Origin of the sequence: Clostridioides sp. ES-S-0048-02 (assembly GCF_020658495.1) — a bacterium.
In the GTDB taxonomy this organism is placed as follows: Bacteria; Bacillota; Clostridia; order Peptostreptococcales; family Peptostreptococcaceae; genus Clostridioides.
The window spans coordinates 1-57,671 of record NZ_JACVWH010000016.1 but is presented as its reverse complement, the minus strand read 5'-3'; the positions used below and the strand labels follow the sequence as shown (position 1 = coordinate 57,671).

Sequence of the window (57,671 nt, the reverse complement as noted above, 5' to 3'; positions counted from 1 at the left end):
TTTATTATCCATTTTCATACGATAAATATTATGATTAATTTTTCTTCCTGTAATTGGACTAATACCTTTATAATCATATCCTGTGCTTTCACTCATATCTAGCTTGCTAGCATAAGCATAAGTTCCTGACATAAATACAGTAGTTATTATCGTTATAAAAGCCATAATAAAACTTACAATCTTTTTAGGTACTTTTGTTTTTTTCTTCATTCAATTTCATCCTTTCTTTAATATATTTTCATATAAAAAATAGACATCGAATATATAAATTCAATGTCTATTTCTATACTTAAAAATTATATTTTAATTTTATTTTTTGTATCTCCACACTCTATATCTACAACTACAGATACATTGAAGTACTGTTTGACCTTTTTATTCTTAAAATTTTCTATATTTCTTTCAAACACCATATGTCTGTTAAAGTGTTTAAAATACAGGATTTCAAGCCTTACTTTCGACATAGCAACACTACAGTCTCTACATGAGGTGTATTTGGGAACATATCCATACACTTGACCAATTTAATCTCATAACCATAACTCTTAAAATCAACCAAATCAACAACCAAAGACTTAGGATTACAAGAAATATAAACAATCTCCTCCGCACCAAATCCACAAATATCTCTAATAGCATCCTTATGAATCCCTGGTCTAGGAGGGTCAACAATAATTAAATCAGGCTTATCCTTTAAATCTTTAACAACCTTAGCAACATCTCCAGCAATAAACTCACAATTAGTAAGTCCATTTAACTTGGCATTCTCATTAGCCGCAGCAACAGCTTCCTCAACTATTTCAATACCATACACCTTCTTAGCTGCACCAGCCATAACCTGTCCAATAGAGCCAGTCCCACTATATAAATCAAATACAACCTTATCATTGTAATTTCCAATAAAATCTCTGGCAATACTATAAAGAACCTCTGCTCCTTTAGTATTGGTTTGGAAAAATGAAAATGGAGAAATCTTAAATTTAAGCCCTAAAATTTTCTCTTGTATATAATCTCTTCCATATAAAACTCTTAACTCATCACATTGAACAGCATCTGCTAGACCATCATTAATAGTGTGAAGTACACCTACCAACTCAGCTTTTAAATTAAGTTCTAAAAGCATGTCCTTAAATTCATTCATATTAAAATCTTCCTGAGAAGAAGTAACTATATTAACCATAATCTCATTAGTATAAATCCCTTTTCTAACTACAAGATGTCTTAAATATCCCTTGTGATTCATTGTTCTATAATAAGGAAGATTTTTTTCATTGAAAAATTCTACACTAGATACTAATACTTTTGAGAAGTCTTCATCAACTAACATACATTCTTCAACAGTTTGTATATCTATATGCTTTCCTTTTTTATGAAGTCCTAATGTTAAAGGTCCATTTTTTACTTCATCTCCAAAAGTATATTCCATTTTATTTCTATAGTACTTGTTTTCAGGACTTCCTTCTATTCCCAAAAACTGAAACCCAAATAAGTCTTGCTTTAAAAATAAATCCATAACTTGTTTTTCTTTTATTTCTAATTGCTTTTCATATGGCACTGATAGTAATGTACATCCTCCACATTCTCTAAAGTGCTTACAAGGTGTTTCGGTTTCAAGAGGTGAATATTCAAGTAACTCCATCATCTTAACTTCTGCTTTTTTGCTTCTAACTTTTTTAACAGCAGCTTTTACCTTTTGACCACTTATTCCACCCTTCATATGGATAACTCTATCTCCAACTTGGCTTAAGGATGTGCCTCCAAACTCCATTTTATCTACTTCAAATTCTATAATATCCTTTTTCTTCACAAATTCTCCTCCAATTTACTATAGTATCTTTATTATCTTTCTTCAATCAATTTTACTTCTTCATCTGTTAACTCTCTATATTCGCCTAACTCTAAACTTTCATCCAACTTTAAATTACCCATAGACAATCTTTTTAAGTATACTACTTTTTTATCTACGCTTTCAAACATTCTTTTAACTTGGTGAAATTTACCTTCATGTATTGTAAGTTCTATCTCTGATTCCTCATCACTCTTTAATATTTTTAACTGAGATGCCATAGTTTTGTACCCATCATCAAGTACTACTCCTTCTGCAAAAGCTTCTACATCTTTTTCAGTCACTATCCCATCAATTTTTGCATAATAAGTCTTAGGCACATGCTTCTTAGGCGATAAAACTCTGTGAGAAAGCTTCCCATCATTAGTTAAAACTAACAATCCCTCTGTGTCTTTGTCTAATCTTCCAACAGGAAATGGCTCAAATGCTAAGTATGATACATCAATCAAATCTAAAACTGTTGGGTCGTATTTATCTGTAGTTGCTGATATATATCCATCTGGTTTATTCATCATTAAATATATATATTCTCTATAGAAAACTTCTTCTCCATTGAATAATATTTCATCGTTTTCAGTATCCACTTGAGTCCCTGGGTTTGAAACTTCACTTCCATTTACTACTACAGAACCTTGCTTACAATATTTCTTTATCTCACTTCTACTTCCATAACCTAAGTTTGAAAGAATTTTATCTATACGTTGCTTCTTAGCCATTAAAAATGTTCTCCATTCTCATAATATTTTTCTTTTTCAAATAATGTAAATGCTAAATCCATACTTTCAACATCTAAATTATTTCTTATACTATCAGTTATTATTCTTGCTACTGTATCTTGTACTTCTTGTCCTCTATCAAACCATGCTATCTCAACAAAAGGATACACTTCTGCTATTTTACCATCTCTTATTGCAACTGATTTTATACATTCTATCTCAAAGTAATCTCTTGGACATTTTACAGCTTCAACTAAAGCATCTATCATTTTTTCACTTATTTTACATATATCATTTTCATGAATTCCTCTTATCTTTATCTGTGGCATATTGACTCCTTTATTTAACCCTTCTTTATTTTAATTCTTCCTAAATTGTTTCTATTCTTTATTATTCTGCCTAATCCTATTATCTTCTATTTAACATTATACTTGTAATTTATAGTTATTACAATTTACTATGTACTTTTTTTGATTTAACGTTATAATATAAGTGATGGGTAAATTTTAAAAGTTAATAGGAGGAGTTTAAAATGGCATTAATTAATACAAAAGAAATGTTTAAAAAAGCTTACGAAGGTGGATTTGCTATAGGTGCATTTAACATAAGTGACTTAGAACAATTACAAGGTGTTTTAAAAGCTGCTAAAGCTAAAAATTCTTATGTTATGATACAAGCTTCTATGTCAGCTGTTAAATATGCTGGACCTCATACTTTAGTTGAGATGGTTAAAGCTGCTTCTGATGAAATAGGTGTAGATGTAGCTCTTCACTTAGATCATGGTCCAAATATGGATGCTATTAAAACTTGTATTGATGCTGGTTTCTCTTCAGTTATGATAGATGGATCTCATTTTGACTTTGAAGAAAATGTTAAAATAACTAAAGAAGCTGTTGAATATGCACACTCTAAAGGTGTTGTTGTTGAAGCAGAACTTGGTGTTTTAGCTGGAACAGAAGATGATGTTACTTCTGATGTTCATAAATATACTCAACCTGCTGAAGCAGTTGAATTTGTTGAAAGAACAGGAGTTGATTCATTAGCAATAGCTATAGGAACTTCTCATGGTGCTTTCAAATTCAAAGGAGAAGCTAAATTAAGATTCGATATACTAGAAGAAATCCAAAGCAAATTACCAGGTTTCCCAATAGTTCTTCATGGTGCATCTGCTGTTGACCAAAACGCTGTTGCTACATGTAATGAATTTGGTGGAAATATAGCTGGAGCTAAAGGCGTACCTGTAGACATGTTAAGAAAAGCATCTTCTATGGCTGTTTGTAAAATAAACATGGATACTGACTTAAGACTAGCTATGACTGCTGCTGTTAGAAAATTCTTAGCTGAAAATCCAAAAGAATTTGACCCAAGAAAATACATTGGTGCTGGTAGAGATGCTATACAAGCTGTAGTTGAAAGTAAAATAGATGATGTTTTAGGTTCTGCTAACTCTATAAACTAATATAACTTTTAAATATTTATAAAAGAAAAGAGATGACTTAGAGTAATTAAATTTATTTCTAAGCCATCTCTTTTAAGTTGAATATATCTTTTATATAAACAAAGATATATTATTTTTCTACTGTATCATTAATTATAGTACCATCTTTAAGCCCTTTATCTATTTCGTCTGTACTTAATTTAGTAGTAGCACTATCAGATATTTTTTCATTCTCTGCAGTAATTTCATACTTGTCAGTACCCTCTTTTTTATTATCTTCTTTCACAGTATCATTAATTATGGTACCATCTTTAAGTCCTTTAGTTATTTCTTTTATACTCATTTTTCCGTTATTAGGAGTATCTGCAAATGATTTATTTGTAAGTAATCCAAAGCCACCTAAACCAATCAGTCCTGTTAATCCTAAAGCTATAAATTGTTTTTTCATAACTATTATCTCCTTTTTGTTATTTTCTAAATAATACCATAAGAATGTTTACTGAGTGTTTATGTTCTAATAGAAAATAATTTTAAAAACACTTTTAGCAATAGAACTCTCTGCTATGATTTATATGATTATAAATGTGTTATACAGTCTGGTAGATGCTTACTTTTTTAGAGGACTGGAACAAGTCAGATGAGTGCAACATCTATAGCATTTTTACAAAAAAATATTACTGGAATCAAAACTTCCAGCAATATTTAATAATAAAAAATATATTTACACAAATCTATGTACATTTTCCTAATAAATTCCTAATAAAGTATCTTTCATCAATTCTAATTACTTACTACACTAATAACTACACACGAATATATCCGCTTTTTATCTTTCTATGTATTGTAGAAGGATATATGCCTATCACTTCGGCTGCCTTTGTTATTGAACCATATTTATTTATAGCCTTACTTATCATTATTTGGTCTACCATTTTATATGCATCATTCAGATTCATAATTCCATTTACCACTATTGGTGATAAATCATCTGATTCGTTATCAATCATATCCAGATTTATAAGCATATTAAATTCATCTTCTCCAATTACGTTTTTGGCTGATAATACTACAAATCTTTCAATAATATTTTTTAACTCTCTTATATTTCCTGGCCAAGAGTATTCTTCCAATAATTCAATAACCTTAGGTGAAACTTCTACTTCTCTATTGTACTTATCATTATAAAGTTTTAGGAAGTAGTCCACTAATGGAACTATATCTTCTTTTCTCTCTCTAAGTGGTGGTATCTTTACTGGAATAACACTCAATCTATAGTATAAATCTTGTCTAAATTTAAGGTTGTTTCTAAGGTCCTCATGAGAAATATTAGTGGCACTTATATATCTAACATCTATCTTTATAGGTTTACTCCCACCAATTCTAGTAATTGTGTTTTCTTGTATAACTCTAAGTAATTTTTTTTGCATTTGCATTGGCAATTCACCTATTTCATCCAAGAATATAGTTCCACCATTTGCTTCTTCAAAAAGTCCTTTTTTACCCTTTTTCTTAGCTCCAGTAAAAGAACCTTCTTCATATCCAAAAAACTCTGATTCCAATAATTCATTTGGTATAGCCCCACAGTTTATAGCTATAAAAGGCTTTTCCCTTCTTGAACTATACTTATATATTGTCCTAGCTATAATTTCTTTTCCTACGCCTGATTCTCCATTTATAAATATAGAAGAATCTGATGCTGCAGCTCTTTTGACAACTTTTTTTATATTGTCCATAGTCTTACTTTGGCTTATATACTCTGTATCTTCTGATACATCACTATATCTTATCTGAGATTCAAGTTTAATAACCCTTGATATATCTCTTCCTGTAAGTACTCCTCCTGTAAGTTTTCCTTTTGAGTCCCATATTGGAACGGCTGTATAAGCTATAAGCTTTCCATCAGGATAAACAATATTTCTATAAATCTTTTTCTTTACCTTAAGCATATTTAATATTATTGGTTCTTCAACTAACCCCTGTCTGACAAGATCTGTTATATTTCTACCAAGTACTTCAGTTCTTTTAAAAGGTAAAATCTCATCACTGACAGTATTCATCTTTTCAATTACCCCATCTTTGTTAAATACAACGACAACTTCATCTATATGTTCTATTATATCCTCAACTATTTTGTCAGATATTACAGACTTCTCAAATAAATAAACTATGTTATTTTCATTATCATTATCTTTCATATTATAAATATGTGCAGTCATTCTTAATTCTCTAAAAGCTATTTTCTTTTTATTATTCACCAGTATATCTTTTTTGTCAAAATTTGAATCTAATTCATTTATATTTTTAGGTCTTTTTATATCGAGAAAGCTAAAAATATTATCTATTAGATGATTACAGTATATTATTTCGCCTGACTCTTTGCATAAAATAACTGGATTTTCTACATGTTCTATAAGCCCTATCAAATTATTATCCATCAATATTCGCACCTTTCATTAAGTAATTTATTGAACTACATACAAAATTTATTGTTTGCTTACAATAAATACTATTAGCACATACAACCAACTCCTTATTTGTCTTTTTTTAATATCTTGCTTCATTAAAATACAACTTACAGATAATTTTAATGGTCATAGTTTGTTAAAAATTTCATTTTGCTTTTAATTGTATTTTATCACATATTCGGTAATTATTTGTCTGTTTAACACAATTTAATTAAAATTAGTGCTTATTTTTGAAAATAAAGATAATCCTTATAGAATATGACTCACATTTTGTAAGTAATATACATATAAGGATTATCTAGATATCTTGTATTATAAAATTTTATTCAAACAGACTTTTTAATAACTGACAAATACAATTTAGTAATAACCATATTATGTAATAATATTTATGTTACTAACTAATAAGGCTTATTTCATCAGTAATATTTAGGTACTTGTTACCTATTAAGCTTTTATAGCTTCTAATAAATCATCAACGCTATCTAATTTATCTATAAGCATTGGAACTATTTCATGTAAGTCACCAACTACTCCATAATCAGCAATTTCTAATATTGGAGCTGCTGGGTTTTTGTTTATAGCAATTATGAAATCTGATGATTGCATACCTGCTAAATGTTGTATTGCTCCTGATATACCACAAGCTATGTATAGGTTTGGTTTAACAGTAGTTCCTGTTTGACCTACTTGGTGAGAATGGTCTATCCATCCAGCATCTACAGCTGCACGAGAAGAACCAACTACTCCACCTAATTTGTCAGCTAATTGTTTAAGCATTTCAAATCCTTCAGGTCCACCTAATCCTAGACCACCTGATACTATAACATTTGCATCTGTAAGAGATACTAAATCTTTTTTACTCTTAACTGTTTCTAAAACAGTAGTTCTTATATCATCTTGAGTTATTTTGTAATCTAATGCTATAACTTCACCAGTTCTTGTTTCGTCTTTTTCAGCTTTATCCATAACTCCAGGTCTAACTGTAGACATTTGAGGTCTATGGTTTGGACAAATGATTGTAGCCATTATGTTTCCACCAAATGCTGGACGAGTTTGTTTTATTTTCTTATCTTCTGGGTCTATTTCTAGTTTAGTACAGTCTGCTGTTAATCCAGTTCCTACTCTTGAAGCTATTCTAGGTGCTAAGTCTCTACCTATATGAGTTGCTCCAAAAAGCATTATTTCTGGTTTTATTTCATCTATTGCATCTTTTATTACTTTTGTATATGCATCAGTTGTATATTTTTCTAAAAGAGCATCGTCTGCAACATAAACTTTATCAGCTCCATAAGAAATTAATTCTTTAGCTAATCCATCAACATCTTTTCCTAATAATACTGCACAAAGTTCTGCATCTACTTCTTTAGCTAATTTTCTTCCTTCTCCTAATAATTCGATAACTACTGGAGTTATTTTTCCATCTCTTTGCTCTGCAAATATCCATACGTTTTTATAAGAACTTAAATCTTTTATATCATTCATAGTTTGTACTCCTCCAACTTATATAATGTGCTTTTGTTTTAGACCTATTATTATTTTGTTAGCTATTTCGTCAGCTTTACCTTCTAAGATTTCTCCTTTTCCTCTTGGCTCAGGAGTAAATGATCTAAATACTTTAGTTGGTGATGCTTTTAAGCCAACTTCTTCTTTATTTACGTCTAAATCATCAATTGTCCAAACTTTTACATCATGTTTATATGCTTTAACTATTTTATCAACAGACATATATCTAGGTGCATTTAATTCTTTTACTGCTGTTAAAAGTACAGGTGTACTTACTTTAATTAATTCATATCCATCTTCTAATTGTCTTTGAACTATTATGTCTTTTCCTTCTATTTTGAAGTCTTGTACATATGTAACTTGAGGAATGTTTAATTTTTCTGCAATTTGTGGTCCAACTTGTGCAGTATCTCCATCTATTGCTTGTCTTCCTGCAAATATTATATCATAGTCACCTATTTTAGATATTCCTGCTGCGATAGTATTTGATGTAGCCCAAGTATCAGCTCCTCCAAATGCTCTATCACTTAATAATATTGCATCATCAGCCCCCATAGCTAAACACTCTCTTAGCATAAAATCTGCTTGAGGAGGTCCCATTGTTATAACTGTTATAGTTACATCATCATGCTCATCTTTAATTTTTAATGCTTCTTCTAATGCATTTGCATCATCTGGGTTTAATATACTTGGAACTCCATCTCTTATAAGAGTACCTGTTTCTTTATTTATTCTTACTTCGTTAGTATCTGGAACTTGTTTTACGCAAACTAATATTTTCAAAGTCTATACCTCCAATTTCATTAGATTATTTATTATTTTAATACGTTTGATGAAATTACCATTTTTTGAACTTCTGATGTTCCTTCGTATATTGATACGATTCTAGCATCTCTGTACATTCTTTCGATTTCATAATCTTTTATGAATCCATATCCACCGTGAAGTTGTAATGCTTTATAAGCAACTTCATTTGCAACTTCTGCTGCATAGTATTTAGCCATTGCAGATTCTTGAGCAACTCTCATTCCTGCATCTCTCTTTTGTGCTGCATCATAAACTAATCCTCTAGCTGCACAAACTTTTGTTTCCATATCAGCTATAGTAAATTGAGTATTTTGGAATTTAGCTATAGGCTTACCAAATTGAACTCTTTGTTTTGTATATTTGACAGCTTCATCTAAAGCACCTTGAGCAATTCCTAGAGCTAAGGCAGCAACACCTATTCTACCTACTTCTAAAGTACCCATTGCTATTTTAAATCCATTACCTTCTTTTCCTATAAGGTTTTCTTTTGGAACTTTAACATTTTCAAATATTAAGTCAGAAGTTTCAGTTCCTCTTATACCCATCTTATCTTCATGAGCTCCTGTTGAGAAACCATCCCATTTGCTTTCTACTATAAATGCTGATGTTCCTCTAAGACCTTTAGATCTATCTGTAACTGCTATTACTATAGCTATATCGCAGAATGGTCCATTAGTTATGAAAGTTTTTCTACCATTTAATATGTAGTGGTCTCCTACTAATTCTGCTGTAGTTTGTTGTCCACCAGCATCAGAACCAGCTCCTGGCTCAGTTAAACCAAATGCTCCTATTAACTCACCTGTTGCTAAACCTCTTAAGTATTTTTGTTTTTGCTCTTCAGTACCATTGTAAAGTATTGGTAATGTAGCAAGAGAAGAACCAGCTGTAACGAAAGTAGCTGTTGAAGCACATCTTCTAGCTATTTCTTCCATTATGATAGCGTAAGAAACATATCCTGCTCCCCCACCACCATATTCTTCTGGGATATTACTGCTTATAAATTTTGTTTCAGCTAATTTTTTGATTAATTCCTTAGGCATTACACCTGTTTTATCCATTTCTGCTGGTAAAGTATCTAATTCTTTACTAACAAAATCTCTTACTGCTTTTCTTAAAAGTTCTTGCTCTTTGTTATATAACATAGCTTCCTCCAATTTTCATATTTTATAGTAAATTTATTTTAATGAACTTAAGCTAAACTCATCATCTCAGCAAATGTTTGAATACGAGTTCTTGCCTGTTCATTATTCTGAGTTTGTTGGTCGATTTCAACATATAAAGTAGGTATTCCACTATCTTCTATATCTTTCTTAACTAAAGGATAATCGTATTCTTCTGGGTCACAGAATTTCATCATACAGAAGATAACACCATCTACATCTTTCTTTTTAACTTCATCTACTATAAGTGACCCACGTTTTTTCTTAGGGTCATAAGCTAATGAACAACCTTCTATGTTTGACCATTGTCTTGCTAATCTTTCTAATGCATCATCACCTGCAGGCACATCTGTTCTGAATTGTCTTGTTTCTTGAGCTAAATCATCAGCTACTACTGCTATATTATTGTCTTCTAAAATATCTAATATGTCTTTAGAATCTGCTAATATACCTGTCAATAAAACTTTCTTTCCAGAACAGACTTCTTCTGGCATTGTGTTTAATTTTGCTATTAAATCTTTTACTAATTTAGTGTGTTCTTCTTTTCTCATAAAGAATCCACTTTTAATTACTAAGCTTCTTATTGATGGTTTTATAGTATTAGAATGTTTATAAGCTACTTCAACAAAGTCTCTCATAGTTTTTCTATGTTCATTGTAAATTTCTATACTTTCATGAATTTTTGCTTCTTCTATTTCATAACCACATATTTCTTCAAGTTCTCTTTTTACACCTTTGTATTCACTGATTAGGTATTTTACACCAGCTTCAAGTTTTCTGTTTTGTGGGTGTACTAATGATATATATTTTATGTGAGGTACTGCTGATTTCCAGTTTTGTCCTAAACAAATTAATGTGTCACACATACCTGGTATGATAACTCCAGATAATTCATCATATGCACCTTTTAATCCATACTCTAGACATGATTGCATTATTGAACATGCAAATGCAGGGAAATATTGTTTAGCTAAATCTAATTCTGTTTGTCCTCCCCATATACCAACTGGAAGCATTCCAGCTGCATGTATAATTTCTTCTGGGCAATAAACTGGGAAACAACCTATAGCTTTTTTACCAGTTGCATTTTTATATTCTTTTACAGCCTTATTTGGATTTTCAACTACTTCTTTCATTTTAGATAAAATAGCTTCCATTATATCTCACCTCTATTAAGTTTTTTTCTTTCTTCCATTACTTCAACTAAACCTTGAATTCTTGTTTCAAATTGAGCATTAGTAAAGGCTCTAGGGTCAGCTTGGTCACCATCAAATCCAGCATATGGTAATCCAGTTTCTTCAGCTGCTCTTCTTTGCATTTCATATTGTATTAAACTCATAAGTTTACAGCTTCTGTTCATATGATAGAATGCTCCATCACATTTACCCTCTACTAAAGAATCAACTCTATATTTTGTCATACGGTCTAAGTTTACATTGTTAAACATAGTACTGTATGCTACTGCCATTCCATCTAAATCATTAACTTCATATTGTAATGCCCAAGCATGTGGATAAACACTACCTGTCATATTAACTCCAAATTTAGCTAATGTTTTCATTTTATATCCAATATATGGCCAGCAAGGTATACCTTCCATCATTATTCTGTACTTTTCTTCTCCTCTGAAAGAAGATTTTCCAGTTTTCATATTATCTTCTAACTCTTCTATAAGTAATTTAAATGCTTCTGTAGTTTCTTTTTTACCTCTAGCACAAACTATTACAGCCATATAAGTAAATAAATCAAATCCATTCATTGGTGAAGGAGAAGAATCTGCTGGTAAACTCATAGAATATTTCCATAGTCTTCCGTTCTCAGCTGATACTTTCATTACTTCTTCAAATTTCTTAGGGTCAAATTTCTTTCCTGATATAATTTCTAACTGTTTTATAGCCTCTTCAAATTGAGCTTTTATATAGTCTATTCTAGATTGAGTTACTTCATCTTCATTATTGAAAGTTGTATCAATCATTATTAAAGGTATATCTAATTCTCTTGAAATATTTTCATACCATTTTATAACTTGATTACATATATTATTACAGCAAAGTAGGAAATCTGGAGCTGGCATATCTAAAGCTTCACATCCACCATTTTCTAAAAGACCAAAGTTTGTTCTTGCATATGCACATAGGTCGATAGAATATCCTTTAGATTCAGCCATTTCACATAATTCTAAAGAACCTTTTTTAGCCGCTACCCCAGCTGCTTGATTTTCTGGATATAATACATTTAAGTCAAATACTTCTGCTAACTCTTGAGGAAATACTGATGTTGACCAACCTACAGGTCTTCCTTCTTCTTTAGCTTTAAATGCATTTGCATATTGTTCAGCTAATAAATCGTTTATTACTACTCTAGCTTCTTTTTTTTCAGACATTGTCATCCCTCTTTTTATATATTTTTCACTTCTTTTTGTGATTCTTTTGCTTCATCAAAAGCATATAATGCTGCTCCTAAAGCACCAGTTAATTGAGGTATATCAGGTACAATAATTTCTGTATTGATTTCTCTTGCCATAGCTCTTACAATTCCACTATTTCTGGCAACTCCACCAACCATTACTACGTTTCTTTGTACTCCTATTCTTTTTGCTAGGCTAGAAACTCTCTTTGCTACTGAAGTGTGAATACCTGCTACTATATCTTCAATTTTTGCATTTTCTGATAAGTGTGATATAACTTCAGATTCTGCAAACACTGTGCATGTACTACTTATTGATACTTCATTTTGAGAATTCATAGATATACTTCCGAGTTCAGATACATCAACCTCTATTATTTTTGCCATTACATCTAAAAATCTTCCTGTACCTGCAGCACATTTGTCATTCATAAGAAAGTTTAGTAATCTTCCATTCTTATCTAGCTTTAGTACTTTAGCATCTTGACCACCTATATCAATAATGGTTCTTGTTTCTGGAATTATGAAGTTTACTCCTCTAGCATGACAACTTAACTCACTTATCTGTTTGTCAGCATCAGAATATTTCATTCTCCCATATCCTGTAACTACTATTTTTTCAATGTCTTCTCTTCCAAGACCTGACTCACTGTATAATTTTTCCAAAACTCTTGATGGTCCAGTAGTCCCAGTACCAGAAGATATCGTAGCTGAAGCCACAATATCCTCTCCATCTTTTAAAATTACTCCCTTTGATGCAGTTGAACCTATATCTAATCCCATTGTATACATCTTTAGTATTCTCCTTTCCCAAAATCTAGAAATACTAATTAGTATCTTACAACTTTATCTTCTTTTAAGTTATTTATTTTTGATTCGTCATATCCTAAAGTTTTTAATACTTCTATAGTATGTTCCCCTACTTTTGGTGCTGGTGTATAATCTTTTATTCCTTCATTTCTAAACATAACTGGAGTATTAACTAAAACACCTGTATTTCCACTATCATATGTCTTCTTAAATAAGAAGTCATTTGCCCAAGCTTGTTCATCATCTAGTAAATCTTCACAGCTTTGGATTTTTTCAAATGGTAAGTCTGCTTCTTCTAATAAAACTGACCACTCATCTAATGTTTTTTCTAACATAGCTTCTCCAACTATCTTAACTAAATCTTCAATGTGATTAACCATTGAATCTATGTTGTTGTATCTATCATCTTCTAATATATATTCTCTATTTATAACCTTACAGAATTTGCCTAACCATTTATTGTATTGTATTAAAGCTAATTGAATCCATCTTCCATCTTTACATTTATATGTAGTCATTAATGGGCTGTTTGGATTTTCTCTTGATAAAGGCATTTCATTTCCATATTGTGCTGTTGTTATCATTGTTCCCATTCCATATATAGCTGTATGGAAAAGACTTACTGTTACTCTTTCACCTACACCAGTTTTTCCTTTTTTATGTAATGCTGCTAAACTTCCTGCTGCTAATGCTAAACCTGCATAGTGGTCACCAAATCCTGCTGCTGTATTTGCTGGAGATGTCCCTTTTTCCATTACAGATTGGCTAACTCCTCCTCTTGCAAAGTATGCAGTATAGTCAAATCCTGGTTTATCTTTTAAAGGTCCTTTTTCACCATATCCTAATATTTGAGCAAATATTAGTCCTGGATACTTATCTTTTATTTGGTCATAAGCTATACCCATTTTTTCTAATGCTTGAACTCTAACATTAGTTACAAATATGTCTGCTTCTGATATTAATTTATGTAATATTTCTATTCCTTCTTTTGATTTTATATTAATACTTACACCCTTCTTATTTCCATTTTCTAATTCAAACATAGGGTTTTCATCATCTGATGCTGGAGATTTAAATGTTCCACCCATAACTCTTATTCCATCACCTTCTATAGGCTCAACTTTAATAACATCTGCACCCCAGTCACCTAACATTTTTGCACAACATGGTGCTGCGATGAAACTTGAAAGTTCTACTACCTTAACTCCTTCTAAAAGCATAACGTTTTCCTCCTTAATAGTATCAATTATAAAAATTCAATTAAATCACATATAAAGTACTTTTTTCTGATATTAACTATTTGATGTCAAAGTTCCTAATCTTATTGAGATAACTTATAAAATTATTAAAAGTTATAAATGATTATTTTTTATATTTTTTATTGTCTTACACCTATATTGTTAAGCATTTATCGTGCCAACTTTATATTTAAGCAAAATATCGCTTGATTTGAATGTTTTTTAACAATATACAAATGCATTATTAATTTCATATCGTGGCATCATGCAACTCTCCATAGCATTTTGCCATTTTTTTTATGCCTTTAAAAGTTTTTTTTATATATTTTTTTATGAAAAAGCTTGACTTTTCAAAAAAAATTTTCATTGCTAAACTCAAAAACACATGCTATCATTGTAATTAATCAATTGATTAGTTAACTAATTTAAAACTTAGATAATTTTTTAATAATATTTAATCTAAAAAATAACAATTTCTTTGATAAATGTTTAGAGCAATTATTATCTTAAATAAAAAATAACTAAATATCAAAATAACACAGGGAAAACAATTTCAAAACTAAATTTTTAACCTTAAAAATTTTGTATAAAAATATAACCTTATATTGCTACATATTATTTCTAAATGAAAAATTACCATATAATTTAATAATTACAGGAGGGTATTGATATGAAAATACTAGTATTTGGAGCACGCGATTATGAAGAACCAGTAATAAAACAATGGTCTGAAGAACATAAGGATGTTCAAGTGGATATTTATCCTGAAAACATGACTGAAGAAAATGTAGTAAAAGCTAAAGGATATGATGGTATATCTATACAACAAACTAACTATATAGATAACCCTTATATTTATGAAACTTTAAAAGATGCTGGGGTTAAGGTTATAGCTTCAAGAACTGCAGGGATGGACATGATACATTTTGGTTTAGTTAATGAAAATGGACTTATTGTTACAAATGTTCCTTCTTATTCACCTAATGCAATAGCTGAATTAGCTGTTACTCAAGCTATGAACCTTTTAAGAAAGACTCCTTTAGTAAAGAAAAAAGTCTGTGAAGGTGACTATCGTTGGATAGCTGAACTTCTTGGAACAGAAGTTAGATCTATCACAGTTGGTGTTATAGGTACAGGAAAAATAGGTGCTACTTCTGCCAAATTATTCAAAGGCTTAGGAGCTAATGTAATTGCATTTGACCAATATCCAAATAAAGATTTAAATGATATATTAACTTATAAAGATTCTTTAGAAGACCTTCTTAAAGAAGCTGACCTTATAACATTACATACTCCTTTACTTGAAGGAACAAAACATATGATAAATAAAGATACTTTAGCTATAATGAAGGATGGCGCTTACATAGTAAATACTGGTCGTGGTGGTTTAATTAAGACAGGGGACTTAATAGAAGCACTAGAAGCTGGAAAAATAAGAGCTGCTGCCCTTGATACATTTGAAACTGAAGGATTATTCTTAAATAAAAAAATGAACCCAGGTGAATTAACTGACCCAGAAATCAACAAACTTCTTTCTATGGAGCAAGTTATATTTACTCATCACCTTGGATTCTTCACTAGTACAGCGATAGAAAATATAGTTTATTCTAGTTTAAGTAGTGCTGTAGATGTTATAAGCACAGGAACTGCTGCTAATAGAGTAAATTAGTATTTTATAAATATATTTTTTCATTAATTAGCTATTATCTAACAAAATAGCCTTTAATTTCCCAAATATAAGAGAGTCTATTCAATATACATTGAGTATGACTCTCTTATATTATTTTTCTTATTTTATATTATTTGTATACACCTACTATTTGTTATATTTTATATCAAATTTACAACAACCTTTCTAATTATCCTATTAAATTATCCTAATTACAATCTACTTTTCCATCAAAAGACTTTGAATGGGTACAATTCACTTTTTACCAGAAAAATACCAAACAAACTATGAAAATTGTATGATTAATATTAATATATTTATAAGAAAACATTACAAGAATACTAGTTTGGGATTTTTGAGGAGGGATTATATTGGAAAAAATGAATAAAGCTACTTCTAAAAAGACGACCTGTATCGTCACTTCAGCGCTATTTGCGTCTATAATATGTTTGACAATAGCTTATATATTACATATTCCAGTTGGTGGAAACAATGGATATGTTCATATAGGAGATGCCTTTATTTATCTAGCTGCAACTATTTTACCAACAAACTATGCTATAGCAGCCTCTGCAATAGGCGCTGGTCTAGCTGATTTATCTACAGGAGCTGCAATATGGGTAATACCAACTATAATTATAAAGCCAATACTCGTATTATTTTTCACTTCTAAAAGTGACAAGATAATAAATAAACGAAATATAATTGCTTCATTTGTAGCAGGCATAGTAGGTCTAGTTTTATATATGTTTGCTGAGGGAATAATTATTGGAAGCTTTACAAGTGCTTTTGTAATGAGTTTACTTGGTTTGTTACAGCCAATAGGAAGCTTTATTGTGTTTGTACTTCTAGGGATAGCACTTGATAAACTTGATTTTAAAAGACGTTATTTTAACTAAAAACTTAAATTTATGGAGGGAAAATTATGAATATCTTATATACAATTGAAAACAGTATCTATGTAAATATAACTAATACATGTCCATGTAGCTGTGTGTTTTGCATAAGAAATGAAAAAGATGAAGTAGCAAATAGTGGTAGCTTATGGTTAGAACACGAACCAAGTATTAATGAAGTAAAAGAAGCCTTTGGCAAATATAATTTAGATGAATATGATGAAATTGTATTTTGTGGATATGGTGAACCACTAATGAGAATAAATGAATTAATAGAAGTTGCTAAATTTGTAAAAGGGAAAAGTAATATCAAAACAAGAATAAATACAAATGGTCTAAGTGATTTAATACACAATAAAAAAACTGCTATTATGTTAAAAGATGTGATAGATGCAGTATCAATAAGTCTTAATGCTCCAAATAAAGAAGCTTATAATAGAGTTACTCAACCAAAGTTTGGAGAAAAATCATTTGACTACATGTTAGATTTTGCAAAAGATTGCAAAGAATATATAAAAGAAGTTGCCTTTTCAGTAGTAGATGAAATATCTCCAGAGGAAATAGAAGAATCTAAACAGTTAGCAAAAGAACTTGATATACCACTTAGAGTTAGACATAAAAACTAACAATTATAAATTAGTATTTAAAACCTTAATACAAAGTTGACATATGAAAATAGTTAACTATAGGTGGGTCTTTAAAATAACATAATAAAATATTATCTATTTAGTTAATGTTTTATTACTTTTAATACCTTTCTTGATAACAGAATCATTCTTTGCTATAACCCACATGTAAGTCAGAAGAAATATGACTATGTCTAACAAGGCCAGAAAACTTTTTAAGAAAATACATAAAAAATAGAAAAAATATAAAGTAGTGAATTAGAGAAAAAACTTGATAATATTTCCTTTCCCTATGATGGTATGGAAATTATAGTCTGAAGCATTGAATAATAAGCACAATGAAAAGTCAGAAAATATTAATATATAGTTTGTCTAAAGTCTGAGCTGGTGCAAATTCTCTGCACCAGCTACAACATGTTTTACCCCATCACATTTCTGTTTATCTAGCCCTTTATAGACTTCCATCATCTCTCTGATTTATCAATTAAAGCAATAACAACCATCCACCAATTAATATAAGAATTGAACCTGGTATTTTCTCCTTGATATTTTCTTTAAATATAAAGTGAGCAAGTATTAAGGTTATTATCATAGAAACTTGAGAAAATGGTTCTGCTATACTGAGTTCTAAATTATTTAAAGCAATTAATAATGCTAGATAAGAATATCCATTAATAGCACCACTTAAAATTGAAAGTCCCTTCTTATTACTAAATATTTCATAGATTACTCTTTGTTTCTTTTTAAATGCTAAAAAGACAAATAGATTTAATCCAACAAAAAAGTAAAGTATCGTTGAATATAGTATAGGAGATACTTGAACATAAAATGCCTTATCTAATACCCTTCCTACTGATTGAAAAAATATGTACAAAAACATCAATCTACATGGTAGATTATTTAGAATGGCAGATGCATTTTTTAATAAAGAACTTACATTTTTTAATATAAATACTCCACCTATCATAATTATAATTCCTGCAACTTTTGCTAAACTAAAACTTTCGCCTAAAAATACAACTGATAAAAGCAATAGAAATAGTGAGTTTAAACTGTTTATTGGAGTTACAAGTGAAACTTCACCAGTTGCTAGAGATGTTACATATGCTACTGACCCAATCGAATAAACTAAGCTACTTATATAGCATGGTATTAAAAAGGACCAATCTCCAACCTTACTCATTATACTAAATGGTAGTAAACATACTCCACCTATAAAGAAAAATAAAAATGATGAAGCTATATTTTTATAAATATCGCCTTCTTCATCACCTAATAATCTTACAACTACTCTTTCAAAGGCTAACAGCACTACTCTAATTAATAGTGCAAAATAAGATATTATCATTTTTGACCTCACTTAAAAATTAATCTGAATTACTGAATATACTTACTAAATCTCATTATTATAAATCAAATCTACCATATAGGCAAATCTTTTGGGTTTTTCAATATCTTATGTTTAAACACAGGTACCTTAAGCTTTTCCCCTAACTTACGACATTGTTCTTTATAAGTCCCCTTTAATTTATCATGAAAAACTATACCATCAATTCCACCATCAATACTGTCTACACACTTTTCTAATTTTTCAAATCCATCTTCATTATCATACATTCCACTTACAATCCATTGATTTGGTAATACATGCCCAATTGATATATTGTATTCTCCATTTTTTATAATGTCTGAAAAAGAATTTTCAAAGTGAACTCCTCCTACACACAGTAAAGTTTTGATAGGCTCATCACTATCAAATACTCTAATTAGAGACTTCGATAATACTTGTATTGCTGTCTTATTATTAAAACTATTACTATTACTTCCTATCTCAATATCTAACATAGGTACAGAATATTCTGTAATTAATTTAGCTACTTCACCATATGTAGTTCCAGACCAGTGAGTTGCTTCTGTTAATGTAGTGAATTCATCAAGGGAGTTTTCATTTTTTATATCTTCAATTGCACTAATTAAGTTTCTAAAATATTTTGGATTTGAATTTCCAAACTCGCCTGTTGGTACATCTCCAATAGTATGAGCTGTTAGAATATTTTCTGGAGCATTCTCTCCTTCATGCCAATTCACAACTCCTGCAAAATCAAAATCTTTGAAATACTTATTTAAAATTGGCAGATAATATTTATAATCATGACTTATTACATTTTCCGTTTTTACAAACTGGAATAAGTTATTGTTTTCATCTATAAATTCTAATACAAAGTTATCATCAACAATAATATCAGTCTGCTTTAAATCCATTACTTCCTCACAACAGTTAATTACATTTTTAGCCACTGGGTCTTTATCTAAATTATTACAAAAGAAGAAAACTGCTTTTTTGTTATTCATCTATAAATCACACTCCTATTATTTAAATATTATATACTCTCATACTTAAAATCATCTAAATATTACTATATACTCCATTCAATTATTATACATAATATACTACCATACTTATTTTAGCTACACCTCTACCTGAGTTTCTATATACATGTGATACATCAGCTTTAAATCTTATAGAATTACCACTAGATACAATATAATCCTCTCCATTTATTTTAATAGTTATTTCACCACTAAAAACTGTAATAAACTCTTGAGTTCCTGGAAGTTCCGCATTTGAATCCAACGTTCCACCCTCTTCTATCTCAATCATAAATATTTCAAATCTTCTCTTGGAATCAAATGGAAATATCGGATAACTTACATATTTTCCATCATCTTCAATAAAATGGTCTACATCCTTTTTATCAACCAATTCTATCTCACTTTCTTGTCTTTCCATCAATGATGTAAATGATATTTTTAATCCATTCGTTATTTTCTTGATAGTAGATATAGTTGGATTCACTTCACATTTTTCAATTTGAGACAACATACTCTTACTTACTCCACTAAGTTGAGAAATTTTATCTAAGCTAAGATGTTTTTCTTTCCTTATCTTTTTTAAGTTTTCAGCAATTATTTCATTTAAATTCTGCATAAATTCACCTCGACTATACTTATACAATCATAAGCATATTTAATTATTTTATCTAAAGACAGTAACTTATTTTAAAACATTCTAGACAATATACTGTACATTATGTTTAATATACAATACTTTTTTAAGAATGTAAATACTATTCTAAAGTTTTCTTTAAAAATAAGCAAATAAAAAAGCTAGAAGTCTATGTTTTTACAAGACTACTAGCTTTTGCTATCATAAAATTGTATTTTAACTATAAAACTTAGATGCTCCTATCAGTTGTCTTTTGGAAACAATCTTAGCTAGATTAGCTAATGAAGATATTTTTATATCCTTAAAAGAAACTAAAAATACAAACTTAAAATCAGTGAATTCTTGATTTATATTATATATATCAAAATAGCATCTCAAATTATCAAATAGGTAATTTTCTTGCAAATCTGCTTCTATTTCATCAGTAGCATCTTTTAAATATGCTCTTACATCTTCAAATAAGACATTGAAATAAGACTCATCTATTTCCTCACCCAATTCTTCTAATATTTCTTCTATATCTAAATCATCCATATCAAAAGAATTTCCTGTCAATTGACAATCAAACACCAATATATTCTCCTGATTTATAGTATTTGATATATCTTGTACATATTCAAAGTCTGGACGTAATTCTAAAATGTCTTTTATCTCACTACTCTTTACATGAATTTTTCCTTTTCTGTTTTCTAGTTTTAAATCTATCATATGCTCCCCCTTTCAAATTATAAGTCTTTTAATTACTTTCTTCTATAATCTTTTTAATATCTATCCAGTTATTAACTCTAATTATGTTTTGATGTTCAATATCTTTATTATAGTTAGTATCTAAAAGTATTACTTTAACACCTGCATCAGCCAATTGGACTGAGTTTAAAGGGTTATCTTCTATAAATATATCACAACTCAGTTCTCTTGCCTTTTCAACTTTATAATCACTTCCTAATAAGTAAACATCTATATCTAAAATGCCTTGTCTAATTAACCAGTTTTTAGTTACATCAGTTAAACACTCATGTCTAGCTGTTACAAAAGATAAATTATGCCCCTTAGATAATTCCTCTATTACTTCAATAGCTCCTTCTACAATTTCTGCTTCATCATATGAATGTACATACTTATCATTAAATTCTGCATATACATCCCTTATTCCTGAACCATATAATTCTTCCCAATTGTGAGTTATACACTCTGACTCTGTAATGTTTTTATTGAATATATCATTTAGGTATGGAAGAAAATGATAAGGGCTAGTTATTGTTCCATCTATATCAATACATATATTTAATTTGTTCATTTTTACCTCCATGTAACATTTATTGATTTTATTAATCAAATATTATAGCACAGCTTTAATTATAAATCAAAATCATATATATGACTATACCTATATAATACCAAAAAGCTTGCATATTTAAGCAAGCTTTTTGTAAATTTTACATTTTCAACTAATATATAAGTTTTTCTAAAGTTGGTTCTACTCCAAATTGTGTTTTTAGTTCTCTATATTCATTTAATGCTTTTTCATTATTTGTTTTAGTTTTTATTGCTCTTATCATTAAATTTTTTGGTGTATCTAATGGGGATATGTATTCTACCACAGAAGTATCGTATCCATTTCCTTCTAGCAATAACGTTCTTAAACCATCAGTTATTAAGTCTGCAAATCTAGCTTTAAATACTCCATGTTTTAATATTGGTTCCATAGCTTCATATTTATATTGTCCTAATAACTCCTTATGACAGCATGGTACTACTACTATAGCTTCTGATTTTGCTCTAATTCCTAATCCTATAGCCATATCTGTTGCTGTATCACAAGCATGTAAGCTTATTACAAGGTCAACATCTCTATTAGGTGTATAATTAGTTAAATCCTCTTTTATAAATGACATATTTTTATAGCCTAAGTTTTTAGCCATCTTCTTTGACGCTTCTATAACTACATCTGAATAATCTATTCCTATAAAATAACAGTTTTTCTTTAATACTTCTTTTATATAGAAATTTAGTACAAAACTTAGATATGATTTACCACAAGCACAATCTAATATTGTTATACAGTCTTTGTCTTTTATTTCTTTTAAAATATTGTCTATAAGCTCCACAAAGTGGTCTATTTGATTATACTTTCTTATTTTATCATTTTTTATTTTACCATCTTTTGTAAGTACTCCAATTTCTTTTAAAAGTGCATTTGCTTGTCCTACTTTTACATAGTACTCTCTGTTTTTTATTTGAGATGCTGTAAATTCATCTATTTTCGGTACTTCTTCTTTATTATCTAGATACTTTACATTTACTTTTTTATTGTCTCCTTCTATTACGACAATAGTACCTCTTTCAATATATCTAAATACTAGCCCATCATAATTTTCCGCTTCTTTAGATATATTTTTTAACAATTCACTAAATGTATGTAACTCTGACTTGCCTTTAAAATTAAATTTGTACTTACCTTCTTCTTCTATTGCAATTCCTTTAAATTCTTTTCTTCCTGATTTAAAAACTACTTCTAATTCAATAAAAAAATCTTCATTTTCAAGGTTTCTCTGAGTAATCCCCATAAAAAACATATTTAGTTTTCCTATACTCTGCTTATTCATACTAATCTCCCTTTTAACTTATCTCTTTAACTCTTAATCAATAGTATTTGACCCATCTATTTCTTCATTTAAATCATTCAATCTATTTTTAAAACTTTCTATCTGCTTATCTGATAAATCAAGATACTCAGTTATCTTGCCTATATATTTAGGACTTTTAGTATTTATTAATTTTAAGGCACTATCCATGGACTTTTGTCTAAGTTCATACGCCTTTTTTACATCATCTCTAGCACTACTTAATACCTTTGTATATTCATCCTTAGAAAGTTCTGGGATTTGCATATTCTCATATTCTTCTATAACTTCTTTACACTTATTTCTAGCATTTGTAACATCTTTTTTTATACTAGATAATTTAGTTATATTTTTTGCAATATCCTTAGTATAAGGTATACATTCTCTCATTGGTACTAAAGCTACTCTTTCTATATTATAAATTTCTTTCTTGAAAATTCCTATACTTTCTAGGTCTATTTTTTTTATATCTTCACTATCATTTTCTTTACTTGTATAAGTATCTTTGTTTTCTCCAGTATTTACTTGTTTTTCTGATTCACTATTTGTTGAAGTATTTCTTTCTAAATCATTATTCTTTGTTACATCTTTTTGATTTTCTTCTTTATTATTTTCTGTACTTTGTGTATTTTTCTCTTGCTTATTATCTACTTTTTTGTTGTTTGATTCTTTGCTATTTTTTTTATCTTGTTTTAAATCTTCTTCTTCTTTTTCATTAAAATTTGATACATATTTCTCATCATATGTCTCATCAGAAATATAATTATGATAATACATAGATTCTTTTATCTTATTAAGTCCACTCATATAGATGTTACTTATCATTATTGTTGTAGCTAATACTACATAAATACTACTGTAGATACAAGACCTCTTAAAATTCTTGTAATTTCTGAATATCACTATCAAAGGAATAAGATATAAAAATATAAAAACTAATATCCACCTCATAAATCGTGTCTCCTTTCTCAAAACCGAAATCCCTCAAATATTTATTTTTAATCATGTATCTTATAGTATTTACCAATTTATGTTTTTTAATCGTGAACTTTTATTAAATTAAATTCTGTATAATCACAAGATGCTAATATATATTCAACTCCATTTCTAATTCCTTTTAGACCCATTTTAAAAGACTCTTTACCATGCAAGTGACCATAAATCACCTTTTCAACATTATATTCTTCAAATAATTTTGTAAATAAAGACTCCTCTAATCTATCATTTGTAGGAGGATAATGAGTGATTACTATTATTTTGGAATAACCTTTTTTACGGGCAGACTCTAATGACAGCCTTAATCTATTTTCTTCTCTTCTATAAACTTTTTCATCAGTCTCATCAAATTTAACATCATTGGGACATATCCAACCTCTACCTCCACAAATTGCATACTCTCTATATTCATAGAAATTTGTTTGAATAAAACGCATATTTTCATATAGCTTATTCAAACTTGTAACTGTTGTCCACCAATAGTCATGATTTCCCTTTATAAGTATTTTTTTACCTGGAAGTTCATTTATTATATCTAAGTCTTTTTTAGCTTCTGATAAATTAATTCCCCAAGATGTATCTCCTAATACTAATACTACATCTTCTTCTGTAACAACCTCTTTCCAATTATCTATAATCTTTTTTTCATGACCATCCCAATTACTGCCAAAGATATTCATTGGCTTATTTACTGATGTTGAAAAATGTAAATCACCTATTGCATATAAACTCATAACATCATTCCTTCCTTGATTAAACTAAATAGGCTGTCTCTTCTTAGAAATTATTTTCCATTAAGAGGCAGCCCCATTAATATTTAGTAAATTTTCTCTATAAGTAGCTTTATTGAACCACTCTATCATCTACCTTGTTATCCTTATATTGCTCTAATAACATATCTATTTCTTGTTTTAATTCTAAAATTTCGGTTATGTTTTTGTCTGTTTCAGTTCTATCCAACTTTCTTTGATACTGCATAGCTTTATGTGTATCACCTAAGTCATATAACTCTTGTATTCTATTTAGAGTGTCTCTAATTGCTATAGACTTCATTTGATACATAGCCTGAGCTTTCATTATATCCTCTCTTATTTCACTCATTTCTTGGTCTAAGAGAAACGCAGCATCAGATGCTCTTCTAAGTCTTTCTGCTAGAGTCTCAGGTATGTAATGGTCATATTTATATTTTAATGAATGTTCTATTGTAGCCCAGAAATTCATTGCAAGAGTTCTTATTTGTATTTCACATATAATTTCTTTTGAGCCCGCAATTGAGTTTATAGGATATTTTATTATAACATGATAGCTTCTATAACCACTATCTTTGTAGTTTGTAATATAATCTTTTTCTCCTATTATAGTCATATCATTTCTTACTTTTATCAAATCAACTATATAATATATATCTTCAACAAACTGGCACATTATTCTTATACCAGCAATATCATCAATTTCAGTTTCTATATCTTTCGCATTTAGCCTTTTTAACTTAGATATTATGGAAGATATTTTTTTTGTCCTTCCTGTGACAAATTCTATGGGAGAATACTCGCCTTTTGCTAAATATTCTTTTCTTATATTTTTAAATTTTATTTTCAATTCTTCTACTGCATGTTCATAAGGTGCTAGTATTTCATTCCATTTTTCGTATTCCATATTGCTCACCCTTTATTTGTTTTTTATGACCTTCTTTATTTTATCATAATTTATTTTGTTTTTGTATAGTAAAGCAATTCTCCATCTTCTAAGATATACCCTATTTCGTCTAAATCAATTAGGTAACTTATAACAGATATCAATGAAGATTTAAAAAAATGATACTCTTTATAATTATTGCTTAAATTATTGTTATTTATAATATTTTTTAGTAAAATTTCTAAAGATTTTGGTTTTTCAAGTAATTGTCTTATTTGGTATAAATATTTCTCTAAAGCATTCAAATGCTTTTCTATTAATTTATAAGCATCTTCTTTTGATATCACTTGTTTTCCATGTCCCAAAACCAAATACTCAAAATCTATACCTTTTAACTTTTCTAACGAGTTCATTTGCTCTTGTATATCATATAAAAATAAGAAATCGAATTTTGATAGAATTTCATCTCCTATCAAAAGGTCTCCCACAAAAATCACCTTATCTTTAGTTAAAACAGCTATACTTCCAGGTGTATGTCCCTGAAATTCAATTATATCAAACATTTCATTATTTAGTTCCAGCCTACCTGCATCTATAGTTTTATCTATTTCTATATCATCTAACATTTTACTTTTTAAAATACTATCCATAAATATATTGCTTTTCCCCCCAACAATATACTTTGAAAATAATTCTGGGTTTTCTATATATAACTTATCGTATTTTGATGACATTACGCACACATCTTTATAGTATTCTTTAAATTGATTACATGCCCCATAGTGGTCATCATGACCATGAGTGTTTATAATATATCTAACTTGTATTTTATTTTCATCTAATACTTTGGTTACTCTTCTTGGCCTCGAACCACATAATCCTGGGTCTATCATAAGTGCTGTATTATCCTCAAACACATATATTCCTGTATTTGTACCACCTTTTATAAAAAAAGTATTTCCTTTTACTTTTGTTAGATTCACCATCTTCACCTCATTTTGACAATATTTATACTACAAGTTATTATTTATTTAATATAAGACTCTAGTAGAATAAGTCTTTTTATTCTATTAATAGTTCTTTTTTTTATTTTAGGTTCTTTAGATATCCTTATTTTTACATTATATGCTAAATCTCTGTAAAATAGCGATTCTATAAGATATTCAACTATGCCTCTATCCTTAAAATCTATATCTATAATGTTATTAGAATATAGTTTTGAATCTAGTATCATAAGTTCATCAAAAAAGCTTAATCTCTCAGATTTACTCAAATAATCTTTACTTGGAATAAAGCTTTCACAATAATCTATTCTATAATTTACCACTTCATCATTTATTTCAAATCCATGTTGTCTCTTCATCAAGTCTTTATAAGCATTATTTTTCTTAGTCACATTATCTAGATTTTTGTTATAGTCCTCTTTTTTCCAATGTCCAAATAATCTACAATTTAGTGGTCTGACTTCATATATTAAACACCTATTATTATCATCTTTGAATGGACATGAATTTTTTTTAGAATACTCTTCAAAATAATAGTCTACTATTTTAATTATACATCTTCTTCTTAAATCCGCTCTATCTTCAAGATAACAAAATATATTCAAAAACTCAATTAAATTTATACCTACCGATTCCATACAACAATTACCACAACCAGAACAATTTCCAGTTGGTAAAGATTCATATACATCATTTAATTTATTAAAGAGCTTATTTTTAGTGGAATAATCTATACAATTTAAAATATCTTTATTTTTTATACTAGTCATTATTATTACTCCTTGTTATAATTATTAAGTTAATACAAACAATTATTATAACATATTTTTTAAATTTAATCGCATGAGGAGGCATTTTATGAATAGATATACAAAAATCATTAATATGATGGGAAGTTACTATACAAAAGACTTTGAAAAAGAAAAAAAGAATGTAATAAAAGTTAGAGAAGTTAAAGAGGATACTGTCAGAAAATTTTTCTTACAAGGTGACTGTGAAGTTCTAGTAGTATTTGAAGATACTGGCAAAGAAATCCTTATTGACGATTTTTCTCCTGAAGAAGATATCAAAAAATACTTAGGAGTAAAATTTATAAATAAAAAAAGATAGTTATTAAAACTAAACATCTAAATTAAATTTTAATAACTACAAGTTATTATTATATGCTTTCATAATTAAAAGTTATCTTTTATCTCTTTTTTAGACTTTAAGATAGCTTTTTTTCTATTTTTTGTAAAATAATTCCATAATACACACTAATATTTCACAAAATGATATAATATAACAAATAGATAAATTTTTTAAGTTTCTTAATACTTAATATTTTGCGAGGTGATTTTATGCAAATTTATTTTAGAGTTAAAGCTGTTGGCAAACGTAGACCTATGCTAGAACTTACCCCCTTTGATTTATCTGACAACATCAATTGCCTAAAAGAGGCTATCTCTGAAATTGTATCTAAAAATGTTCTTGAATATAATGAAAAGACCCCAGAAAAATCAATAATAAGCTTTTTAACTAGTGAAGATATTGAGTCTCAAGCTACTATTGGAAAAGTTGGATTCGGCTCTATCTACAATGAAAACAAACAATCTATAGAAAAAGCTATAGAAGTTGCACTACAAGCATTTGAAGATGGAATCTATAAAGTTCTTATAAACGAAGATGTTATTGAAGAACTCAATTCTCCTATAAATTTAAAAGATAGTGATATATTCACTTTTATAAGACTCACTCTACTTGCTGGAAGGATGTTTTAAAATAAATAAATTGGAGGTACATAAATGTCAGAACGTACTAGATTAGAAAAAAATCCTAAAATAATTGAAGATTTTAAAAACAATCTTACTAAATCTTCTTCAAAACCATATTACGATTTAACTGAAGCTCTTTGGGATTGTGTAAAAGACGAATCATACTATTATGATGTAAAAGATGAAAATAAATTCTTAGATATGATAAAAAAATACTATAATTGTTATTACTATGAAATTGAAAGTGTAGACACATTACTTTCTGGCCCTTTAAAAAATGCTTTAGAATTAATGTTTACTTCTGAGCAAGTAGAAGAACTTTGTCAATTAATTAAAAGAAAAATGAATTATACATATTCAGGAGGATACTATCGTAAAGGGTATCGCTCAAATAAACTTAAAGATTATTTTAGAAGTATAATTAGGCTTATTTCACATTATGTGAGTTTGATATATTACGATTTTTCTGTATTAGATTATCTTACACTTCCAGATAAAGTTCTTCAATATGATTATATAATGAGTGATAAAATCGCATTAGAAATAGATAATGGAAATGATGATGTAATCAATGCTTTAGAAGAAGTAATTTTTGGAGAAAATCAAACTGCCCTACTTACTAGACAAATGATAATTGGTATTATGAAAAGTCATAGTGAAAAATGCTATGAAATGCTTTCTAAACTTCTTTTGGCTGCTAAGCAACAAGAAGGTCTTAGACAACAAATTGTAGAAAGCCTAGACGAAGGTACAATTCCTGCATCTGTCTATATGTTAAAAACTATCCTAGATAACAATTTAGAAAGATTTAGTTCTGTTATAAGAGCTTTAGATACATGGACAGGGCTTGGTTTTTCAGACCAAAAACCTGGAATAATTCGTAAGTGCTTAGAACTTTCATATAAATCATTGACTGATAAAGAGTTTTGTATAGAGTCAATTAACAGTAAGGATAACCTTGAAATTTATTTTAGTTTATGGGCAGCTGCAACTTACAATATCTATGATTCATACACTCTTATTGAAAAATTGCTTTCATATGATGAAAAGTACAAAAAACTTGTAGCTCTTTACTTCTTATCAAATACAGAAAGTACATATTTTAAACACTCTGTTGCATCTAAAAATATTAAAGGCGACGATTTAGAGATACTTGCATGGGTAGTTAGAAATTTCTATGTAGAAAGTTCTGTTGGTTACTACTATAATTGGCAAAACCAAAAAGTTGATTTTGACTTATCAAATTCTCCTATTAATAAAGACTTTGATGCTAGAAAGGAACAATTTGAAAATCTAAAACATACTTTAGAACTTTTAAATTCAAAAACTAAGGAATTTTCTGGCAGTGTATTTCCATGGTCTTGGGTCGAAATTTCTTCTTACAGTATCCTTAGATGCATGATGACATTAACAGCATATGATATGAATACTCAATTTATGGATGTTCTAATGGACAACTATCTTCTTATGAGTTCTGATTTAAGAGCTTCATTTATAGCTAATTTTATAAATGAGCCAAAAACAGATAAACAACGTAGTTTCTTATTAGAATGTTTGAGCGATAAGAGTGTTTCTAATAGAGAAATTGTATTAAGTCTACTTAAAGAACTTGACTTATCAGATGTAGAGTTAGACAGAATAAACAACTTACTTACTTTAAAAACAAGCTCTATCAGACAAACAGTAATAAAGATTTTACTTGAACAAGATGATTCAAAACTAGAAAATATTGCTTCTTCTCTAATAAAATCTTCAAATTCGCAAAAATGTCTTGGAGGACTTGAAATTGTAAACTTATTAAAAGACAATACTGATAGACAAGAACTATACAATAAACTTATTTCATTAGTGGAAAGTGTTGATAAGTCTAAAAAGAATACATCTCAAGTTCAGATATTAATTGATAATTTATTAGGTAAAGCAAAAAATGATTATTGTAAAGAAAATGGATTTGGGATATACAATCCTGAAAATAAGGTTCAAATTCCTGAACAATTTGATTTTAAATACGATTCCTCTACTCCATCAAAACTTAATAAGATTATTTCCAATTTAAGCTTATCTTCTAATGAGGATTCTGTTTCTATATCAACTAAAAAAGAAGCTAAGAAGATTCTAGATGTAGATATAAATAAAATATTAAAAGTATATGAAAAATTTGATGAACTTATTATTGAAAATGCAGATTATGAGTATGAGGTTGAGAGATGGTCAGGTAATATGGATAAAATACTTTTAGGTTACTCTACATATAATCTAACTCCTATTAAACATATAACTGGAAATAATAAGGATACTATTGATAATTATCCATTAGCTGAACTTTGGAGAGAAACTAGTAAGAAACTTAATTTAGATTATAAAATAATCCTTGATATTTTATTTTATAGCATACGCTCATGCTCTTATCATGAAATAGAAAAAAGTTGGTTTTCATCTATATACTCAAATGTCCTTGATGAAAAAAAACAAAAAAAATTATATACAAAATTAGATAAATTAAAATTTGATGTTCTTACAAGAAAAATACTTGCAGTATTACTAAATGAATTTGACCAGAAAGAAATGTTTGAATACTGTTTAGATACATACTACAAACTTAGAAACCTATTAACTACTGAACAATGTAAAAAGCAAAGAGTTGAGTTTACTAAAAACTACTATAGACAAAATGAATACTGCCCTGCTTTAGATGCACCAATTTTAAACTATTGGCTTGGAAAGGCACATTCATTTATTTATGATGATATTTCTTTTACTAAGTTCTTCTATACTACATTTGCAAATTATCAACTTTTAGAATATAAATTCCCATTTTATACTAATATAGATATATTTGCTCGTGCATATGAATTGGGATTAATGACTGAGGAACAAATCAATCGAGAAATTGTAACTGGATACAATGCAACAAATATAATACGAATTTTGACAAACCCTAGATGGGGTGGTGATACATTAGAAAAACATCCATGGCTTGAAAACAATATAAAAACAGTTACAAATAGAATTATAGAAATCGAATCACGTAGAGGTGATATGCCAACAGAAGTTTCTCATCTAGCTGATAATATACAACATTTTGAGGGTATGAATTATTTCGTAAACATCTTAGTTGCTCTTGGTAAAGAAACTTTCCAAAGAGGATATTCATATGGTAGTAATTATTCAAAAAAAGATGTTTTGAGTTCTCTACTTAAAAATTGTTATCCTACTAAAGAAGATAATTCTAAAGAATTAAAAAAATTACTTAAAACTACTGATATTACTGAATTAAGATTAATAGAAGCTGCTATGTATGCTCCTCAATGGGTAAATATAATTGAAAAATATTTAAACTGGAAAGGTTTAAAGAGTACAATTTGGTATTTCCATGCACATATAAATGAAGGCTTCTCTGCTCAAAAAGAATCAGAAGTTGCTCTATTCTCTCCTATATCACCACAGAGTTTCATGGATGGAGCATTTGATGTGGATTGGTTTTTAGATTCATATAAAACTATTGGAGAAGAAAGATTCAATCTCCTTTACAAATCAGCTAAATACATAACTAGTGGTGGAAACTCTCACAGACGTGCACAACTTTATGCTGATGCTACACTTGGAAAACTTGATAAAGATATGCTGATGAAAGAAATTGAAACAAATAGAAATCAAGATAAATTGAGAAGTTTCTCTTTACTTCCTATGAAAAAAGGAGACCTTAAAGAAGCAACTTTCCGTTATGAATTTATTCAAAAGTTTGCTAAAGAAAGTAAACAATTTGGTGCACAACGTCGTGAAAGTGAATCAAAGGCTTGTGCTATAGCAATGGAAAACTTAGCTAGAAGTGCTGGTTTTGAAGATATCAATCGTATGATGTGGGCTCTTGAAACGGAAAAACTAAATGAGGTTGCTCATATATTTAAACCAAAGAATATTGATGGAACTTCACTTTGGATAGATGTTGATGAAAAAGGAAAAACATCTATAAAAGTCCAAAAAGGTGATAAGACTTTAAAAAGTGTACCAAAAGCTCTTGCAAAACATCCATATGTACTTGAACTTAAATCAGTACAAAGAGATTTAAAAAGTCAGTATTCTCGTGCAAAACAAAGTTTAGAGCAAGCTATGAAAAATGAAACAGTATTTACAGTTAAGGAAATCTCCAATATTTATAAAAACCCAGTTATTTGTCCTTTAGTTAAAAATCTAGTTTGGCTATGTGATGATACTATCGGATATATATATAATGATAAGTCTAAGTTCTTTATTTGTGATACAACTGGTGAACCTTATAGATTAACTGCAAAAAATAAATTAAAACTTGCACATCCAGTTCATCTGTTTGAATCTGGTAAATGGAGTGAATTCCAACATGACTTATTTGATAAGCAAATTGTTCAACCATTTAAGCAAGTGTTCCGTGAATATTATAGAATAAATGCTGACGAATTATCTGAAAAAACTATATCTCGTAGATATGCTGGCCATCAAATCCAGCCAAAGAAAACTGTAGCACTTCTTAGAAATCAACTTTGGACTGTTGACTATGAGGAAGGTTTACAAAAAGTATTCTACAAAGAAAATATAGTAGCAAAGATGTTTGCACTTGCAGATTGGTTTTCACCAGCAGACATTGAACCTCCAACTATTGAAACAGTAGAATTCTTTAATAGAAAGACTTATAAAAGCTTAGAACTAGCTTCTATACCGCCAATTCTTTTCTCTGAAGTTATGCGTGATATAGACCTTGTTGTAAGTGTTGCTCATGCTGGTGGTGTTGACCCTGAGACAAGCCACTCTACTGTAGAGATGCGTATAGCTATTGCTAAAGAACTACTATTGCTATTAAAGATTAAGAATGTCAATTTTGAAGGCTCTCATGCTCTTATAGCAGGTAATTTAGGTGATTATTCTGTACATATGGGTTCTGGTATTGTACATAAAAAAGGAATGGGTGCTTTAAATATACTTCCTGTACATTCTCAAAGTAGAGGTAAGATATTCCTTCCATTTGCTGATGAAGACCCTAAGACTGCTGAGATTATGTCTAAGATATTATTACTTGCTGAAGATAATAAGATTAAAGACCCTAGTATCTTAAGCAATTTATAAATATAAAACTATCTCTAAAATATATTGGACTTTCTAATTTTTTAAAGAAAGTCCAATATATTTTACACTATAACTTATATAAATTAACTCATAATTATAAATCATTTTTATATAAACTTTTCTTATATATCATCTTTATAATACTTATTGTATAATGGAATTTGTTTCTCTCTTTTCACTAGAATCTTTTAATTCTATAAAATCTATATAGAAAGTCTTTTTCTAGAGATTTATTTAATATGGCATTTTCTTGAAAATTTATAAACCTTATCTCCAAGGAAGATTTATTTATAGGTATAACCTTATGTATAAGCCTTAAATTTACTATGTATTGTTTATGAGTCATAAAGAAATTAGGAGGTAGGCGTTTTTTTAAATCATCAAAGTTCTCATAAAATTTTATCGTATCTTCATCTCTAGTATATAAATTAATAGCTCTTGAATTTTTCTCAAACATGACTATATCATCAAAATTAATCATATGTATCTGTTTCCTTATTTTATATACAAAAAGAGTATCTTCTATAAAATTATTTTTTGCAATTTTATGAGAGTTAATGTGGTCTATTGCTATATTAATTGAATCAATTATTTTTTCTTTTTTAAACGGCTTAACTATAAAATCTATAGGATGTACTTTAAAGCTCTCAAGACTATAGTCAGCAAAACCTGTTACAAAAACTATATGTATATCTTTATCTATAGAAAGAATTTCTTTAGCAGAATCAATACCATTTTTATATGGCATATCAATGTCAATAATCAATAAGTCTATTTTCTCACTTTTTATAAATTCAATTGCTTCTATACCATCCTTGACTTTCTTAACATAATCTACATATCCAGACTCTTTAACTATATTTGCTATATCATCTCTTACAATTTTATCATCATCACAAATCAAAACTTTTATCACAGACTTCTCTCCTCCTAACTAATAATATTTTGGTATTAAAATTACAAATTCAGTTAAAAAATCGTCACTATTTACAAGTATACTATAATCATACTTATCTAATATATTTTTAACTAGATATAACCCAAAACCTCTATCTTGTCCTTCTTTAGTGCTAAACCCATCCAAAAATATACTTTCAACATTATGTATTTTAGGACCATTATTTTTTATGGCTACAATATACTGAAATTCATCTTCATATGCATGCAATCTTATATACTTCTTTTCCTTTTTTATAGCAGACAAAGACTCTATTGCATTGTCTATTATATTTAATAGTACTGAACTCATGTCGTTAGGTTCAATCTCTAAATTATCCATAAAATCTTGAATATAGACATCAAAAGATATATTCTTTTCAAGGCATTCCTCATATTTTAATGAAGCTATAGCATCTAAATAAGATACTTTCCCATACCTTGAGTTTTTTGATTTAAAGTTATTTGATATATTCATTATATATCCTTTAGCATCTTCATCTAACCCAGTATTTAATAGAGAATACACTACTTGCAAATGTTTCAAATAGTCATGTTTTTGACTTCTTAATTTGACGATTATATTATCCTTATGATTTATTTTACTATCTAGCTTTTGTAACTTGGATTCTTGTTCATTGTTATTATTTATCAATCTTATAAATTTAAAACCTATATAACAACTTAAAATAATTAAAATTAGAAAAAATATAATGTTTAATACCCCTTCAAGTAAAGAATTATATCCTAAACTTAATTGTATATATTGAATACTCTCCATGAATAAAATCCATACAAAACATGATAAAAAAAATGTTAGTAGTCCTCTTTTTAATATGTCTAATTCTTTGTAAAACCTATACTTATTCATTATAAGGTTACTAAATATAAATAAGGTTAGTATTACTATAGGAAATATAAAGTTATTCTCCATAATTTCCCTCCCATCTACAATTTATATGAAAATTATATCATTTTAAAAAAATTATGTAAAAAGTCAAAATTTACATATAGATTAACTAAACTTGTAAAAACACATATAAATTTGTACAATTAACTGATTAAAATTTGAAAATACTTACTTTGCTATATATTTTAGATAAATATATAATTGATTTAGTTAAGAAAGGAAGGTGGTAAACATGAAAGATAATTTGAAAATAGTACTAAGGTATATAAAAAGTTATAAAGCTAGGTCTTTAGCAATTGCTGTGAGTATAATTCTTGCCACATCACTCATTGTCGGTATTGGTACCCTCTCAAGAAGTTCTCAGCAAGCAGATGTAGATAGATTGAGAAGAGAACTTGGAACTGACCATGCATACTTTAAAGATATAAAGATAAATCAATTAGAATCCATAAAATCTAGTAAAGATATTAAAAATTTGGGTATAACATCTTACTATGCATCCACAGATGTTAATGAAAAATTACCTATAAACATAGAATATGCAAATAAAAATTACTTGACTAGCCATTCTAAACTTATAAAAGGTAGCTTTCCAAAAGCTAGCAATGAGGTGGTAGTAGAGAAATGGGCCTTAAATAGTATGGGTTTAAAACCAGAGATAAATCAAGACCTTACTTTTAAATTATATCAAAAAGAAAATCCAGAGACTTTTAAAGTCGTAGGAATACTTGAAGATAGATATATAGAAAAAAGCAAGGGAAAATGTGAAATTTTTTTGAATCTCAATCAATCAAAATTGGATAAGTTTACAGCTTATGTTGAATTTAATGAGGGCAGTGATATAAATACAAACATAGACAATATAGCAAAAAATGCTATGTTGGATGAGAATAGTATAGGAAAAAACTCAATGCTTATAGACTCTACTATGGAAAATGGTATTTTAGATGATTCAAGTAAATTCGTTGCAATTGCGATGAGTCTATTTGCTGGTATTGTAATATATAGTATCTATGTTATATCAATATACCAAAGAGTACAGGAATATGGTGTCTTAAGAGCAATTGGAGCCACTAATTTTAGGATTTTCAAACTTATGTTTTATGAACTTTTCATACTTGCTTTGATAGCAATGCCTATAGGTATATGTACAGGTATGGGGGGAGCACAAATATTTAATAGGTCTGCAGGAAATATTAAATTTGAAGGAAATATAAATGTTACACCTTTTGTTATTCCAGATAAAATAATCCTCTTATCAATTGCATGTACAATACTAACAATACTGATTATAAGTTTCTTTACATACTTAAAAATAAGAAGAATTTCCCCTATTGATGCTATCAGAAAAACTTTTGGAACTGATAAAAATGTAACCAAAGTTAATTCTTTAATATCCAAATTAACTTTAAATATATCAGTAACAAAATCTATATCTGCGAAAAACATCTTTAGAAATAAAAAGGGCTTCATTGTAATTATATTATCTATGAGCATAGGAGGTATAATCATCATAAAAGACAATTATAAATCTTCTTTTTTAGATGTCCAAAACAAAAGTAGTCAAGAGCAAACATATATGAATGCAGATTTTATTCTATCAAATGTTTTTCTAAATGAAACTGGCAACAGCACTTCTTTCAAGGATATAAAGGGTTTTAATGATAATCAGATAGACAAAATAAAAAATATAGATGGAATTGGCAAAATCAAAACTGCTAGCATATTGAACACGAGAATAGAGGTAGATACAATAAATAGATTAGATTACTACGAAGCTATAAATTCAGCTCCTTATTATAAGAAATTTCCTCTATTCACAAAAAATAAGACTACCGGAAAATATACACTAAAACAAAAGTTAAGAGGTTATGATGATGAGATGATAAAATCATTAGAAAAATACTTAGTAAGTGGAAGTATAAATTTGAAAAAAATGAAAAAAGAAAACTTGTCTATAGTATATGTACCAGAAATTTCTAAAACACAGAAATATTCAAAGACTTTTACTCCTGGCGCAGGCACACCAGCTGTAGATATAAAAGTAGGCGATACTATAAAGGTCAAATATCCAAAAGTTGGAATAGATACAGGACTTTATGAAAGTCAAAAAGATAATTATGAATATCTAGAATATGACTTTAAAGTTGGAGCTATTGTAAGTTATCCTTTTGCAGATAATGGTATGTACTCTGGAGATGAGGGTGTAGATGTAATAACGAGTAGCGAATATCTAAAAAAATTAACTGATGTAGATAAGTATAACTTAGTTTATATAGACCTTAATAAAAATGCAAACAAGAAAAAAATAAATAAACTTTTGGGTAAAATTGGAAGTGAAGTTCCTGGAACTACAACGGTAGATATGATGGTAGAAAAAGAAAACTCTGATAAGATGACATCTAGGTCCATGATTTATAATTATGGTATAGTAGCAGTGATGTTCATAATTAGTGTATTTAATATAATAAATAACATAAGTTATAACTTAACCTCAAGAACTAACGAATTTGGAATGTTAAGAGCTATTGGTATCTCTGAGAAAGGATTTAAAAATATGATACTCTATGAGGGAATATTATATGGAGCACTCTCAAGTATAATTACCATTGTGGCTGGTCTTATAATACAATTTAAAATGTATTACCTGCAGGGATTTGTATCATATGGATTGGGATTTTCAATAGATTACAAAATATATATCCTAGTTGTTTTAGCAAACATAATTGTAGGTATTCTAGCTACATATATTCCATCAAGGAAGATAAATAAAATTAGTATAGTCGAAGCTATAAACATTACAGAATAGGAGGAGTAATTATGCCTATATTAGAGATTCTTAACTTAGGTAAGATTTATGGAAAAAAAGAAACATCTGTACATGCACTAAAGGATGCAAATTTAAAAATAAATAAGGGTGAATTTGTTGCAATAATTGGCCCAAGTGGAAGTGGGAAAAGCACATTTCTACATTTAGTAGGTGGTCTTGAGAGACCAAGTAGTGGAACTATAAAAGTCGATGGTAAAGATATATGTTGCCTTTCAGATAAAGAACTAGCAAAATATAGAAGACAAAAAGTAGGATTTGTCTTTCAACAGTATAACCTAATTCCAGTATTAAATGTAAAAGAAAATATAGAATTACCACTAAAGTTAGACAATAAAAAAGTCGATGAAGAATACATCAAAGACCTTATAAATTTATTGGGGCTTAATGAGAGGAAAAATCATCTTCCAAATCAATTATCTGGTGGTCAACAACAAAGAGTTGCTATTGCACGTGCTTTATCTACAAAACCAAGTATAATCCTAGCAGATGAACCAACAGGAAATTTGGACAGCAAAACTACAGAAGAAGTCATGGATTTACTAAAAAGTTCAATAAAAAAATATAACCAAACGCTTATAATAATAACACATAATGAAAATATTGCTAGAAAAGCAGATAGAATTATATCTATAATAGATGGAGAGCTTAGTTAAACTAACACTCTAAAATCATTTATAGAAAAGAGGATTTAAATGTTATTAGTTTTAGGTAATTTAAATTTAGACTTGGATTTTGACTACAGAATAATAAGAGAAGAAAATGATGATGTAGATATATTTATAGATATTAGTTATCGTAGCTTAGATATAGATACTGATGGTTCTAACTTATTTAATTCTAGAATCCAATTTCCATTTGTAAGAGCATTAATTCTAAGATTAAATAAGAACAAGCAATGTATGACAATTCATTTGTTAAGAGATATAGATTTATTTTCTGCCTTTGCTAACTTCGAGGTAGATTACAACGACTCTGTCATAAATATAAAAAATCAAAATGAGAAAGTTATTCTAAATAAATCTATCAAAAAGTAATAAGGGGGCCTTAATAGGCCCCAGTTTTTTTGTTTTCTATACCTATTATATCATGATAAATAGATTAGTCAATAGAATTTTCTGAATATTTTTATAATTTTTTCATAAAGTTTTTTATATATTATACTTTAAAATTATATGTAATAAAAAAATTTTGTGACTAATTTTAAAGTTAATTGATTAAATATACATATTCAAAATCAATATAAATTTTCTTACCTTTTGTCATTTTTATTTAGGTTTTAAGTTATAATCTATCATTAACAAATATTTATATATAGCTCTAATAAAACTCTATTTATATGCAAATCTAATAATTTATATACAAGTCTAATAACTTATATTCAAGTCTAATAGAATTAATATTCTAAAAGAAATATTATTTACCATAATAAACTTTTAAATATATCTCTTTTAATTCACTCATCAATGGATATCTAGGATTTGCACCTGTACATTGGTCATCAAATGCTTGTTCAACCATAGCATCCAATCCCTCTAAGAATTTAGCTTCATCTACTCCTGCCTCTTTTATAGTCTTAGGAAGACCCACTCTTGCCTTTAATTCATCTATTGCTTTTATAAGATTATCCACTTTTTCTTGGTCTGTATTTCCTTTAATTCCTGCGAAAGAAGCAAATTCAGCATATCTTTGTATACAATCAGGGTGTCTGTATTGTGAAAATGCGCCCATCTTATTTGGAGCTTCTGCACAATTGAACTTAATTACTTCATTTATTAACAATGCATTTGCAACACCGTGTTGAACATGGTGGAATGCACCAAGTTTATGTGCCATAGAGTGGCAAATTCCTAAGAAAGCATTTGCAAAAGCCATACCAGCCATAGTAGATGCCATTGCCATTTTTTCTCTTGCTACTTTATCAGTCTTTCCATTTTTATATGCACGAGGTAAATATTCAAATATTATTTTGCCTGCTTGAAGTGCTAGTCCATCAGCTGGTTCAGTTCTTAACATAGATACATATGCCTCTAGTGCATGTGTTAATGCATCAACACCTGACGCTGCTGTTAATCTTGGTGGCATTTCCATCATCATATCTGCATCAATTATAGCCATATTTGGCATTAATTCATAATCTGCTAATGGATATTTTACACCTGAATCTTGGTCAGTTATAACTGCAAATGGAGTTACTTCTGAACCAGTTCCTGCTGAAGTAGGAATAGCTGCAAAGTATGCTTTTTCACCCATCTTAGGAAATGCATATACTCTTTTTCTTATATCCATAAATCTCATTGCTAAATCTTGGAAATCTACTTCTGGATGCTCATACATTACCCACATTATCTTACCAGCATCCATTGCACTACCTCCACCTACAGATATTATTAAGTCTGGTTGGAAATCGGACATAGCCTTAGCCCCTTCTCTTGCACAAGCTAGTGTTGGGTCTGGAGCAACATCAAAGAATGTAGTATGCTTAATTCCCATTTCATCCAATAAATCAGTTAGTTTTTTAGTATAACCATTATTGTAAAGGAAAGAGTCTGTTACTATAAAAGCTTTCTTTTTATTCATGACATCTTTAAATTCTCTTGCTGCTACACCTAAACATCCTTTTTTGAAATAAACTTTTTGTGGGGCTCTAAACCAAAGCATATTCTCTCTCCTTTCAGCTACTGTCTTGATATTAAGTAAATGCTTAACTCCTACGTTTTCTGATACTGAGTTTCCACCCCAAGAACCGCAACCAAGAGTAAGAGATGGAGCTAATTTAAAGTTATATAAATCACCTATACCACCTTGTGATGATGGAGTATTAACTAATACTCTACAAGTCTTCATAGCATTTACAAACTTCTCTACTCTCTCTGGTTGATTGATAGAGTCTGCATACAATGATGAAGTATGACCATACCCACCATCAGCAACTAATTTTTCAGCCTTAGCAACTGCATCTTCAAAACTCTTAGACTTGTACATTGCAAGGACAGGAGAAAGTTTTTCATGTGCAAAAGGTTCCTCTACTTCAACAGATTCAACTTCGCCAATTATTATCCTAGCTGTTTTTGGCACTTCTACATCTGCCATTTTTGCTATTACATGAGCTGGTTGTCCAACTATTTTTGCATTTAAAGTTCCATCGATTATTACTACTTTACCTACCTTTTCTGTTTCTTCTTTATTTAAGAAATGTGCTCCACGATATTTAAATTCTTTTTTAACTTCTTCATATATTTTTTCTGGTACTATTACTGCTTGCTCAGAAGCACATATCATACCATTATCAAATGATTTTGATACTAATATTGAACTTACAGCCATTTTTATATCTGCACTCTCATCTATTATTGCTGGTACATTTCCAGGTCCAACTCCAACAGCTGGTTTACCTGAAGAATATGCAGATTTAACCATTCCAGGTCCGCCAGTAGCTAATATAAGGTCTGCTTCTGCCATAACAACATTAGTCAATTCAATTGAAGGCACATCTACCCAACCTATAAGACCTTTTGGTGCTCCTGCCTTAACTGCTGCATCATGTACAACTCTAGCTGCTTCTATAGTACAGTTTTTAGCTCTTGGATGAGGGGAGAAAATTATACCATTTCTAGTTTTTAGTGCTATTAGGGACTTGAATATTGCAGTTGATGTAGGGTTAGTTGTTGGTATAACTGCTGATAATACACCTACTGGTTCAGCAATCTTTGTAAATCCAAATGCCTCATCTTTTTCTATAACACCACAAGTTTTAGTGTCTTTATAAGCATTATAGATATACTCTGAAGCGAAATGGTTTTTTATAACTTTATCTTCAACAATACCCATACCAGTCTCTTCAACTGCCATTTTTGCTAGGGGAATTCTTTGTTGATTTGCTGCAGTTGAAGCAGCTAAGAAAATTTTATCTACTTGCTCTTGTGTAAATGTTGCAAATTCTTTTTGTGCTAATCTAATTTCCTCTAGCCTCATTCTTAATGTCTCAACACTATTGACAATCTCAGGGCTACATACTTCAACAGCTACTGTTTCTACAACCTTTTCTTTTTTCTCCATAACTAAAAACCTCCCTAAATAATTATGCATCTCCTATTTTTATAAATCTTAAATGCATCATCTATTATATTTTTAACCTATACTTAAAATAATTTTATAGATTTCATATCTATACTTTAGATTTTATTTATTTTATGCCCTTAGGTCAAGAAGTTTTTTTTCTGAATATTTTGTCAATTTATTTTTTAACAAATATATTATTTTTTTTACTTTTATTAAATTTTTTTATTTAAATAAGATATATTTCATTTGAATAATTTACTTTGACTAAATAAACTACTAAAATGATAATTTATATCTTTCACTTTTTTTATTTATTAAATTTTATATGTTATTTTTACAAGTAAGACATAATATTTTTGTCATATTTTCATAAAATAACACTTATTTTTGATTTATATGCATTTTTTCTTTTGATAATGACTATGTAATTTTTAAAAATATATAAATTAAAAATATTTTAGTTTCTATAAGTTATTTTTAAGTCAATATCTTAAAATAATATTTTTCATGTAGATAAACAATTTTTATATCAACCTCGTTAATTTTTTACTTACAATATGTATACAAAAAATTTTACAGCACAAAATTATTTATAAATTCTTAGTTTATTATCATATTAATTAATTTTTTCTCAGGTATATCCAATCAATTAATTGTGAATAAAAATTAATTTAATTGGGTAAAAGTAGATATCATAAAAAATTTTATATTAAATTTGTAGTACTTATATAAGAGATAAAATTTCCTATAATATTTTTTCATTAAATTTTTTCTTTTACAACAAATACTTACTACCTTTTGATATAATATTTTTATCAGTTATTATATTCAGGTTTTGAAAGGAGTATTAAAATGAGTTTATTAGTTTTCGGACATAAAAATCCAGATACAGATTCAATATGTTCTGCAATTTCATTAGCACATTTAAAAAACAAATTAGGGATAGAAGCAACAGCTTATGCTTTAGGAGACATCAGAAAGGAAGCTAAATACGCCTTAGATTACTTTAAGGTAGATGCACCTGAAATCTTAGATAACGTTAGAATACAAGTTAGAGATTTAAATTATGATAAGGTAGTACCTTTAACTCCAACTTCTTCTATATTAGAAGCCTATAATCTTATGGATGAAAAAAATGTTAAAACATTACCTGTAACTTATGAGGATGGAACTTTTGCTGGTATTATTACCATGAAAGAAATAGCTAAAAACCTTCTTCATCAACATTTTACAACTATACACACATCACTATCAAATATCTGCAAAAACCTTAATGGTAATATCCTTGTAGATTGTGGTGAAGATGTAAAAGGTAGAGTTGTTACTTTATCATTTGGTATGGAAACCCTGATAGAGACTTTAAAAGAAGGGGATATAGCTATTGTTGGCGATAGATATGATAGTATTGAATACGCAATTGATACAAAAGTTAAGCTTTTAATACTTACTAATCATACAAAAATTTCAAAAGACTTACTAGCTCTTGCTAAAATAAATGGAGTGTCTGTTGTTTCTGTTGAAAGTGACAACTACAAAACTTCTAATGTCATAAATCAATGTAGTTTCTTAGATTCTATAGAAGCCACAGATAATTTGATTACATTTAAAGAAGATGACTATATGGATGAAATAAAAGAAATTATGTTAGAAACAAATTTTAGATCTTATCCTATATTAGATGATGACAATAAGTTTTTAGGATTAATTTCAAAAGGGCATCTATTAAATCCATCTAAAAAGAATGTTGTTTTAGTTGACCATAATGAATATGCTCAAAGTGCTGATGGAATTGAACAAGCAAATATAGTTGAAATAGTTGACCATCATAAACTTGGTGGTATTTCTACTGATGTTCCTATGTCTTTTAGAGTTATGCCTGTTGGATGCAATAGTACTATAATTTATCAAATGTATAAAGAAAATAATGTTGAGATACCTTATGAAATAGCTGGTCTTCTTTTATCTGCTATATTATCTGATACATTATTATTTAAATCTCCAACAACTACTGATATGGATAAGAAAGCTTGTGAAGAATTAAGTAAAATAGCAAAAGTAGACATGGAAAAATATGCTATGGATATGTTTAAATGTGGTACTTCTTTAGATGAGTTTACTATAGAACAAATAGTAAATATGGACTTTAAAGAGTTTAACATGAGTGGACATAGAGTTGGTATAGGACAAGTATTTACTTTAGACACAGACTCTATATTTGCTAAGAAGGATGAATTTTTATCTTATATAAATTCAACTGATTATGACAAATTAGTTCTTGCAGTTACAGATATAATAAAAGAAGGTTCTTATTTAATTTACAAAGCAGAAGATAGATTGATTGCTGATGCATTTGGTATTGAAGGAGTTCAAGGAACATTTGCTCCAGGTGTTGTATCTAGAAAGAAACAATTAGTACCTAACTTAACTACTGCAATTAAAAATTTTAAATAATATAAAATCTTTAAACAACACAAAAACTGTTTCAAATTTAAATTTGAAACAGTTTTTTATATTTTTATTAAACCTTTCAATATATTTAATGTCTTTGTTAAAGTACATACTTAGTTACAATATGTCACTTAAAAATTTACTGTTTGAAATTCTTTTATAACAATATTAAATTCCATAAAAAAATACACTATTAGAAAACTCTAATAGTGTATTTTTCTCTTCTTATTATATATTACACTTTAAATTATTCCTTGACTGGTTTAGCTGGTGTAAACTAAACCAGTCTCTCTCAAATATTAAGCACTTTTTTCTTATTATGTTCTTTAGGATTTATTGTCTCTATTATTGTAAACCAAAGTTATGAAATTGTAAATAGAATATATTACCATTATAATGTTTTTTCTTAAATAAAAATATACAAATAACTTTCTTTTCTTAAATAAAATCGCTAAAATAGCTTTAAAAAATGTTAAAATAAATGTTTTCCATCTATCTTCTATATTTATTTTAATATATTATATATTAAAAACTTAATCATAAATAATTTAATATAATTATTTTTCTATAATACTTTAAGATGATGTTCTGATAAGATTACTGGAGTTATTTAGTATAATAAAAATTTAATAGATAATTAAATTTCAGTAAAACAAAGTATAATAGAATAAATTAAAAAGTGAGATGTTATTATATTCTCTAGAAAATATAATAACATCTCACTTTATCTTTAAGTTGTATATATTTTTTCTTTTATCTGTGTCCTAGTTTTTTTCAACGTCTGAGTAATCTACTCCAAAAGTTTCTACAGTTACAGCTTTCATAACTTGCGGAGTCTGTGGCTTGTCCGCTGCTCCTGTTCTAACTGATGCTATTTCATCAACTGTATCCATACCTTCTATAACTCTACCAAAACCTGCATATTGACCATCTAAATGTGGTGAATTTTTATGCATTATAAAAAATTGAGAACCAGCTGAATTAGGTGCCATAGTTCTAGCCATTGATATAACGCCTCTTTCATGCTTTAAATTGTTAGTGAATCCATTTCCACTAAATTCACCTTTTATAGAATGTCCTGGACCACCCATTCCAGTACCATTTGGGCATCCACCTTGTATCATAAATCCTGGTATTACTCTATGAAATGTTATTCCATTATAATATCCATCATCTACTAATGATACAAAATTTTTAACTGTATTTGGTGCTATATTTGGGTACAACTCAATTTTTATTTCTTTTCCATTTTCCATTACTATAGTTACTATAGGATTTTTATTTTCCATGACTTATTACCTTCCTTTTTATTAATTAAATTACACAATTACATTTATTATATTATACTCTAAATTAAACTCTAGCAAGTATATTTTTTCCTATTTCATATCCTTCTTGATATATAGTTTTACAAAACTCATCATCAAAGTTAAGAGTATCTTTAGGTGCAAATTGAGTGTTAGGTCTAACTACTATTATTTTATCTTCATTATATATTTTTTTGATGTCATCTGGTAAATCATAATTATACTTTGTGGATATCAGAATAATTTTATCCACATTATCCACAATTAAAGGCTCAATTAACGCACTCCTAATTAGACCTCCATCCAATTTAAAACCATCATAAATACCATCTTGCACATCCTTCATGAATTGTTCTTTAAATCCAAGAGTAGCATTTGGATTTGATGGTAACAATCCACTATATGAAATGCTTAAAATTGCTTCGTCTTTAGGCATTTTTGACACATTTACAACCTTTTCTGATACTACCTTATTATTAACTTCTACATAGTTAACATAGAAGTTCATTTTCTCTATTTTACTACTATCTAGTTCTCTCAGATTATCTATAGCTGGAGAATTATCCACAGTATTATTTACTATTTTCACATTTCCGTTCTGGATATCTTTTATATTTGTCCACATTTTTTTCAAGTTATCAACATTACCTGTGTATAAATAATATCCATTTATTGCTCCTATTGATGTTCCTGAAATTGAATAAAAATGATTTATTCCATTATCATACAAAGCGTTAACTACCCCTGCTTGGTAAGCTCCCTTTGCTCCTCCACCTTCTAAGCATAGTCCTAGTTTCATAGTTTCATCTCCAAATTGTTTATCTTATATTTATATTTCAAAAAACTTACTAAATGTTTTATATATACTATAATGGTCTTCAACATTACCTAATTCCCTTATAGAATGCATTGCTAAAATTGGACTTCCTACATCCACAGATGGTATATCTACATGAGTAGAGGATATTGGACCTATAGTACTTCCACCCCTCTCATCTGACCTATTTACAAATTCTTGATACTCGACATTAGCTTCCTTACATATATTTTTGTAAACAGCTATAGAATATCCATCACTTGTATATGCTTGACTTGCATTTATCTTTATAACAGGCCCTTTTCCCATAACTGGTTTATTGGTTGGGTCATGTTTTTCTGGAGTATTTGGATGAATAGCATGAGCTAAATCTGATGATATCATGAAAGACGAATAAATAGCCTCAAAAAATCCTTCTCTATGTTTCCCTATTGATAAACATATTCTCTCCAATATATTTAATAGCATATTTGAATCTGCACCTTGTTTAGTAGAACTTCCAACTTCTTCATTGTCAAATACAGCCATTACATTTACACCACTTTGTCCTTTAGCATCAACTAAAGCATTTAAACTAGCATGTACCATTGCAAGATTATCTTGTCTTCCAATAGATATAAATTCCTCATTAGCCCCTATTAAACTTCCTTTTTCAAATTCATATAAGAACAAATCAAAGTCTATTATATCTTCCACTTTTACATTTAAATTAGATGATATTTGTTTTAAAAGAAAGTTATCTTTTTCTAATGTATCATTTAATAATCCAACTAAAGGTAACATATCTTTTTGCTTATTATATGAATGACCATCATTTATGCTTCTATTCAAATGTATAGCTAGATTTGGTATTATACAAATTGGTTTTTTAAAGTCGATAAGTTTTTCCTTTGGCTTAAGTACACTATCTCCTTTTAAGACTACTCTTCCAGCTATACCAAGTGGTCTATCTAACCATGTACTTAATATTGCTCCTCCATAACATTCTGTATTCAGCTTCAAATAAGCTTTCTCAGCTTCTATTTCTGCATTTGGCTTAATACTAAATGTAGGAGAATCTGAATGAGAACCTATTATTCTAAACCCACCTTCTTCTATATTATCTGAGTTAACTACAAAAGCTACTATAGCAGATAAATTTTTAGTCACGTAGTATTTTCCACCTACTCTTAGATTCCATTTCTTATTTAAAGCTAACTCTTCAAATCCATTTTTATCTAAAACTTCTTTAGCACTATCAACTGCGTGAAAAGATGATGGGCTATCGTATATGAAATCTATTAAATTTTTAGCAAAGCTTATACTATCCATTCCTAATTTTCCTCCATTATAAAATATCTAGTGTTGTATATTCTTTATTTATTTTTTTAATTCCTTGCTTATCAAAGGCTATAGTAACATCTGTTCCAGTTATAGACACGACTGTTCCAACCCCAAATTTAGGATGATGTACTTTAGAACCAAGCTTTATATCTTCTGGATTAGTCTCTTTATTTGAATCTTTTATTGTAGCGTTAACATTATCTGCAACTTTAGATTTACTTATAGTATTCATATACTTTTTAGTATATTTATCTAACATATTATAACTTGCTTTAGAATAACTTAATTCTTTTTTCATTTTGTACAATCTTTCTATACATTCTTCTGGTAACTCTTCCATAAATCTTGAAGCTATTGCAACATTTGTTTTACCATATAGCGTTCTTTTTTCAGTTAGTGACATGTATAGCTCTTCTTTAGCTCTAGTTATACCAACATAACAAAGCCTTCTTTCTTCTTCTATTTGAGATTCACTCAGAGACTTTATAGCTCTTGATATAGGAAATAGTCCTTCTTCCATCCCTGTTAAAAATACAACTGGAAACTCCAATCCTTTAGATGTATGAATTGTCATAAGAGAAACTCTATCATTGTCCTCTTCATCATTAGATTCGGATGTAAGTGCTATACTAGTTAAAAATGTCTCTAAATCTTTATTTTCATAAGTATCATCACTACTACTTTCAAACTCTAGTGCTATAGATATAAATTCTCTTAAATTATCAATTCTATCTTGAGCTTCTTCACCTTTACCAGTTAAATCTTTTTCATTTTTATTTTTTATATCCACAAGTTCATCCATATATCCTGTAGTATCTAAAACTTTTTCTATTAACTTACTAACAGGATAGACTTCTTTTATAGTTCTAAGTGTACCTATAATATCAACAAATCCACTTATACTTGCTCTAGCTTTTGTAGATATATCGGAGTTTGTTTCTATATCAATTAAAACTGAATATATACTCTCTTGTTTCAGATTGGCTCTGTCTTCAATTTTTTCTATAGTTCTAAGCCCTATACCTCTTCTAGGAACGTTTATAATTCTTTTTATAGATATGTCATCCTGTGGATTTTGAATAACTCTTAAATACGCTACTAAGTCCTTTATTTCTTTTCTCTCATAAAACTTTGTACCACCATATATATTATATGGTATTTGACTTCTGTTTAAAGCGTCTTCTACAGGTCTTGCTTGTGCATTTGCTCTATAAAGTACTGCAAAATCTTTGTATGGTCTATTCTCTTTTCTAGCTATTTGTGCAATTGAGTCAGCTATAAAATCAGCTTCTTCTATTTCACTACCAGTTAGTTGTATCTTTATAAGTTCTCCTTCTTTCTTTTCACTCCAAAGTTTCTTTCTTTTTCTTTCTATGTTATTTGATATAACTTTGTTAGCTGCATCTAATATTACTTGTGTTGATCTATAATTTTGTTCTAGTTTCACAACATGTACATTATCATAATCTTTCTCAAATTCAAGTATATTTCTTATATCTGCGCCTCTCCATCCATAAATACTTTGGTCATCATCTCCAACAACACAGATATTTTGATGTTCTCTAGCTAATAATTTTATTAGCTCATATTGAGCTTTACTCGTATCCTGATACTCATCTACCATTATGTATCTAAATCTACTTCTGTAATAAGCTAATACTTCATCATTAGCCTTAAAAAGTTCTACAGTTTTAAGTATTAAATCGTCAAAATCAAGTGCACTATTTCTCTTTAAACGGTCTTGATATAATGCATAAATATCTGCAATTTTAACCATTCTATTATCCGACATATTCATATCTTTAAACTGCTTTGGCGTATAAAGCTTATCTTTTGCTCCTGAAATAGCACTTATAACGGCCTTTGGTTCAAATACTTTATCACTTAAATTTAATTCTTTAAGGCAATCTTTGACTAAGGTTACTTGGTCTGCAGCATCATAAATTACAAAACTTCTATTGTAACCAATTTTATTTATATCTTTTCTAAGTATACGAACACAACAAGAATGGAATGTACTTATCCACATTTCCTTAGTTTCCGAACCTATATTTTGTTCGACTCTTTCTCTCATTTCATTTGCAGCTTTATTTGTAAATGTTATAGCTAATATACTAGGTGCTTGTACACCTTTATCTTCCATAAGGTATGCTATTCTTGTTGTTAGTACCTTAGTTTTACCTGAGCCAGCACCAGCTAATATAAGTACTGGACCCTCAGTTTTTTCTACTGCTTCTCTTTGAGCAGGATTTAATGTATCTAAATTCATATTTCTCCTCCTGTTAACAGCCATAAATATATTTTAATCTAAAATATGAATTACTTCAAATTATAATTATGTATTATATTAATAGATTATTGTCAAATTTTAACAATTAGATAACACTTACTTATAAAATTTATTTTTATATCTATAAAAAAATAACCTTATGATTTGGGGAATCATAAGGCACCTTTAAGGGGTCTAGGTTAAGGGTTATTATATATAAATCTATTTTTTTAAAATAGGTTTAGGGCTTAATTATTTATTTGTACTAAGTCTCTTTCTTTCCAGTACTTATACAAATCTTCTTCTTTCTTAAATAAAGGTAAATTCATATTTTTATGTACCTTTACTAACCATGGAGATTCTAATCCAGCTTGTATAATATTGTTCTCATTTACAAATACACTTTCTGCATTTCCTTCATCAATTAAAATCCCCTTATCCAGTACATATATATAATCGCATATTTCATACATTAAATTCATATCATGACTGGATATTACTATTTTTATATTATTTTTATCTAATCCCTTTATTATATCTACAATAGACCTAGTGCTTACTGGGTCTAATCCAGCTGTAGGTTCATCAAGCAATATAATTTCATTTTCCATTGCTATAACTGATGCAATTGCTACTCTTTTTTTCTGACCATAACTTAAGAAGTGTACTGGCCTATCTATAAAATCTATTCCATTAACAGCTATCAAAGCTTTGTTTATTCTCTCTTTAATAATTTTTTCATCCATCCCAATGTTTCTCATCGCAAATGCTATATCATCATATACTTTTGAGTAAAATATTTGTTTTTCTGGGTCTTGAAAAACAATCCCTACATTCTTTCTAAGATTATACAAACTCTTCTTATCATACTTTAACTTTTCTTCTTTGAAAAGTATTTCTCCAGATGTAGGCTTTAATATTCCCATTAAATTCATAAATAAAGTTGACTTTCCTGAACCATTTGAGCCTATTATACCTATAACATTTCCCTTTGAGAAATCCATATTAATGTTCAATAATGCACTAGCATTTTTTTCATATTGATATGTTAAATTATTTATTTTAAACATCATTATCCCCTACTATGTGAAATTTACCATCATACAATTTTATGTCTAATGATATACACATATCATCATACCTTGTCATAAGCCTTTTGTACAGCATACTTCCAAGAATCCCTAAAGATTTATATGAAGTTTTTAAATTTATGTACCCAAATCTTAGTTCTTGTGATTTATATATCTCTGAAAATTCTTCTAAAAATATAAATATAAATCTATATATTAACATTGATAATTCAACAAAGGTGTCTGGTAAATGCAATTTTTTGAAGAAAAATATTAACTGATTAAAAGGTGTTGTAAGTATACAAAAATACACACAAGTTAAACAAGACATAGCTCTAAATAACACATGAATAGACATGTCAATAGATGCCTTTGATATTCCTATATAAAAACTAAAAAATTGAAAACTATATAGTAAATCTACTTTATTAAAAGATATATTTACAAGAGTTATACCTATACTAAGAAATAAAAAATACATTGGTATTTGAAGTAATTTCAAATAATTTTTTAAATCTATCCCTGCTACACAAACAACTAAAATACTCATTAAAATCATAATTCCACTTAAGATAAATACATTTTTTATTACCATAGAAGCAATTAGAAAAATTGCTCCTATGGCTACTTTTTTATTTGGATTTACTTTACTCAATCTATTTGTATATGCATATTTATCAATTATAAGCATAATTAACTTCTCTTTCCTTTTTGAATACCTAATATGTATCCTATTACACCTGCACCTAAAGCTGCTTGTGCAGAGAATAATAAACTCTCTATTTCTCCACTTGGTGGCTCATATGGGCTACTAAACCAAGGCTCATAATTTGGATTTATCTTAGTAATTTCACTTTCAGCTTGACCATCTGCTCCTCCATATTCAGCACCTGAATTTACAAGTAATGGGAATATAATAAGAGCTACTACTAATAAAAGTAATAATATGTTAGTTTTTGTTTTAGCACTCATTAGCTTTAACTCCTTTATCATTATTTTCTAGTATGCTTTTTTCTCCATTTTCTGTAATTAAATTATATACAATTACAGTAAGGATACCTTCTGCTATTGCTATTGGTATTTGAGTCATAAAGAAAATTCCTAAGAATTTAATTGCTGAAGCCATCACTCCACCAGATGGGTCTGGAAAAGCCAGTGCTAATTGTATTGAAGTTATTGTATATGTGGCTAAGTCTCCTATTGCTGCTGCAAGAAATACTGGTATAGCATTATTTCCATCTTTTTTCTTTAATGCTTTAAATATTAAAAATGATATAATTGGCCCTATTATAGCCATTGAAAAAGCATTAGCTCCTAAAGTAGTTATTCCACCATGTGCTAGTAATAATGCTTGGAATATTAAAACTATAGTTCCAAGAACAAACATTACACTTGGTCCAAACATTATTGCTCCAAGACCTACTCCAGTAGGATGTGAACAACTTCCTGTTACTGAAGGTATTTTTAATGCTGATAATACAAAGACAAATGCTCCACATAGAGCTAATAAAACTTTCTTCTTAGGGTCTTGCTTTACTATTTTACCTATTGATTTTAATCCCACTAAGAAAAATGGTATAAATATAACTCCCCATGCTATAGACCATTTTACTGGTAAGTAACCTTCCATTATATGCATTGCATTTGATGTAACTGGAGTTAAAATTATTAACATAAGTGCAGCTATAACCCCTAATTTGATATTTTGTTTCATTTGAGTATCCCCTCTCTCCCTTTCTAATAATTAAAATATGAATAATACATGTATCCCTCATTATAGCAAAATAAAAAAGCCTAACTCGATGGCTAGGCTTCTAATTTTCGACAATCTAAATACAAACACATAAAATAAACATATCTGTATAATTATTATAAGAAACTTTCTCCATCCCCGAAGAAATCACTTTAATATTTTAGGCAGGTCTCCTGACTTAGCTTCATCCTACTCCTCTTCCTTCCCATGAAATATAAAAACATATTATCATAGTGGCTAACAAAAGTTTCGTCTGCATCACAGTAGCGGGGGCTGTAAAGGAATTTAACCTTCTTCCCTATTAATCTTGCTTAAAGAACCTATAATATTATATATTTAATTTTTAATATTACTTTATTTTTAATTCATTTTCTATATAAATCATTGTATACCTTTTCTGTGAAAATTTCTACATTTTTTACAAATTTTATTCATTTTTATATTTTTATGTATATAAATTCTTTTTTATAAATCTATTAATTCCTAATTATTTTCTTTAAATACATTGAAACTACATCAGAAAATCTAGTTATATCTCTTGAATATATAAAATCATTTCCATAGATTAATCTTTCAGCTTCAAGTTCTGATTCTTTGCCTGTAAATACTCCTAATACTAATATATCTTGTTTCCTAGCTTTTCTTACTTCATTAGCTGTGTCTCTTAAACCAACAACACCTCTATAAGCTTTTTCACCTCTTAAAGTTCTCTCACTGTTTTTTCCTATCTTTACATCATTTGGTCTTCCATCACTAAGGACTATCAAAATTTTATTTTCTTCATCTCTATTTATCAAACCACTACATATAGATTTTATAGCTAAACCATCTCTATTGTTACCAGCGCAGAAGTATTCAAAGATGTTTTCACTATTTTTAATACTGTCATCATAATCCTTAAATCTTTTTAATATCGTATAATCTAAGAAACTAGAAAAACCCATAACTCTATTTGGTATTCCAACTTCCGTCAAAGCATTTGCAATTATGTAAGCTTGAATTGCTACATTTCCTTGGTTTCTACTTTGAGAACCACTTGCATCCAACAATATATCAATAACATATTTTCCTTTTTCATTTTCTATATCTTTATAAAATATTTTATTATTATTACTCCTTCCAACTCTCCAGGCTCTATTTGCTAATATAGTACCACAATCAGAATATACTCTATTTTTAGTATTTTCTTCTACTAAAATCCTAGAAAGGCTTTCTTTTAATCGCTTTATTTGTTGTCTATACATCCTAGCATGTTCTCTAAATTTGCCTAAATTATTTTCTTTTTGTCTTGTCACATATTTTAGCTGAAAAACGTTATTACATTCACTTCTAAGAACACCATCTGTGAAGTGAATTCTACATCCTTCATGTACGTTTCTACAATTTTGTGTTTCAAGCTTTTTAATTTCACCCTTACTTAAATAAGTTTTCCCATAGTAATGTTCTATTTTAGTGTATATTTTATTTACAGTCTCTTCATCAACATATATAACTCTATCTGCTGAATTGTTAGCTTGAGAATTGTCAAAGTCTCCTACTCCCTCTATAAGCATTGATGAGGAGATTGAATCTATATCACTTTCAACGATATTTTCATCTTCATCGCTATATAGTTCTTCATACATAAAATCAGCAAACGTATCAAAGTTTACTTCAACATTTTTTACATTGTTTTCATCATATGTAGAATTATTTTCTTCACTATTCAATATATATTCAAAATAAGTTAAATATATAACATCTAATGCCTTTAAAATCTCCATAATATCCTGATTTGTATCTATAAGCCTTATATCATTTACTATTCTTTTAGTTATACTATCTAATGCTGGATGTTTATCCATGCTATAAAGTACAAATGCATATTTAATCTTGTCCATCATATTGTTATTGTATATCTTGGTAAAACGTGAAACAATATCTTTATATGCTCTTTTTCTAATATCTTCTATTCCAGGTCTATCTTTAATAGCTTTTTCTTCAACAATTGTATTTAGTATAACTTGAATTAGACCTAATATAACATCCTTATCATATCCTTTTCGTATTCTATTTGTGAGGTATTTTTTAACTATATCCCAGTCTACATATTTTCTTCTAGCTCCTGCAATTATTGCAAAGTATAGACCTATTTCCTTTGAAGAATAATCTTTTTCTGATATATCTATACTTTCGTTATAATCACCAGCTATTGTCCAAGATAAGTTATTTGCTCTATTTTCAAATTCATAATCATCATATATCCATTTCATAATCTCACCTATATTAAATATGACTTATTGGAAATATATCTGCACTCTCCCATTTATTAGGTATTCTTGTTTTAATTACATCTCCAACCATTTCTTTTTCATATATATCAAAAGTCTTTCCTGTAAGCCCCATATTAATTGCAAGAGTTGGCTTTAATCCTCTTCTTATAGTTTTAAGAGATGCCATAAGACCTCTTAAATCAATAGCTTTACTAGATATTTCACCATTTTGAGATTTTAATTGTAAATCTAAAAATATCCCTGCAAATTGTGCTAATTTTTCTTCATCAGCATCTGAAAATTCATTTTTCAAAATCATCATTAACTTCTCCTCTTCTACAGGAGGAATATCTATTACCATAAACCTAGAAACTAGAGCTTCATTAAGTTCCTTTGTTCCCGCATACTCATAATTCATAGTTCCAATAAATCTTGTTGCTGGGTGCAGATTAACTCTCTCATAACCTGGTACATCAATCACTCGACGATAATCTAAGGCTGAATGAACTACAACTATGGCATCATTTTTTGCCATATTAATTTCATCAAATATTCCAAATCCTCCATTAACAGCACACTCATAAACTGAACCCCTTCTAAGTTTAACTTCATTATCTATAAATGTATCTGTACCTATAAGTGTTGAACTATCTGTATTTATATGAAACGAGGTATTCCATTGGGGTCTATTAAATATCTCGCCTAAATTATCAGCAAGTAAATTTTTCCCTGTTGCCTTTGGCCCTGACAATAAAATATTTTCTTCTTCTAAAATAGCTGTTATACACATAGATAATATCTCTTTCCCATAAAAATAAGTTTTAGATTTTGTTACTCTGTATTCTAAATCTTTTTCTAAGCCATAATAATTTCTGAAATGCAATACATCTTCAATAAGTTTCTCATCTACCCCTTGTATCCTTAAGTTATCTATTATATCCATATCCTTACCCCTTTTATATAAAATAGTATTTGTTTTATTTCTTAACACCATTTTAGCACAAAAGGATATAGCCTAAAATTAATTTTATAAATTAATAACAGCCCTTTCTGTATTCTACAAAAAGGGCTGTCCATATATATTTTTATAATCTTATTCTATTGTGTTTTTTATGTATATGTGACTTAATAGCAAAACCAACAATAATTATAGCTATTGGTATAATTAGAACCATAAATTTATAATCATTATAATGTGACATTATTTTTACCCAACTCTCTGAAAAAATATACCCAATACTAATTAACGAAGTATTCCATATGGTGATACCCACAATAGAGGATACAATAAAAGTTATAATATTCTGACCTGCAATACCTGCTATAAAAGATATGTATGTTCTACATAGAGGAATTAATCTACATACACAAACAGAAATAGAAGAGTATTTGTTAAAATAATCTTGTGATGTAAAAATTCCCTTTTTTGCCTTTGGACATATCTCTACTATCTTATTTATGATAGGTTTTCCTCCCCAATTACCTATTGTATAACAAAATATTGAACCAAGTATACCTGCAACTATACTTAAAATTAAAATAGTTAGAAAACCAAAATGATTTCTTGCTGCAATAGCACCACAAAGTGGCAAAACTACTTCACTAGGTAATGGAAAACAAGCATACTCAATCATAATTAATACAAATACAGATATTAATCCATATTGTAAAATAAAACTATTGATTACAGACACCCACTTATCTATCTCCTTTCTTATTTAAAAGTACATACCTATAAAACCTCACATCCTACATTATAAGAATTAATTTATAAAAAACTCTTTAAAATATTATATGTGTTTATATAAAGCATTTATAACAGACTTATGTTTTTTTAATAAGAAATTTGAAAATAAGAAACTTGACAACAAAAAATAAAAAAAATTACGTGGCTACGTCCTACTCTCCCAGGCAGTTTCCCACCAAGTACCATCAGCGCTAGAGAGCTTAACTTCTGTGTTCGGAATGGGAACAGGTGTATCCTCTCTGCTATTGTA

At 28.6% G+C, this 57,671-nt stretch carries 50 protein-coding genes, 1 rRNA gene and 1 riboswitch (1 of these 52 running past the window's edge); of the genes, 11 read left to right on the top strand and 40 right to left on the bottom strand.

The window, feature by feature from the left end; translation table 11 throughout:
* The 5 genes from IC173_RS16325 to IC173_RS16305 form a co-directional block, all read right to left on the bottom strand.
* Positions 1 to 210, bottom strand: the 5' end (the start) of a protein-coding gene (locus IC173_RS16325; RefSeq protein ID WP_227855865.1) for a SpaA isopeptide-forming pilin-related protein. It extends 1,425 nt beyond the left edge of the window; only the first 210 of its 1,635 coding nucleotides appear in the window; the start codon lies at positions 208 to 210; the stop codon falls past the left edge of the window.
* Positions 211 to 296: 86 nt separating this feature from the next.
* The gene (locus tag IC173_RS16320) at positions 297 to 464 is read right to left on the bottom strand and encodes a hypothetical protein (RefSeq protein ID WP_227855864.1); all 168 of its coding nucleotides are present in this window, start codon (positions 462 to 464) and stop codon (positions 297 to 299) included.
* On the bottom strand, positions 452 to 1,807 hold the full coding sequence (gene rlmD, locus IC173_RS16315) for a 23S rRNA (uracil(1939)-C(5))-methyltransferase RlmD (protein ID WP_227855863.1): 1,356 nt from the start codon (positions 1,805 to 1,807) through the stop codon (positions 452 to 454). The genes IC173_RS16320 and rlmD overlap by 13 nt, the downstream gene beginning before the upstream one ends.
* 32 nt (positions 1,808 to 1,839) lie before the next feature.
* Positions 1,840 to 2,562: a pseudouridine synthase gene (locus IC173_RS16310; RefSeq protein WP_227435435.1), complete on the bottom strand. Its 723-nt coding sequence runs from the start codon at positions 2,560 to 2,562 to the stop codon at positions 1,840 to 1,842.
* A complete protein-coding gene (locus IC173_RS16305) occupies positions 2,562 to 2,891 on the bottom strand; it encodes a DUF1904 domain-containing protein (RefSeq protein ID WP_227435437.1) in 330 nt (109 codons plus the stop codon). Before IC173_RS16305 ends, IC173_RS16310 begins: the two co-directional genes overlap by 1 nt.
* 203 nt (positions 2,892 to 3,094) lie before the next feature.
* On the opposite strand from IC173_RS16305, the gene fba reads away from it, so the two are divergent.
* Positions 3,095 to 4,021: a class II fructose-1,6-bisphosphate aldolase gene (gene fba / locus IC173_RS16300; RefSeq protein WP_227483382.1), complete on the top strand. Its 927-nt coding sequence runs from the start codon at positions 3,095 to 3,097 to the stop codon at positions 4,019 to 4,021.
* 109 nt (positions 4,022 to 4,130) lie between these two features.
* Here the strand turns inward: fba and IC173_RS16295 are convergent, their stop codons facing one another.
* From IC173_RS16295 to hadA, 9 genes are all read right to left on the bottom strand, one after another.
* On the bottom strand, positions 4,131 to 4,448 hold the full coding sequence (locus IC173_RS16295; RefSeq protein ID WP_227855862.1) for a hypothetical protein: 318 nt from the start codon (positions 4,446 to 4,448) through the stop codon (positions 4,131 to 4,133).
* Between the two features lie 355 nt (positions 4,449 to 4,803).
* On the bottom strand, positions 4,804 to 6,435 hold the full coding sequence (locus tag IC173_RS16290; RefSeq protein ID WP_227855861.1) for a sigma 54-interacting transcriptional regulator: 1,632 nt from the start codon (positions 6,433 to 6,435) through the stop codon (positions 4,804 to 4,806).
* Between the two features lie 477 nt (positions 6,436 to 6,912).
* Positions 6,913 to 7,950: an electron transfer flavoprotein subunit alpha/FixB family protein gene (locus IC173_RS16285; protein WP_227435443.1), complete on the bottom strand. Its 1,038-nt coding sequence runs from the start codon at positions 7,948 to 7,950 to the stop codon at positions 6,913 to 6,915.
* Positions 7,951 to 7,968: 18 nt separating this feature from the next.
* A complete protein-coding gene (gene etfB / locus IC173_RS16280; protein ID WP_227435445.1) occupies positions 7,969 to 8,754 on the bottom strand; it encodes an electron transfer flavoprotein subunit beta in 786 nt (261 codons plus the stop codon).
* A gap of 32 nt (positions 8,755 to 8,786) precedes the next feature.
* Positions 8,787 to 9,920 carry a putative isocaproyl-CoA dehydrogenase AcdB gene (gene acdB / locus IC173_RS16275; RefSeq protein ID WP_227435447.1) on the bottom strand — a complete coding sequence of 378 codons (1,134 nt, stop codon included), beginning with the start codon at positions 9,918 to 9,920 and terminating at the stop codon, positions 8,787 to 8,789.
* Positions 9,921 to 9,967: 47 nt separating this feature from the next.
* Complete coding sequence (hadC, locus tag IC173_RS16270; protein WP_227435455.1) at positions 9,968 to 11,095, bottom strand: (R)-2-hydroxyisocaproyl-CoA dehydratase subunit beta; 1,128 nt, start codon at positions 11,093 to 11,095, stop codon at positions 9,968 to 9,970.
* Entirely contained in the window at positions 11,095 to 12,321 is a 1,227-nt protein-coding gene (gene hadB, locus IC173_RS16265) for a (R)-2-hydroxyisocaproyl-CoA dehydratase subunit HadB (protein ID WP_169468259.1), read from the bottom strand. The genes hadC and hadB overlap by 1 nt, the downstream gene beginning before the upstream one ends.
* Before the next feature lie 14 nt (positions 12,322 to 12,335).
* Positions 12,336 to 13,136 carry a 2-hydroxyisocaproyl-CoA dehydratase activator HadI gene (hadI, locus tag IC173_RS16260; protein ID WP_227435457.1) on the bottom strand — a complete coding sequence of 267 codons (801 nt, stop codon included), beginning with the start codon at positions 13,134 to 13,136 and terminating at the stop codon, positions 12,336 to 12,338.
* Between the two features lie 38 nt (positions 13,137 to 13,174).
* Complete coding sequence (gene hadA / locus IC173_RS16255; RefSeq protein WP_227435459.1) at positions 13,175 to 14,374, bottom strand: isocaprenoyl-CoA:2-hydroxyisocaproate CoA-transferase HadA; 1,200 nt, start codon at positions 14,372 to 14,374, stop codon at positions 13,175 to 13,177.
* A gap of 688 nt (positions 14,375 to 15,062) precedes the next feature.
* Here hadA and IC173_RS16250 point away from each other — a divergent pair.
* The 3 genes from IC173_RS16250 to IC173_RS16240 all read left to right on the top strand — a co-directional run bounded on the left by IC173_RS16250 (position 15,063) and on the right by IC173_RS16240 (position 17,583).
* The gene (locus IC173_RS16250) at positions 15,063 to 16,061 is read left to right on the top strand and encodes a D-2-hydroxyacid dehydrogenase (protein WP_227435461.1); all 999 of its coding nucleotides are present in this window, start codon (positions 15,063 to 15,065) and stop codon (positions 16,059 to 16,061) included.
* Between the two features lie 371 nt (positions 16,062 to 16,432).
* Positions 16,433 to 16,960, top strand: coding sequence for a TIGR04002 family protein (locus IC173_RS16245; RefSeq protein ID WP_227435465.1), 528 nt, complete (start codon positions 16,433 to 16,435; stop codon positions 16,958 to 16,960).
* Positions 16,961 to 16,986: 26 nt separating this feature from the next.
* Positions 16,987 to 17,583, top strand: a complete 597-nt coding sequence (locus IC173_RS16240; RefSeq protein WP_227825099.1) for a TIGR04100 family radical SAM protein — start codon at positions 16,987 to 16,989, stop codon at positions 17,581 to 17,583.
* 484 nt (positions 17,584 to 18,067) lie between these two features.
* Here the strand turns inward: IC173_RS16240 and IC173_RS16235 are convergent, their stop codons facing one another.
* From IC173_RS16235 to IC173_RS16185, 11 genes are all read right to left on the bottom strand, one after another.
* Positions 18,068 to 18,931, bottom strand: a complete 864-nt coding sequence (locus tag IC173_RS16235; protein ID WP_227435468.1) for an EamA family transporter — start codon at positions 18,929 to 18,931, stop codon at positions 18,068 to 18,070.
* Positions 18,932 to 19,002: 71 nt separating this feature from the next.
* On the bottom strand, positions 19,003 to 19,935 hold the full coding sequence (locus IC173_RS16230) for a D-aminoacyl-tRNA deacylase (protein ID WP_227836348.1): 933 nt from the start codon (positions 19,933 to 19,935) through the stop codon (positions 19,003 to 19,005).
* A gap of 85 nt (positions 19,936 to 20,020) precedes the next feature.
* Positions 20,021 to 20,572, bottom strand: a complete 552-nt coding sequence (locus IC173_RS16225) for a helix-turn-helix domain-containing protein (RefSeq protein WP_227435472.1) — start codon at positions 20,570 to 20,572, stop codon at positions 20,021 to 20,023.
* Positions 20,573 to 20,806: 234 nt separating this feature from the next.
* A complete protein-coding gene (locus IC173_RS16220; RefSeq protein WP_054272357.1) occupies positions 20,807 to 21,298 on the bottom strand; it encodes a hypothetical protein in 492 nt (163 codons plus the stop codon).
* Between the two features lie 28 nt (positions 21,299 to 21,326).
* Positions 21,327 to 21,887 carry a 5' nucleotidase, NT5C type gene (locus IC173_RS16215; protein ID WP_227435474.1) on the bottom strand — a complete coding sequence of 187 codons (561 nt, stop codon included), beginning with the start codon at positions 21,885 to 21,887 and terminating at the stop codon, positions 21,327 to 21,329.
* A gap of 151 nt (positions 21,888 to 22,038) precedes the next feature.
* Positions 22,039 to 23,196 carry a class I SAM-dependent methyltransferase gene (locus IC173_RS16210; protein WP_227435477.1) on the bottom strand — a complete coding sequence of 386 codons (1,158 nt, stop codon included), beginning with the start codon at positions 23,194 to 23,196 and terminating at the stop codon, positions 22,039 to 22,041.
* 33 nt (positions 23,197 to 23,229) lie between these two features.
* Positions 23,230 to 24,165: an MSCRAMM family adhesin SdrC gene (locus IC173_RS16205; RefSeq protein ID WP_227855860.1), complete on the bottom strand. Its 936-nt coding sequence runs from the start codon at positions 24,163 to 24,165 to the stop codon at positions 23,230 to 23,232.
* Between the two features lie 86 nt (positions 24,166 to 24,251).
* Positions 24,252 to 24,944 carry a metallophosphoesterase gene (locus tag IC173_RS16200; protein ID WP_227435481.1) on the bottom strand — a complete coding sequence of 231 codons (693 nt, stop codon included), beginning with the start codon at positions 24,942 to 24,944 and terminating at the stop codon, positions 24,252 to 24,254.
* 109 nt (positions 24,945 to 25,053) lie between these two features.
* Complete coding sequence (locus tag IC173_RS16195; protein ID WP_227435483.1) at positions 25,054 to 25,866, bottom strand: GTP pyrophosphokinase family protein; 813 nt, start codon at positions 25,864 to 25,866, stop codon at positions 25,054 to 25,056.
* A 50-nt stretch (positions 25,867 to 25,916) separates the two neighbouring features.
* Positions 25,917 to 26,828: an MBL fold metallo-hydrolase gene (locus IC173_RS16190; RefSeq protein ID WP_413926965.1), complete on the bottom strand. Its 912-nt coding sequence runs from the start codon at positions 26,826 to 26,828 to the stop codon at positions 25,917 to 25,919.
* A gap of 44 nt (positions 26,829 to 26,872) precedes the next feature.
* Positions 26,873 to 27,619 carry a YkgJ family cysteine cluster protein gene (locus tag IC173_RS16185; RefSeq protein WP_227855859.1) on the bottom strand — a complete coding sequence of 249 codons (747 nt, stop codon included), beginning with the start codon at positions 27,617 to 27,619 and terminating at the stop codon, positions 26,873 to 26,875.
* A gap of 88 nt (positions 27,620 to 27,707) precedes the next feature.
* Between IC173_RS16185 and IC173_RS16180 the strand changes: the two genes are divergently transcribed.
* The 3 genes from IC173_RS16180 (at position 27,708) to IC173_RS16170 (ending at position 33,700) form a co-directional block, all read left to right on the top strand.
* Complete coding sequence (locus IC173_RS16180) at positions 27,708 to 27,959, top strand: hypothetical protein (RefSeq protein WP_227435489.1); 252 nt, start codon at positions 27,708 to 27,710, stop codon at positions 27,957 to 27,959.
* Between the two features lie 230 nt (positions 27,960 to 28,189).
* A complete protein-coding gene (locus IC173_RS16175) occupies positions 28,190 to 28,609 on the top strand; it encodes a hypothetical protein (RefSeq protein ID WP_227435491.1) in 420 nt (139 codons plus the stop codon).
* Positions 28,610 to 28,633: 24 nt separating this feature from the next.
* Entirely contained in the window at positions 28,634 to 33,700 is a 5,067-nt protein-coding gene (locus IC173_RS16170; RefSeq protein ID WP_227855858.1) for a DUF4132 domain-containing protein, read from the top strand.
* Between the two features lie 178 nt (positions 33,701 to 33,878).
* Here the strand turns inward: IC173_RS16170 and IC173_RS16165 are convergent, their stop codons facing one another.
* Positions 33,879 to 34,616 carry a LytR/AlgR family response regulator transcription factor gene (locus IC173_RS16165; RefSeq protein WP_227836344.1) on the bottom strand — a complete coding sequence of 246 codons (738 nt, stop codon included), beginning with the start codon at positions 34,614 to 34,616 and terminating at the stop codon, positions 33,879 to 33,881.
* Between the two features lie 18 nt (positions 34,617 to 34,634).
* On the bottom strand, positions 34,635 to 35,570 hold the full coding sequence (locus IC173_RS16160) for a sensor histidine kinase (protein WP_227825093.1): 936 nt from the start codon (positions 35,568 to 35,570) through the stop codon (positions 34,635 to 34,637).
* Between the two features lie 208 nt (positions 35,571 to 35,778).
* Here IC173_RS16160 and IC173_RS16155 point away from each other — a divergent pair, with 208 nt between their 5' ends.
* Genes IC173_RS16155 through IC173_RS16145 form a run of 3 tightly spaced genes read left to right on the top strand, consistent with a single transcriptional unit; the run spans position 35,779 to position 39,410 of the window.
* Positions 35,779 to 38,355 carry an ABC transporter permease gene (locus IC173_RS16155; protein WP_227855857.1) on the top strand — a complete coding sequence of 859 codons (2,577 nt, stop codon included), beginning with the start codon at positions 35,779 to 35,781 and terminating at the stop codon, positions 38,353 to 38,355.
* An 11-nt stretch (positions 38,356 to 38,366) separates the two neighbouring features.
* Positions 38,367 to 39,029, top strand: coding sequence for an ABC transporter ATP-binding protein (locus IC173_RS16150; protein WP_227483393.1), 663 nt, complete (start codon positions 38,367 to 38,369; stop codon positions 39,027 to 39,029).
* A gap of 39 nt (positions 39,030 to 39,068) precedes the next feature.
* Complete coding sequence (locus IC173_RS16145; protein WP_227483394.1) at positions 39,069 to 39,410, top strand: hypothetical protein; 342 nt, start codon at positions 39,069 to 39,071, stop codon at positions 39,408 to 39,410.
* Between the two features lie 379 nt (positions 39,411 to 39,789).
* Here IC173_RS16145 and adhE read toward each other — a convergent pair whose 3' ends face one another.
* Complete coding sequence (gene adhE, locus IC173_RS16140) at positions 39,790 to 42,432, bottom strand: bifunctional acetaldehyde-CoA/alcohol dehydrogenase (RefSeq protein WP_227831699.1); 2,643 nt, start codon at positions 42,430 to 42,432, stop codon at positions 39,790 to 39,792.
* Between the two features lie 855 nt (positions 42,433 to 43,287).
* Between adhE and IC173_RS16135 the strand changes: the two genes are divergently transcribed.
* Complete coding sequence (locus IC173_RS16135; RefSeq protein WP_227435512.1) at positions 43,288 to 44,886, top strand: putative manganese-dependent inorganic diphosphatase; 1,599 nt, start codon at positions 43,288 to 43,290, stop codon at positions 44,884 to 44,886.
* Positions 44,887 to 45,647: 761 nt separating this feature from the next.
* Here the strand turns inward: IC173_RS16135 and IC173_RS16130 are convergent.
* The 12 genes from IC173_RS16130 to rrf form a co-directional block, all read right to left on the bottom strand.
* Positions 45,648 to 46,172, bottom strand: a complete 525-nt coding sequence (locus IC173_RS16130; protein ID WP_227435515.1) for a peptidylprolyl isomerase — start codon at positions 46,170 to 46,172, stop codon at positions 45,648 to 45,650.
* Positions 46,173 to 46,236: 64 nt separating this feature from the next.
* Positions 46,237 to 46,989 (bottom strand): patatin-like phospholipase family protein, encoded by a 753-nt coding sequence (locus tag IC173_RS16125; protein WP_227435517.1) that lies wholly within the window; start codon positions 46,987 to 46,989, stop codon positions 46,237 to 46,239.
* A gap of 30 nt (positions 46,990 to 47,019) precedes the next feature.
* Complete coding sequence (locus IC173_RS16120) at positions 47,020 to 48,318, bottom strand: M18 family aminopeptidase (RefSeq protein ID WP_227483396.1); 1,299 nt, start codon at positions 48,316 to 48,318, stop codon at positions 47,020 to 47,022.
* Positions 48,319 to 48,334: 16 nt separating this feature from the next.
* On the bottom strand, positions 48,335 to 50,599 hold the full coding sequence (locus IC173_RS16115; RefSeq protein WP_227435521.1) for a DUF3553 domain-containing protein: 2,265 nt from the start codon (positions 50,597 to 50,599) through the stop codon (positions 48,335 to 48,337).
* A 248-nt stretch (positions 50,600 to 50,847) separates the two neighbouring features.
* Positions 50,848 to 51,669: an energy-coupling factor ABC transporter ATP-binding protein gene (locus IC173_RS16110; RefSeq protein WP_227435523.1), complete on the bottom strand. Its 822-nt coding sequence runs from the start codon at positions 51,667 to 51,669 to the stop codon at positions 50,848 to 50,850.
* Positions 51,662 to 52,360 (bottom strand): cobalt ECF transporter T component CbiQ, encoded by a 699-nt coding sequence (cbiQ, locus tag IC173_RS16105; RefSeq protein ID WP_227483398.1) that lies wholly within the window; start codon positions 52,358 to 52,360, stop codon positions 51,662 to 51,664. The genes IC173_RS16110 and cbiQ overlap by 8 nt, the downstream gene beginning before the upstream one ends.
* Positions 52,361 to 52,362: 2 nt before the next feature.
* A complete protein-coding gene (locus tag IC173_RS16100; RefSeq protein WP_413927557.1) occupies positions 52,363 to 52,662 on the bottom strand; it encodes an energy-coupling factor ABC transporter substrate-binding protein in 300 nt (99 codons plus the stop codon).
* A complete protein-coding gene (locus tag IC173_RS16095; protein WP_227435530.1) occupies positions 52,631 to 53,383 on the bottom strand; it encodes an energy-coupling factor ABC transporter permease in 753 nt (250 codons plus the stop codon). Before IC173_RS16095 ends, IC173_RS16100 begins: the two co-directional genes overlap by 32 nt.
* A 184-nt stretch (positions 53,384 to 53,567) precedes the next feature.
* A riboswitch (cobalamin riboswitch) is annotated at positions 53,568 to 53,761 on the bottom strand.
* A gap of 137 nt (positions 53,762 to 53,898) precedes the next feature.
* Positions 53,899 to 55,674 carry a nitric oxide reductase activation-like protein gene (locus IC173_RS16090; protein WP_227855855.1) on the bottom strand — a complete coding sequence of 592 codons (1,776 nt, stop codon included), beginning with the start codon at positions 55,672 to 55,674 and terminating at the stop codon, positions 53,899 to 53,901.
* A gap of 13 nt (positions 55,675 to 55,687) precedes the next feature.
* Positions 55,688 to 56,617: an AAA family ATPase gene (locus tag IC173_RS16085; protein ID WP_227834850.1), complete on the bottom strand. Its 930-nt coding sequence runs from the start codon at positions 56,615 to 56,617 to the stop codon at positions 55,688 to 55,690.
* 142 nt (positions 56,618 to 56,759) lie between these two features.
* Complete coding sequence (locus tag IC173_RS16080; RefSeq protein WP_227834851.1) at positions 56,760 to 57,368, bottom strand: DedA family protein; 609 nt, start codon at positions 57,366 to 57,368, stop codon at positions 56,760 to 56,762.
* 192 nt (positions 57,369 to 57,560) lie between these two features.
* Positions 57,561 to 57,671 (bottom strand): 5S ribosomal RNA (gene rrf, locus IC173_RS16075); the annotation flags it as partial.

What these genes read in the sequence shown, in the direction of transcription:
- IC173_RS16305 (WP_227435437.1), bottom strand. Translation starts at nt 2,891, where the DNA reads ATGCCACAGATAAAGATAAGAGGAATTCATGAAAATGATATATGTAAA.
- IC173_RS16175 (WP_227435491.1), top strand. Translation starts at nt 28,190, where the DNA reads ATGCAAATTTATTTTAGAGTTAAAGCTGTTGGCAAACGTAGACCTATG.
- IC173_RS16095 (WP_227435530.1), bottom strand. Translation starts at nt 53,383, where the DNA reads ATGAAACAAAATATCAAATTAGGGGTTATAGCTGCACTTATGTTAATA.
- fba (WP_227483382.1), top strand. Translation starts at nt 3,095, where the DNA reads ATGGCATTAATTAATACAAAAGAAATGTTTAAAAAAGCTTACGAAGGT.
- IC173_RS16215 (WP_227435474.1), bottom strand. Translation starts at nt 21,887, where the DNA reads ATGAACAAATTAAATATATGTATTGATATAGATGGAACAATAACTAGC.
- IC173_RS16225 (WP_227435472.1), bottom strand. Translation starts at nt 20,572, where the DNA reads ATGCAGAATTTAAATGAAATAATTGCTGAAAACTTAAAAAAGATAAGG.
- IC173_RS16220 (WP_054272357.1), bottom strand. Translation starts at nt 21,298, where the DNA reads ATGATAGATTTAAAACTAGAAAACAGAAAAGGAAAAATTCATGTAAAG.
- IC173_RS16210 (WP_227435477.1), bottom strand. Translation starts at nt 23,196, where the DNA reads ATGAATAAGCAGAGTATAGGAAAACTAAATATGTTTTTTATGGGGATT.
- IC173_RS16130 (WP_227435515.1), bottom strand. Translation starts at nt 46,172, where the DNA reads ATGGAAAATAAAAATCCTATAGTAACTATAGTAATGGAAAATGGAAAA.
- IC173_RS16170 (WP_227855858.1), top strand. Translation starts at nt 28,634, where the DNA reads ATGTCAGAACGTACTAGATTAGAAAAAAATCCTAAAATAATTGAAGAT.
- hadA (WP_227435459.1), bottom strand. Translation starts at nt 14,374, where the DNA reads ATGCTTTTAGAAGGAGTTAAGGTAGTAGAACTTTCAAGTTTCATCGCA.
- IC173_RS16285 (WP_227435443.1), bottom strand. Translation starts at nt 7,950, where the DNA reads ATGAATGATATAAAAGATTTAAGTTCTTATAAAAACGTATGGATATTT.
- cbiQ (WP_227483398.1), bottom strand. Translation starts at nt 52,360, where the DNA reads ATGCTTATAATTGATAAATATGCATATACAAATAGATTGAGTAAAGTA.
- IC173_RS16150 (WP_227483393.1), top strand. Translation starts at nt 38,367, where the DNA reads ATGCCTATATTAGAGATTCTTAACTTAGGTAAGATTTATGGAAAAAAA.
- IC173_RS16090 (WP_227855855.1), bottom strand. Translation starts at nt 55,674, where the DNA reads ATGAAATGGATATATGATGATTATGAATTTGAAAATAGAGCAAATAAC.
- IC173_RS16120 (WP_227483396.1), bottom strand. Translation starts at nt 48,318, where the DNA reads ATGGATAGTATAAGCTTTGCTAAAAATTTAATAGATTTCATATACGAT.
- IC173_RS16135 (WP_227435512.1), top strand. Translation starts at nt 43,288, where the DNA reads ATGAGTTTATTAGTTTTCGGACATAAAAATCCAGATACAGATTCAATA.
- IC173_RS16180 (WP_227435489.1), top strand. Translation starts at nt 27,708, where the DNA reads ATGAATAGATATACAAAAATCATTAATATGATGGGAAGTTACTATACA.
- IC173_RS16125 (WP_227435517.1), bottom strand. Translation starts at nt 46,989, where the DNA reads ATGAAACTAGGACTATGCTTAGAAGGTGGAGGAGCAAAGGGAGCTTAC.
- IC173_RS16155 (WP_227855857.1), top strand. Translation starts at nt 35,779, where the DNA reads ATGAAAGATAATTTGAAAATAGTACTAAGGTATATAAAAAGTTATAAA.
- IC173_RS16110 (WP_227435523.1), bottom strand. Translation starts at nt 51,669, where the DNA reads ATGTTTAAAATAAATAATTTAACATATCAATATGAAAAAAATGCTAGT.
- IC173_RS16235 (WP_227435468.1), bottom strand. Translation starts at nt 18,931, where the DNA reads ATGATAATATCTTATTTTGCACTATTAATTAGAGTAGTGCTGTTAGCC.
- IC173_RS16240 (WP_227825099.1), top strand. Translation starts at nt 16,987, where the DNA reads ATGAATATCTTATATACAATTGAAAACAGTATCTATGTAAATATAACT.
- IC173_RS16195 (WP_227435483.1), bottom strand. Translation starts at nt 25,866, where the DNA reads ATGGAATACGAAAAATGGAATGAAATACTAGCACCTTATGAACATGCA.
- IC173_RS16160 (WP_227825093.1), bottom strand. Translation starts at nt 35,570, where the DNA reads ATGGAGAATAACTTTATATTTCCTATAGTAATACTAACCTTATTTATA.
- IC173_RS16085 (WP_227834850.1), bottom strand. Translation starts at nt 56,617, where the DNA reads ATGGATATAATAGATAACTTAAGGATACAAGGGGTAGATGAGAAACTT.
- IC173_RS16205 (WP_227855860.1), bottom strand. Translation starts at nt 24,165, where the DNA reads ATGAGGTGGATATTAGTTTTTATATTTTTATATCTTATTCCTTTGATA.
- IC173_RS16115 (WP_227435521.1), bottom strand. Translation starts at nt 50,599, where the DNA reads ATGAATTTAGATACATTAAATCCTGCTCAAAGAGAAGCAGTAGAAAAA.
- acdB (WP_227435447.1), bottom strand. Translation starts at nt 9,920, where the DNA reads ATGTTATATAACAAAGAGCAAGAACTTTTAAGAAAAGCAGTAAGAGAT.
- adhE (WP_227831699.1), bottom strand. Translation starts at nt 42,432, where the DNA reads ATGGAGAAAAAAGAAAAGGTTGTAGAAACAGTAGCTGTTGAAGTATGT.
- IC173_RS16185 (WP_227855859.1), bottom strand. Translation starts at nt 27,619, where the DNA reads ATGACTAGTATAAAAAATAAAGATATTTTAAATTGTATAGATTATTCC.
- hadC (WP_227435455.1), bottom strand. Translation starts at nt 11,095, where the DNA reads ATGGAAGCTATTTTATCTAAAATGAAAGAAGTAGTTGAAAATCCAAAT.
- hadB (WP_169468259.1), bottom strand. Translation starts at nt 12,321, where the DNA reads ATGTCTGAAAAAAAAGAAGCTAGAGTAGTAATAAACGATTTATTAGCT.
- hadI (WP_227435457.1), bottom strand. Translation starts at nt 13,136, where the DNA reads ATGTATACAATGGGATTAGATATAGGTTCAACTGCATCAAAGGGAGTA.
- IC173_RS16200 (WP_227435481.1), bottom strand. Translation starts at nt 24,944, where the DNA reads ATGAGTTTATATGCAATAGGTGATTTACATTTTTCAACATCAGTAAAT.
- IC173_RS16250 (WP_227435461.1), top strand. Translation starts at nt 15,063, where the DNA reads ATGAAAATACTAGTATTTGGAGCACGCGATTATGAAGAACCAGTAATA.
- IC173_RS16100 (WP_413927557.1), bottom strand. Translation starts at nt 52,662, where the DNA reads ATGATAAAGGAGTTAAAGCTAATGAGTGCTAAAACAAAAACTAACATA.
- IC173_RS16290 (WP_227855861.1), bottom strand. Translation starts at nt 6,435, where the DNA reads ATGGATAATAATTTGATAGGGCTTATAGAACATGTAGAAAATCCAGTT.
- IC173_RS16310 (WP_227435435.1), bottom strand. Translation starts at nt 2,562, where the DNA reads ATGGCTAAGAAGCAACGTATAGATAAAATTCTTTCAAACTTAGGTTAT.
- IC173_RS16230 (WP_227836348.1), bottom strand. Translation starts at nt 19,935, where the DNA reads ATGAATAACAAAAAAGCAGTTTTCTTCTTTTGTAATAATTTAGATAAA.
- IC173_RS16145 (WP_227483394.1), top strand. Translation starts at nt 39,069, where the DNA reads ATGTTATTAGTTTTAGGTAATTTAAATTTAGACTTGGATTTTGACTAC.
- IC173_RS16320 (WP_227855864.1), bottom strand. Translation starts at nt 464, where the DNA reads ATGTCGAAAGTAAGGCTTGAAATCCTGTATTTTAAACACTTTAACAGA.
- IC173_RS16295 (WP_227855862.1), bottom strand. Translation starts at nt 4,448, where the DNA reads ATGAAAAAACAATTTATAGCTTTAGGATTAACAGGACTGATTGGTTTA.